52 protein-coding genes, 1 pseudogene and 1 riboswitch (2 of these 54 cut by a window edge) are annotated in these 57,479 nt (G+C 56.2%); of the genes and pseudogenes, 19 read left to right on the plus strand and 34 right to left on the minus strand.

Features of this window, described 5'->3' with window-relative positions:
* From AB3G88_RS19800 to AB3G88_RS19850, 11 genes are all read right to left on the minus strand, one after another.
* Positions 1-379, minus strand: partial view of a cobyric acid synthase gene (locus AB3G88_RS19800; protein WP_480451283.1) — the beginning only. The gene continues 1,073 nt to the left of window position 1, outside the view; only the first 379 of its 1,452 coding nucleotides appear in the window; its start codon is at positions 377-379; the stop codon falls past the left edge of the window.
* Complete coding sequence (cobD, locus tag AB3G88_RS19805) at positions 376-1,365, minus strand: threonine-phosphate decarboxylase CobD (protein WP_112196388.1); 990 nt, start codon at positions 1,363-1,365, stop codon at positions 376-378. The genes AB3G88_RS19800 and cobD overlap by 4 nt, the downstream gene beginning before the upstream one ends.
* Positions 1,358-2,266, minus strand: a complete 909-nt coding sequence (cbiB, locus tag AB3G88_RS19810) for an adenosylcobinamide-phosphate synthase CbiB (protein WP_099584078.1) — start codon at positions 2,264-2,266, stop codon at positions 1,358-1,360. Before cbiB ends, cobD begins: the two co-directional genes overlap by 8 nt.
* A complete protein-coding gene (bluB, locus tag AB3G88_RS19815; RefSeq protein WP_480451286.1) occupies positions 2,263-2,913 on the minus strand; it encodes a 5,6-dimethylbenzimidazole synthase in 651 nt (216 codons plus the stop codon). The genes cbiB and bluB overlap by 4 nt, the downstream gene beginning before the upstream one ends.
* On the minus strand, positions 2,910-4,274 hold the full coding sequence (locus AB3G88_RS19820; RefSeq protein WP_480451288.1) for a cobyrinic acid a,c-diamide synthase CobB: 1,365 nt from the start codon (positions 4,272-4,274) through the stop codon (positions 2,910-2,912). The genes bluB and AB3G88_RS19820 overlap by 4 nt, the downstream gene beginning before the upstream one ends.
* The gene (cobO, locus tag AB3G88_RS19825; protein ID WP_101272377.1) at positions 4,271-4,882 is read right to left on the minus strand and encodes a cob(I)yrinic acid a,c-diamide adenosyltransferase; all 612 of its coding nucleotides are present in this window, start codon (positions 4,880-4,882) and stop codon (positions 4,271-4,273) included. The genes AB3G88_RS19820 and cobO overlap by 4 nt, the downstream gene beginning before the upstream one ends.
* Positions 4,883-4,961: 79 nt before the next feature.
* A riboswitch (cobalamin riboswitch) is annotated at positions 4,962-5,215 on the minus strand.
* Between the two features lie 47 nt (positions 5,216-5,262).
* Positions 5,263-5,799: a C40 family peptidase gene (locus tag AB3G88_RS19830; RefSeq protein ID WP_112196391.1), complete on the minus strand. Its 537-nt coding sequence runs from the start codon at positions 5,797-5,799 to the stop codon at positions 5,263-5,265.
* A gap of 144 nt (positions 5,800-5,943) precedes the next feature.
* Positions 5,944-6,588, minus strand: a complete 645-nt coding sequence (locus AB3G88_RS19835; protein WP_099584073.1) for a C40 family peptidase — start codon at positions 6,586-6,588, stop codon at positions 5,944-5,946.
* Between the two features lie 213 nt (positions 6,589-6,801).
* Positions 6,802-7,506 carry a DnaA regulatory inactivator Hda gene (gene hda, locus AB3G88_RS19840; RefSeq protein WP_099584072.1) on the minus strand — a complete coding sequence of 235 codons (705 nt, stop codon included), beginning with the start codon at positions 7,504-7,506 and terminating at the stop codon, positions 6,802-6,804.
* Between the two features lie 203 nt (positions 7,507-7,709).
* Positions 7,710-8,783 (minus strand): AI-2E family transporter, encoded by a 1,074-nt coding sequence (locus tag AB3G88_RS19845; RefSeq protein ID WP_032887781.1) that lies wholly within the window; start codon positions 8,781-8,783, stop codon positions 7,710-7,712.
* Positions 8,784-8,818: 35 nt separating this feature from the next.
* Positions 8,819-9,859, minus strand: coding sequence for a DUF2066 domain-containing protein (locus tag AB3G88_RS19850; protein ID WP_099584071.1), 1,041 nt, complete (start codon positions 9,857-9,859; stop codon positions 8,819-8,821).
* A 343-nt stretch (positions 9,860-10,202) separates the two neighbouring features.
* On the opposite strand from AB3G88_RS19850, the gene purM reads away from it, so the two are divergent.
* From purM to AB3G88_RS19870, 4 genes are all read left to right on the plus strand, one after another.
* A complete protein-coding gene (gene purM / locus AB3G88_RS19855; protein WP_017527563.1) occupies positions 10,203-11,261 on the plus strand; it encodes a phosphoribosylformylglycinamidine cyclo-ligase in 1,059 nt (352 codons plus the stop codon).
* Positions 11,261-11,911, plus strand: a complete 651-nt coding sequence (gene purN, locus AB3G88_RS19860) for a phosphoribosylglycinamide formyltransferase (protein WP_099584070.1) — start codon at positions 11,261-11,263, stop codon at positions 11,909-11,911. The genes purM and purN overlap by 1 nt, the downstream gene beginning before the upstream one ends.
* Before the next feature lie 8 nt (positions 11,912-11,919).
* The gene (locus tag AB3G88_RS19865) at positions 11,920-12,633 is read left to right on the plus strand and encodes a DUF3108 domain-containing protein (protein ID WP_112196394.1); all 714 of its coding nucleotides are present in this window, start codon (positions 11,920-11,922) and stop codon (positions 12,631-12,633) included.
* Positions 12,634-12,911: 278 nt separating this feature from the next.
* A complete protein-coding gene (locus tag AB3G88_RS19870; RefSeq protein WP_003175379.1) occupies positions 12,912-13,100 on the plus strand; it encodes a hypothetical protein in 189 nt (62 codons plus the stop codon).
* Positions 13,101-13,199: 99 nt separating this feature from the next.
* Here the strand turns inward: AB3G88_RS19870 and AB3G88_RS19875 are convergent, their stop codons facing one another.
* From AB3G88_RS19875 to AB3G88_RS19915, 9 genes are all read right to left on the minus strand, one after another.
* On the minus strand, positions 13,200-13,745 hold the full coding sequence (locus AB3G88_RS19875) for a DUF2058 domain-containing protein (protein WP_099584068.1): 546 nt from the start codon (positions 13,743-13,745) through the stop codon (positions 13,200-13,202).
* A 25-nt stretch (positions 13,746-13,770) separates the two neighbouring features.
* The gene (mazG, locus tag AB3G88_RS19880; protein ID WP_099584067.1) at positions 13,771-14,604 is read right to left on the minus strand and encodes a nucleoside triphosphate pyrophosphohydrolase; all 834 of its coding nucleotides are present in this window, start codon (positions 14,602-14,604) and stop codon (positions 13,771-13,773) included.
* Entirely contained in the window at positions 14,604-16,847 is a 2,244-nt protein-coding gene (gene relA / locus AB3G88_RS19885; protein WP_099584066.1) for a GTP diphosphokinase, read from the minus strand. Before relA ends, mazG begins: the two co-directional genes overlap by 1 nt.
* Before the next feature lie 121 nt (positions 16,848-16,968).
* Entirely contained in the window at positions 16,969-18,321 is a 1,353-nt protein-coding gene (gene rlmD / locus AB3G88_RS19890) for a 23S rRNA (uracil(1939)-C(5))-methyltransferase RlmD (protein WP_191959154.1), read from the minus strand.
* The gene (gene cysM / locus AB3G88_RS19895; protein ID WP_099584064.1) at positions 18,321-19,223 is read right to left on the minus strand and encodes a cysteine synthase CysM; all 903 of its coding nucleotides are present in this window, start codon (positions 19,221-19,223) and stop codon (positions 18,321-18,323) included. Before cysM ends, rlmD begins: the two co-directional genes overlap by 1 nt.
* Before the next feature lie 208 nt (positions 19,224-19,431).
* Entirely contained in the window at positions 19,432-20,037 is a 606-nt protein-coding gene (locus tag AB3G88_RS19900; RefSeq protein WP_480451294.1) for a tRNA-uridine aminocarboxypropyltransferase, read from the minus strand.
* A 6-nt stretch (positions 20,038-20,043) separates the two neighbouring features.
* On the minus strand, positions 20,044-20,937 hold the full coding sequence (locus tag AB3G88_RS19905) for a LysR family transcriptional regulator (RefSeq protein ID WP_003175387.1): 894 nt from the start codon (positions 20,935-20,937) through the stop codon (positions 20,044-20,046).
* 142 nt (positions 20,938-21,079) lie between these two features.
* Entirely contained in the window at positions 21,080-21,916 is an 837-nt protein-coding gene (locus AB3G88_RS19910; RefSeq protein ID WP_400530991.1) for an IS3 family transposase, read from the minus strand.
* A complete protein-coding gene (locus AB3G88_RS19915; RefSeq protein ID WP_014717988.1) occupies positions 21,913-22,215 on the minus strand; it encodes a transposase in 303 nt (100 codons plus the stop codon). Before AB3G88_RS19915 ends, AB3G88_RS19910 begins: the two co-directional genes overlap by 4 nt.
* A 216-nt stretch (positions 22,216-22,431) precedes the next feature.
* Between AB3G88_RS19915 and speB the strand changes: the two genes are divergently transcribed.
* Genes speB through AB3G88_RS19935 form a run of 4 tightly spaced genes read left to right on the plus strand, consistent with a single transcriptional unit; the run spans position 22,432 to position 26,746 of the window.
* On the plus strand, positions 22,432-23,382 hold the full coding sequence (gene speB / locus AB3G88_RS19920) for an agmatinase (protein WP_083357426.1): 951 nt from the start codon (positions 22,432-22,434) through the stop codon (positions 23,380-23,382).
* Positions 23,382-23,804 (plus strand): YybH family protein, encoded by a 423-nt coding sequence (locus AB3G88_RS19925; RefSeq protein ID WP_158876918.1) that lies wholly within the window; start codon positions 23,382-23,384, stop codon positions 23,802-23,804. The genes speB and AB3G88_RS19925 overlap by 1 nt, the downstream gene beginning before the upstream one ends.
* A 21-nt stretch (positions 23,805-23,825) precedes the next feature.
* Complete coding sequence (locus AB3G88_RS19930) at positions 23,826-25,340, plus strand: purine-cytosine permease family protein (protein WP_112196399.1); 1,515 nt, start codon at positions 23,826-23,828, stop codon at positions 25,338-25,340.
* A 23-nt stretch (positions 25,341-25,363) separates the two neighbouring features.
* Positions 25,364-26,746, plus strand: a complete 1,383-nt coding sequence (locus AB3G88_RS19935; protein WP_112196400.1) for a sodium:solute symporter family protein — start codon at positions 25,364-25,366, stop codon at positions 26,744-26,746.
* 63 nt (positions 26,747-26,809) lie between these two features.
* On the opposite strand, the gene AB3G88_RS19940 is transcribed toward AB3G88_RS19935, so the two are convergent.
* The 3 genes from AB3G88_RS19940 to ptrR all read right to left on the minus strand — a co-directional run bounded on the left by AB3G88_RS19940 (position 26,810) and on the right by ptrR (position 30,459).
* A complete protein-coding gene (locus tag AB3G88_RS19940) occupies positions 26,810-28,903 on the minus strand; it encodes an FAD-dependent oxidoreductase (RefSeq protein ID WP_480451298.1) in 2,094 nt (697 codons plus the stop codon).
* Between the two features lie 396 nt (positions 28,904-29,299).
* Positions 29,300-29,422 carry a PA1414 family protein gene (locus AB3G88_RS19945; RefSeq protein WP_003193089.1) on the minus strand — a complete coding sequence of 41 codons (123 nt, stop codon included), beginning with the start codon at positions 29,420-29,422 and terminating at the stop codon, positions 29,300-29,302.
* A 143-nt stretch (positions 29,423-29,565) separates the two neighbouring features.
* A complete protein-coding gene (gene ptrR, locus AB3G88_RS19950) occupies positions 29,566-30,459 on the minus strand; it encodes a putrescine utilization regulator PtrR (protein WP_099584058.1) in 894 nt (297 codons plus the stop codon).
* Positions 30,460-30,563: 104 nt separating this feature from the next.
* Between ptrR and AB3G88_RS19955 the strand changes: the two genes are divergently transcribed.
* Entirely contained in the window at positions 30,564-31,769 is a 1,206-nt protein-coding gene (locus tag AB3G88_RS19955) for an MFS transporter (protein WP_480451301.1), read from the plus strand.
* On the opposite strand, the gene AB3G88_RS19960 is transcribed toward AB3G88_RS19955, so the two are convergent.
* The 3 genes from AB3G88_RS19960 to AB3G88_RS19970 form a co-directional block, all read right to left on the minus strand.
* Positions 31,681-33,123 (minus strand): NCS1 family nucleobase:cation symporter-1, encoded by a 1,443-nt coding sequence (locus tag AB3G88_RS19960; RefSeq protein ID WP_112196404.1) that lies wholly within the window; start codon positions 33,121-33,123, stop codon positions 31,681-31,683. The genes AB3G88_RS19955 and AB3G88_RS19960 overlap by 89 nt on opposite strands.
* Before the next feature lie 199 nt (positions 33,124-33,322).
* Positions 33,323-33,721: a DUF2177 family protein gene (locus AB3G88_RS19965; protein WP_191959147.1), complete on the minus strand. Its 399-nt coding sequence runs from the start codon at positions 33,719-33,721 to the stop codon at positions 33,323-33,325.
* A gap of 51 nt (positions 33,722-33,772) precedes the next feature.
* Positions 33,773-34,609 carry a CvfB family protein gene (locus AB3G88_RS19970; RefSeq protein WP_099584054.1) on the minus strand — a complete coding sequence of 279 codons (837 nt, stop codon included), beginning with the start codon at positions 34,607-34,609 and terminating at the stop codon, positions 33,773-33,775.
* Between the two features lie 322 nt (positions 34,610-34,931).
* Here AB3G88_RS19970 and AB3G88_RS19975 point away from each other — a divergent pair, with 322 nt between their 5' ends.
* From AB3G88_RS19975 to AB3G88_RS19985, 3 genes are all read left to right on the plus strand, one after another.
* Positions 34,932-35,111, plus strand: coding sequence for a PFL_1563 family small protein (locus tag AB3G88_RS19975; protein ID WP_003193095.1), 180 nt, complete (start codon positions 34,932-34,934; stop codon positions 35,109-35,111).
* A gap of 206 nt (positions 35,112-35,317) precedes the next feature.
* Positions 35,318-36,040 carry a TorF family putative porin gene (locus AB3G88_RS19980; RefSeq protein WP_099584053.1) on the plus strand — a complete coding sequence of 241 codons (723 nt, stop codon included), beginning with the start codon at positions 35,318-35,320 and terminating at the stop codon, positions 36,038-36,040.
* A 66-nt stretch (positions 36,041-36,106) separates the two neighbouring features.
* The gene (locus AB3G88_RS19985; protein WP_480451304.1) at positions 36,107-36,973 is read left to right on the plus strand and encodes a DUF6279 family lipoprotein; all 867 of its coding nucleotides are present in this window, start codon (positions 36,107-36,109) and stop codon (positions 36,971-36,973) included.
* A 21-nt stretch (positions 36,974-36,994) separates the two neighbouring features.
* On the opposite strand, the gene AB3G88_RS19990 is transcribed toward AB3G88_RS19985, so the two are convergent.
* Positions 36,995-37,384: a transcriptional regulator gene (locus AB3G88_RS19990; RefSeq protein WP_158876930.1), complete on the minus strand. Its 390-nt coding sequence runs from the start codon at positions 37,382-37,384 to the stop codon at positions 36,995-36,997.
* A 154-nt stretch (positions 37,385-37,538) separates the two neighbouring features.
* Here AB3G88_RS19990 and AB3G88_RS19995 point away from each other — a divergent pair, with 154 nt between their 5' ends.
* Positions 37,539-37,814, plus strand: coding sequence for a hypothetical protein (locus tag AB3G88_RS19995; protein ID WP_158876932.1), 276 nt, complete (start codon positions 37,539-37,541; stop codon positions 37,812-37,814).
* Positions 37,815-37,863: 49 nt separating this feature from the next.
* Here the strand turns inward: AB3G88_RS19995 and AB3G88_RS20000 are convergent, their stop codons facing one another.
* Positions 37,864-39,210: a DEAD/DEAH box helicase gene (locus AB3G88_RS20000; RefSeq protein WP_099584045.1), complete on the minus strand. Its 1,347-nt coding sequence runs from the start codon at positions 39,208-39,210 to the stop codon at positions 37,864-37,866.
* 193 nt (positions 39,211-39,403) lie between these two features.
* Between AB3G88_RS20000 and AB3G88_RS20005 the strand changes: the two are divergent.
* From AB3G88_RS20005 to AB3G88_RS20025, 5 genes and pseudogenes are all read left to right on the plus strand, one after another.
* A pseudogene (locus AB3G88_RS20005) lies at positions 39,404-40,108 on the plus strand (mechanosensitive ion channel domain-containing protein); the annotation flags it as partial.
* Positions 40,109-41,443: 1,335 nt separating this feature from the next.
* Positions 41,444-42,874, plus strand: a complete 1,431-nt coding sequence (locus AB3G88_RS20010) for a site-specific integrase (protein WP_480451307.1) — start codon at positions 41,444-41,446, stop codon at positions 42,872-42,874.
* Positions 42,846-44,738 (plus strand): hypothetical protein, encoded by a 1,893-nt coding sequence (locus AB3G88_RS20015; RefSeq protein ID WP_480451309.1) that lies wholly within the window; start codon positions 42,846-42,848, stop codon positions 44,736-44,738. The genes AB3G88_RS20010 and AB3G88_RS20015 overlap by 29 nt, the downstream gene beginning before the upstream one ends.
* Entirely contained in the window at positions 44,738-46,687 is a 1,950-nt protein-coding gene (locus AB3G88_RS20020) for a site-specific integrase (RefSeq protein ID WP_480451311.1), read from the plus strand. Before AB3G88_RS20015 ends, AB3G88_RS20020 begins: the two co-directional genes overlap by 1 nt.
* A gap of 99 nt (positions 46,688-46,786) precedes the next feature.
* Positions 46,787-47,206: a hypothetical protein gene (locus AB3G88_RS20025; protein ID WP_480451313.1), complete on the plus strand. Its 420-nt coding sequence runs from the start codon at positions 46,787-46,789 to the stop codon at positions 47,204-47,206.
* Positions 47,207-47,732: 526 nt separating this feature from the next.
* Here the strand turns inward: AB3G88_RS20025 and AB3G88_RS20030 are convergent.
* The 6 genes from AB3G88_RS20030 to AB3G88_RS20055 form a co-directional block, all read right to left on the minus strand.
* Positions 47,733-48,479, minus strand: a complete 747-nt coding sequence (locus AB3G88_RS20030) for a hypothetical protein (protein WP_480451315.1) — start codon at positions 48,477-48,479, stop codon at positions 47,733-47,735.
* 265 nt (positions 48,480-48,744) lie between these two features.
* Positions 48,745-51,102, minus strand: a complete 2,358-nt coding sequence (locus AB3G88_RS20035) for a restriction endonuclease (protein ID WP_480451317.1) — start codon at positions 51,100-51,102, stop codon at positions 48,745-48,747.
* Between the two features lie 114 nt (positions 51,103-51,216).
* Positions 51,217-52,185: a hypothetical protein gene (locus AB3G88_RS20040; protein ID WP_480451319.1), complete on the minus strand. Its 969-nt coding sequence runs from the start codon at positions 52,183-52,185 to the stop codon at positions 51,217-51,219.
* 287 nt (positions 52,186-52,472) lie between these two features.
* A complete protein-coding gene (locus AB3G88_RS20045; RefSeq protein ID WP_480451321.1) occupies positions 52,473-53,891 on the minus strand; it encodes a ComEC/Rec2 family competence protein in 1,419 nt (472 codons plus the stop codon).
* 59 nt (positions 53,892-53,950) lie between these two features.
* The gene (locus tag AB3G88_RS20050; protein ID WP_480451323.1) at positions 53,951-54,775 is read right to left on the minus strand and encodes a hypothetical protein; all 825 of its coding nucleotides are present in this window, start codon (positions 54,773-54,775) and stop codon (positions 53,951-53,953) included.
* A 727-nt stretch (positions 54,776-55,502) separates the two neighbouring features.
* Entirely contained in the window at positions 55,503-56,738 is a 1,236-nt protein-coding gene (locus tag AB3G88_RS20055) for a hypothetical protein (protein WP_480451325.1), read from the minus strand.
* A 301-nt stretch (positions 56,739-57,039) separates the two neighbouring features.
* Here AB3G88_RS20055 and AB3G88_RS20060 point away from each other — a divergent pair, with 301 nt between their 5' ends.
* Positions 57,040-57,479: the 5' end (the start) of a hypothetical protein gene (locus AB3G88_RS20060; RefSeq protein WP_480451326.1), read on the plus strand. Its footprint extends 619 nt past the window's final position; 440 of the gene's 1,059 nt are visible here — the first part of the coding sequence; its start codon is at positions 57,040-57,042; its stop codon lies beyond the right edge, outside the window.

Below are 57,479 nucleotides of genomic sequence, written 5' to 3' on the forward strand. Positions count from 1 at the left end.
CCGGGTAGGCTTGGCTCAAACGTGCGTGGGAGGCGAGCACCGCCTGCATGGCGATGGCTTTGTAGTCGTGATAGGCCACGGCGTTCATGGTGGTCACGGCGCGGCCATGGATGATCACTTGGGAGCCAGTGTCGCTGTTGGGCTTGAGCAGCACCGGGTTCATGTCGGTGTGGGGCGCCAGGTTGGCCGCTTGCGCCTGCACCGCCTGGGCGCGGCCGATCTCGCCGCCTTCGGCCGTCACGGCACTGTTGAGCGCCATGTTCTGGGGTTTGAAGGGCGCCACGGCGATGCCTTGGCGCACCAGCCAGCGGCACAGCGCAGTCACCAGGGTACTTTTACCGGCGTCGGACGTGGTGCCCTGCACCATCAGCGTACTCATGAAGCGTCCTTATAGGCGGCCAGGGCGGCGTCGAGGCGCAACCAATCGGCTTCGGTGTCGGGCAGGCCGAAGCGCAGGCTGCTGTCGTGGACGAACAGCCGCAGCAGGATGCCGCGCTGGGCCATGAATTCGTGCATGCGTTCAGCGTGGGGTGTGATCAGCCATTGGAATAACGCGCAGCCGCCTTGGGGCTGAAAGCTGTGGTGCTCAAGCAGCGTGAACAAACGCTGGCCTGCCTCGACGCAACGCGCCCGCTGGCGTGCATGCCCGGCGGTGTCGCGCAAACACACCTGCCCCAGCACCCGCGTCGGCCCGCTGACGGCCCACGGGCCGACCTGTTCAGCAAGTAACTTGAGCAACTTGCGTTCGGCCAGCACAAAGCCCAGACGCACACCGGCCAGGCCGAAGAACTTGCCGAACGAACGCAACACAATCAGGCCGACCTGATGGGCCTGGCCCGCCAGGCTCAACTCCGGCGTCACGTCCATAAACGCTTCGTCCACCACCAGCCAGCCGCCACGCTGGGCCAGCCGCGTGTGCCAGTCCAGCAGGCGCTGGGGCGTCAGGCTCTGGCCCGTGGGATTGTTGGGGTTGACCACCACCAGAACGTCGAGGCCATCGAGGAAGAAATCGACTTCCTGCTCCTGCACCTCGCGCACCACATACCCGGCGCGGCGCCAGGCTTCGGCATGCTCGGCGTAGCACGGCGACAGCACGCCGACCTTGCCGGACCGGCGCAGGCGCGGCAGCAACTGGATCGCCGCCTGGGAACCGGCCACCGGCAATAAATGCGCGGCACCATAGTATTCGCTGGCGGCCTGCTCCAAGCCGTCGTCCGTCTCTGGCAACCGCGCCCAGGCCCGCAGGGGAATCTCCGGGATCGGCCAGGGCCAGGGCGCGAGGCCGCTGGACAGGTCGAGCCAATCGGCCTCGGGGATCCCGTATTGAATGGACGCCTTGCGCAGTCGGCCACCGTGTTCAAGCATAGAATTGCGCCCCCGCACATAGGATCAGCAGCCATAACCATACGCCGCGCTGCACCAGTTGCCAGCCTCGGTCGATGGAATCGGCATCCGCCGCCGGGCCTTCGCCCAGTTGCGGGCGTTGGTGCACTTCGCCGTGATAGATGGCAGCGCCGCCCAATTCAACACCCAAGGCGCCTGCGCCGGCAGCCATCACTGGCCCGGCGTTGGGGCTGTCCCAGGTCGGACCTTGGGTGCGCCAGCATTTGAGGGCCAGGCGGGTGTTGCCAAGTACGGCGTAGGTCAACGCCACCAAGCGTGCAGGAATGTAGTTGAGCGCGTCGTCGATTTTCGCTGCGGCCCAGCCGAAGCGCTCGAAGCGTTCATTGCGATAGCCCCACATGGCGTCGAGGGTGTTGCTTAGGCGGTAGAGCACCACGCCCGGCACGCCCGCGACGACAAACCAGAAAATCGCGGCGAACACCGCGTCGCTGCCGTTTTCCAGCACCGACTCGGTGGCGGCGCGGGCGACTTCGGTGCGGTCCAACTCGCTGGTCTGGCGGCTCACCAGGTAGCTGACCCGTGTGCGCGCTTCATCCAGGTCATCGCTGCGCAACGCCTGGGCCACCGGGATTACATGTTCGCCGAGGCTGCGCATGCCGAGGGCGCAGTACAGCGCCAGGATCTCCAACACCCAACCGATATAGGGCGCCCACGACAACGCGGTGGCCAGCAGGGTCAACGGCACCACGGCGATAAACCACGCGGTCACGCCGTGGCTGCGCCAGCCACGACCACCACTGTTGAAACGCTGCTCGATGCGCCCGGCGAAATTGCCGAACGCCACCAGCGGATGCCAGCGCCTGGGCTCGCCCAACAACGCATCCAGCGCCACTGCGGCGACACACAGCAAGGCCACACTCATTGACTCACTCCCCACGTATTCTCATACAACATGTCACTCAGCGGACGCGGTTCGGTCCAGCCTTCGAGCTGCAACATCGGTGCCGGATAGAACTCGGCGACCGGCCCCAGGCACAACACGGCCAGGGGTTTGGCGCCGGGCGGCAGGCCCAGCAGATCGGCCAGGGCCTGGGGTTCGAACAACGACACCCAGCCCATGCCCAGGCCTTCCACACGGGCCGCCAGCCACAGGTTCTGGATCGCACAGGACAGCGAAGCCATGTCCATTTCCGGTAAGGTGCGCCGGCCGAAGATATGGCGCTCGCGATCATCCATCAACGCCGCCACCAGTACTTCGGCACAGTCATTGATGCCCTCGACCTTGAGTTTCATAAACTCGTCGGAGCGCTCGCCGAGGGCCTCGGCGGTGCGCACACGTTCTTCTTCGACCAGTTGCTGGATCTCCCCGCGCAGGTGACGGTTGCTGATGCGGATAAAACGCCACGGCTGCATCAGGCCCACACTCGGGGCCTGGTGCGCGGCCTGGAGCAGGCGGTGGAGCAATTCTGGGGCGACCGTGCCGCCGCTGAAATGGCGCATGTCGCGACGCTCGGCGATGGCGCGGTAGACGGCCTGGCGGTCGGACTCGGGGAAGGCGTTGTCGGTCATGGCTTCATCGGGGGCAAATCGAATCGTCGCACCGCCCCTCCCACATTTCGGATGCCTTCCCCTGCGAGAGGTGAAAACAATGCGGCCACCGCAAGCGGGTTCGACGGAAAGTAAAAGTGCACGTAGGAAGCCGTCATGCGCCCTTGCCGGTAAACCGCTTCGGCGCCGCGCCCTCCATTGGGGCTCAGGCCGCGAGCAATCGGTTCCCACGCGGTCGTGGTCAACGAATGGTGATAGGTATGCCCGCGCAATGTGCCTTCCGGCAAGTCGACACTTTGCAGGGCCAGTGCCGCCAATTTTTTCTGCATCACCGCATCACCCTGCAACAAGCCAAGCAGTTCGGCGCGGTGGCCATCGACGTCGGTGAGCGAGTCCAGCAGGTAGAGCATGCCGCCGCACTCAGCAAGCAACGGCTTGCCCGCCGCGTGGTGCGCGCGAATGGCGTCGAGCATCGGGGTATTTTCAGACAGCGCCTGGTGGTGCAACTCCGGGTAACCGCCGGGCAGATAGAGACTGTCGGCGTCAGGCAACGCGTGGTCATGGATCGGCGAGAAAAACGTCAGTTCAGCGCCCATCGCCCGCAACAGGTCGAGGCTGGCGCCGTAGGTAAAGGCGAAGGCTTCGTCGCGGGCCACGGCAATGCGGACACCGGCCAACAGCGGCTCGGCGGCGATCACTTCAGGCGCGGCGAAGGTTACGGGTGGCGGCAAGGCGACTTCGCAACTGCTGCCCAAGGCTTGGGCGGCGGCATCCAGGCGTGCATCGAGGTCATTCAGTTCGCTGGCTTGCACCAGACCCAGATGACGGCTCGGCAGTTCGATTCCGGTCTCGCGGGACAGTGCGCCATACCAGCGCAGGCCTTCGGTGAGACTGCCTTCAAGCAACTGCGCATGGCGCAACGTGCCGACGCGGTTGGCCAGCACGCCGGCGAATGGCAGATCCGGCTGGTAGCGCGCCAAGCCCAGTGCCAGGGCGCCAAAGGTCTGGGCCATGGCGGTGCCATCAATCACGCCCAGCACCGGCACGCCGAAGTGGCGCGCCAGATCGGCGCTGGAGGGCGTGCCGTCGAACAGGCCCATCACGCCTTCGATCAGGATCAGGTCGGCCTCCCCCGCTGCTTCCCACAGCAGGCGGCGACTTTCCTGTTCACCCACCATCCACATGTCCAATTGATACACCGGTGCACCGCTGGCGCGCTCGTGGATCATCGGATCGAGGAAGTCCGGGCCGCATTTGAACACACGCACCTTGCGCCCCAGGTTGCGGTGCAAACGCGCCAGCGCGGCGGTGACGGTGGTTTTGCCCTGGCCGGACGCCGGTGCGGCGATCAATACGGCTGGGCAATGACGGGGCTGATTCAAAGTTCGACGCCCTTCTGTGCCTTGATACCGGCCTGGAATGCGTGCTTGAGCATGCCCATTTCGGTGACGGTGTCGCCCATCTCGATCAGTTCCGGCTTGGCGCCACGGCCGGTGACCACCACGTGTTGCATCGGCGGGCGGGCTTGCAGGTCGCTGAGCACTTGGTCCAGGTCGAGGTAGCCGTGCTTGAGGGCGATGTTCAGTTCGTCCAGCACCACCAGGCCGATGGCTGGGTCTTGCAGCAGCTCGCGGGACACCGCCCAGGCAGCTTCGGCGGCGGCGATATCGCGCTGGCGGTCCTGGGTTTCCCAGGTAAAACCTTCGCCCATGACATGGAAGCGCACTTGCTCGGGGAAGCGGCGGAAGAACAACTCCTCACCTGTGCTGTTGCGCCCCTTGATGAACTGCACCACGCCGCACTGCATGCCATGGCCCATGGCGCGGGCGAGCATGCCAAACGCCGAGCTGCTCTTGCCTTTGCCGTTGCCGGTAAGTACCAGCAGCAAGCCGCATTCGTTGGGGGAATTGGCAATGCGCTCGTCGATCACGGCTTTTTTGCGCAGCATGCGCGCCAGGTGGCGTTCGTCGCGGTCGGGGGTATCGGTCATGGCAGCTCTCCGTTGGGGCTGGACAAAAACGGCGGGCAGGAAAAAGAAAAAACAGACAGCCAAGCATCGCCCACCGTGATGCTGTTGGATGATCCAGGCCGGTCTCCGGGCTCATGAGTGGCGCTGCTCTTTATAGAGAGCACACAGGCCAACGCTGCGCCTTCCCATATCGCGAGCGATACAGTGGCAAAAGCAGCGTCTTGACTCATTTACCGTTGCGGGGGCAGCGCCGGAATTGCGGCGGCGCTGTGTACAAGCGCGCTCACTCACCGGCTTCCCTGTTTCACTCCGTCGACCCATGGGTCACAGAGCACCTGGAACAAGCGGCGAAGGTTAGTGGGTTGAGGGGCTAGCTGCAAGCTTCAAGCTTGCAGCTGCTTTTAAGGATTGCGCGCCAGATTCCCCGGCAACACACGCTTGGCGCTCAGGTAGGCATTCTGCCAATACGCTTTGGACAAGGTATCCAGCTTCACCGTACCGCCGGTTTGCGGCGCATGGACAAAACGGCCTTCGCCCACGTAGATCCCGGCATGACTGACCTGCGAACCACCGCCGGTGGCGAAGAACAGCAGGTCGCCGGTTTGCAGGTTCTGCTCGCTCACGTCCTGGGCGCGCATCACGATCAGTTCGCGGGTGGTGCGCGGCAGGGAGATCCCGGCGGCGTCGCGAAACACAAAGCCGATCAGGCCGCTGCAATCAAAGCCCGAGTCCGGCGTGTTGCCGCCCCAGCGATAAGGCGTGCCGACCAGGCCCAGCGCACGGAAGAGCACGTCTTCGGCAGCAGGTGAGAAATTCTGGGTGGAGTAGTTGAACACCGGCTTGGGCTTGACCGCGACAGGAGCGGGCGGTGGACGGCTGGCGCAAGCGCTGAGCAGCGCGGCGCACACGAGGAGAACAAGGCGGGCTGACGTCGACATGTGCAAAACAATCCTGGTCTGGATGCGGCTTTCGCTGCCGAACGCTGAAAACCAGAACGCGCAAGCAAGGCTCGCGCGAACGGATTACAACAATGTCCAGGGATTCTAGCGCTTACACGTCAAACTTCAAGTATCACTTTAAGTTTACTTGCTAGCGGTAACTGTCGTCGGGGCCATGGCGAGTGCACGCTTGGCTTCGATGAAGGTTTTGCTCCAGTAGCTGTCGCCCAGGCTGTCGACTCGAACACCGCCACTGCGACGGCTGCTGGAGTGGATGAACTGGTTATCGCCCAGGTAGATACCGGCGTGGCTGACACGACCACGGCCTGCAGTACTGAAGAAAAGCAGATCACCGGGCTTGAGGTTGTTGCGCGCGACCAACGGTGCTTTCACGTTGATCATTTCGCGAGTGGAGCGTGGCAGGTTCATGCCAGCCTCTTCACGAAACAGATAGCCGATGAAACCGCTGCAATCGAAACCGGCTTCAGAGGTACCGCCGAAACGGTAACGGGTACCGATCAGGGACATGCCACGTTCGAGGATGCTGTCGGCCAGAACTGGAAGCTGATAAGGCTTGTTGCCGGAGAAGTCGGCCAGTTCTTTCTCGGTTGCCTGCTCTTCTTTATAAAGAGCTTCCTGATAGACAGTGGAAGACTGCGCTGCAACGAATTTTGCCTGGGCATGTTGTTGAGGCTTTTGCTGCTCAACCACCTGTTGAGGGTGGGAGGCGCAACCAAACAACAGGGTAACGAGTGCGAGAGGCACGAGGGGTGCGAAGCGATTTAGCATGGGCACGACCGTGGCTGATGTGTAAAGAAGCCGAGACTATGCCCTCTATCACATCGATTTGCAAATTCAATCGTGATCTATGTGACTTCTTGTTTGGACTATGACATCTAAGCCCTTAACACCCTATAGACGCCTTTCGCGTGGCCAAACCGGCCCAAACGCGGGTTTTCTGACGCCTGGAATTTGCCAAAACCCTTGAAAACAAAGGGCTGGCTACCAGCCTAGGGTTTCTTTGAGGAACGGGATGGTCAGCTTGCGCTGGGCCTGCAAGGAGGCCTGATCGAGCTGTTCGAGCAAATCGAACAGCGCACTCATGCTGCGAGTGCCGCGGGTGAGGATAAAGTGCCCGACTTCGTCGGTGAGGTGCAGGCCGCGACGGGAGGCACGCAATTGCAGGGCACGCAATTTATCTTCGTCGGACAGCGGGCGCATCTGGAAGATCAGCGCCAGGGTCAGGCGCGACTTGAGGTCAGCCAGCTTGACGGGCAACTCGCGCGGCGAGGTGGAGGCAGCGATCAACAAACGCCGACCGCTGTCACGCAAGCGGTTGAACAGATGAAACAGCGCCTCTTCCCAATCGGCCTTGCCGGCAATCGCCTGAAGGTCATCCAGGCACACCAGTTCGTATTGCTCAAGGTTATCGAAGATGCCGATGCCGCGATCCATCAACTCAGCCAAGGGCAGGTACACCGCCGGCTCGCCGATCTGCTCGAAGCGCAGGCAAGCGGCCTGCAACAGGTGGGTACGCCCCACGCCGTGCTTGCCCCACAGATAGATCAGGCTTTCAGTCCACCCGGCGTCGGCTTCGCAGAGCCGCTCGACATAGCCGAGTGCAGCGGCATTGGCGCCTGGGTAGTAATTGATAAAGGTGGCGTCATCACGCAGACGCACACCTAAGGGCAGCTGAATCGGTTTCATGCTGACTGAACGGCTCCCATCGAACCGCTAGTGGCCTCTGTGTAAAGTTTGCAAAGTTTATACCCGTGACGCCGGGTGCACAATGCAGCAGACCACAAGCAAAATCAAAGGTTTGCGTTAACTTGCCGGTTTTACGCGGATTGTTTGACGCCACCACCCCATAAACAACAAACCCGGCCGGAGCCGGGTTTGTGACGCAGCGGTTACAGGTCGGGGTCTTCGACGCCCGTGTACACATCCGAATCCTTGTACAGATCGTGCATATGGCGCACCAGCACCATGATCACCGCGGCCACCGGCAATGCCAGCAAGATACCAGTAAAGCCAAACAGCTCGCCGCCCGCCAGGATCGCAAAGATCACCGCAACCGGGTGCAGCCCGATCCGATCCCCCACCAGCAACGGCGTCAGCACCATGCCTTCAAGGGCCTGGCCGACCATGAACACCGCAACAATCCCGAGCATCGGGTACAGGTCGCCGCCAAATTGGAACAGACCAGCTACCAGCGCCGCACCGATACCAATCACAAAGCCCATATAAGGAACAATGGCGGCAAGACCTGCGATCAAGCCAATCAACAGGCCCAGCTCCAGGCCGATGGCCATCAGGCCGGCGGCGTAGATAACCCCCAGGGCCAACATCACCAACAACTGGCCACGCACGAATGCACCCAGCACTTCATGGCATTCACCGGCCAGGGACACGATGCGCTCCTCACGATCACGCGGCAGCAGGCTACGAATCTTGGCCATCATGATGTCCCAGTCGCGCAGCAGGTAGAACGCAACCACCGGAATCAGCACCAGGTTGGTCAACCAGCCGATCAATGCCAGGCTCGACGCCGTGGCCTGACTGAGGATCACACCGACGATATCGGTGGTTTGCCCCATATGCTCGCTGATCGCCGCCTTGACCTTGTCGAACTTCCAGAAACCGTCCGACAGCCCCAACTTGGCCTGGGCCCACGGCATTGCCGTGTGCTGCAACCAGTCGAGCATCTGCGGCGCCAGCTCATAGAGGCGAAACAGTTGTTTGGCCAGCATCGGCACCAGCACCAGCACCAGCGCGGTGATGATCAAGGTGAACAGCGCAAACACTGCCACTACGCCCAAGGTCCGCGACAGGCCGGCTTTTTCCAGGCGATCCACCACCGGATCGAACAGATAGGCCAGCAACAACGCAACCAGGAACGGCGTCAGGATCGAATGCAGCAAGAACACAAAAACGCACAGCAGGACGATCCCGCCAAGCCACACCCAACGACGCGTATCCGCCATAAACCACTCCATTGCTTCTATATAAGGAAGAACTGTTACCAACGAAAACGCAGTTGTGCCTGAGGCTCAGGGGCGCCAGCCGGTTGCGCGCCTTCAACGACCGGCTGCGCGGCCTGCGCCTCACCCGCAGGAATCTCCTGCAACTTGGCCAGGCTCAACTGGGTACGCAACTGATCGGCGCTGCCATTGACCCGGTACACAATGCGGTTGCCATCCACCCACTGCGGCTGGCCACCAAACGGCTCCAGCAGATGACCCAGTGCGGCATAACGCTCCAGGGTCATCCCCTGCACCTCCAGCAATTGTTCGGTGCTCACGCCCGGCTTGACCGCAAAACGCGGTGCCAGTTTTTGACTGACCGCCAGCATCACGGCATCGGCGACCGCGCCGGTGTCGGCGCCCTGCACAGTGCCCTGATCGCTCTTCTCACCCAGCCAGAGACGCCATTTGGCCTGCCATTGATTGCCTTCCTGACGTGCGTGCACGGCGAGCAAGGCATCAGCGCCATAGCGCTCGGACGCGGCGCGCAACGGCGTGGCGTCAGCGCTCTCCAGGTTCGGCGCCGTGGCGACGACCTGTTCATCCAGATCCCCCAACGGCAGACGCAACGGCAAGCCACGGTGTTGCGCGGCACGCCGCAGCGCCTGGGCAACGGTCTGGCCATCCCCCACCAGACTGCTGCCTTCGGTGGAGTCGTTCAGCCACCAGCCGAGGATCGACGGCCGATTGCTACCCCAAATCGACAGGCCCGCATCACGCAGCGCACGGTCAGTAGTAACGGGGTCGAAGTCCACTTGCAGGCTCTCGGGCGGGCCGGCGTCGTAGCCGTACTGGGTGATGATTTGCTGCGGATCCTTGCGAATCGCCGCCAGGCCTGCGCCATCGGCGGCCTTGGCGTCGCCGGTCAGGCGGATCACCAGGGTCTGCACAGCGCGCTGGGTCGCCTGATCGCGCTCTTGGGGCGATTGGCTGGTGACGGGTTCAAGTACTTGATACAGGCCATTGAGGGTTTCGGCATGGCTCGCCAGGCTGACCAACGACAAGCAGCCCACAAAGAAGAATTTACACAGACGCATGGAAGATTCCCGAACGACAAATTTAGCGGCTGGAACAGACCGCGTGAACTCGGTTTGCCATGGCTGTGACCACGGCGACCGGCAAAACATTCACAGGGTCCTGGTAAGTTTTCATGCTGTCATAACGATAGCGGCTTCAAGGCTATACCTTAATACGCGCCACGGCTGAGGCGATTAGCATTTTTTTAACCTATATGGCCCTGCCCGTCGGCCCGAGGATGGCCGCTGCCCCTCAAGCCTGATAAAATCGCGCGCCTTCGCAGACCGTCCCCGGCCGGGCCTTTTACCAAAAGCGCCTGCCCGCTCGGTCGTTACCCCTGAATCCCCCCTAAAGGCCTGGATCATGAGCAAGCAACCCTCCCTGAGCTACAAGGACGCCGGTGTAGACATCGACGCCGGTGAAGCATTGGTCGAACGCATCAAGAGCGTCGCCAAGCGCACTGCGCGCCCCGAAGTCATGGGCGGCCTGGGCGGTTTTGGCGCCCTCTGCGAAATCCCGGCCGGCTACAAGCAGCCTGTTCTAGTGTCCGGCACCGACGGCGTGGGCACCAAGCTGCGCCTGGCGCTGAACCTGAACAAGCACGACAGCATCGGCATCGACCTGGTTGCCATGTGCGTCAACGACCTGGTGGTATGCGGCGCTGAGCCGTTGTTCTTCCTGGACTACTACGCCACCGGCAAGCTCAACGTCGAGACCGCTACCCAAGTGGTTACCGGCATTGGCGCGGGTTGCGAACTGTCGGGTTGCTCCCTGGTCGGCGGCGAAACCGCTGAAATGCCAGGCATGTACGAAGGCGAAGACTACGACCTGGCCGGTTTCTGCGTTGGCGTTGTCGAGAAAGCCGACATCATCGACGGCTCCAAAGTGGCTGCCGGCGACGCCCTGCTCGCCCTGCCGTCCTCCGGCCCGCACTCCAACGGCTACTCGCTGATCCGCAAGATCATCGAAGTGTCCGGCGCCGACATCGAGAACATCCAACTCGACGGCAAGCCGCTGACCGACCTGCTGATGGCCCCGACCCGCATCTACGTCAAGCCACTGCTCAAGCTGATCAAGGACACCGGCGCGGTGAAGGCCATGGCCCACATCACCGGCGGCGGCCTGCTGGACAACATCCCGCGCGTGCTGCCAAAAGGCGCCCAGGCGATTGTCGACGTGGCCAGCTGGCAGCGTCCTGCGGTCTTCGACTGGCTGCAAGAGAAAGGCAACGTCAACGAAACCGAAATGCACCGCGTGCTCAACTGCGGCGTGGGCATGGTGATCTGCGTGGCGCAAGAGCACGTGGAAACCGCGCTGAACGTCCTGCGTGAAGCCGGCGAGCAGCCTTGGGTCATCGGTCAGATCGCCACCGCTGCCGAAGGCGCGGCCCAGGTTGAACTGAAGAACCTCAAGGCTCATTAATGTCCCAGACCTGTGATGTCGTGGTGCTGCTCTCCGGCACCGGCAGTAACTTGCAGGCCCTGATCGACAGCACGCGCACCGGCGACAGCCCGGTGCGCATCGCGGCGGTGATCTCCAACCGCAGCGACGCCTACGGCCTGCAACGCGCCAGGGACGCGGGTATCGATACCCGCTCGCTGGATCACAAGGCTTTCGAGGGCCGCGAGGCCTTCGACAGCGCCTTGATCGAACTCATCGACGCCTTCAACCCCAAACTCGTGGTACTGGCCGGTTTCATGCGCATCCTCAGCGCTGATTTCGTACGGCATTACGACGGGCGCCTGCTCAACATCCACCCTTCCCTGCTGCCCAAATACAAAGGCATGCACACCCATCAGCGCGCCCTCGACGCCGGTGACAGCGAGCATGGCTGCAGCGTGCACTTTGTGACCGAGGAACTCGATGGCGGGCCTCTGGTCGTACAGGCAGTGGTTCCGGTAGAGTCTGACGACTCGGCGCAGACACTTGCGCAACGGGTTCATACCCAGGAACACAGGATTTACCCGCTGGCTGTGCGCTGGTTTGCCGAAGGGCGGTTGATTCTCGGTGACCAGGGTGCATTATTGGACGGTCAGTTACTCGCGGCCAGCGGCCACTTGATTCGAACCTAGGAGATTTTATGCGTCGCGCCTTGCTCTTCGCTTTTGCGCTGTTCGCCTTGCCTGCCGTGCAAGCGGCAGACCTTCACCCCTTCTCCGTCAGCTACACCGCCGACTGGAAACAGTTGCCCATGAGTGGTTCGGCTGAACGCAGCCTGGCCAAGAATGGCGATGGTACCTGGACCTTGAACTTCAAGGCTTCCATGATGATCGCCAGCCTCACCGAAACCAGCGTGATCCTGTTTGACAAGGACGCCCTGCAACCGAAGAGCTACACTTTCGAGCGCGGCGGCCTGGGCAAGGCGAAGAAGATCAACCTGGACTTCGACCAGACCGCCAAGAAAGTCACCGGCTTTGAAAACAAAGACCCGGTCAACGTGCCCCTGCAAAGCGGCATGCTCGACAAGTCGACCTACCAGCTGGCATTGCAACGCGATGTGGCGGCCGGCAAGAAGAGCATGAGCTACAACGTGGTGGAAGGCACCGACGTCGACACCTACGACTTCCGCGTGATCGGCCCGGAAAAGGTCCAGACCAAAGTAGGCTCCATCGACGCAATTAAGGTCGAGCGCGTGCGTGACCCGACCCAAAGCAAGCGCATCACCCAGATGTGGTTTGCCAAGGACCAGGGCGGCATCCTGGTTGCCCTGCGCCAGGTTGAGACTGACGGCAAGGAGTACAACATCATGCTGCAGGACGGTACCGTTGACGGCAAGGCTGTCAAAGGCAACTGATTGCGCGGATGAGCTGAACGGGAGCCTCGCTGAATGCGGGGCTTTTTTTCGCCTGGTGGTTTTGCCTTGAAGCTTCTGGCGCTATCGGGGGCAAGCCCCCTCCCACCTTCGACCGCATTCTCAAGTGTGGGAGGGGCTAGTACATTTCTTCAAAGCCTGACATCAACATGAAACTTCTGTCATAAACCGCTAAAGCGGTTTACTTAGCAAGCTAACAAATCGTATAAAAAAGGCCTGCGACGACTTGCCGCAGACCCACCAGAGATTGGAGCAAGCAGATGACTGTAAAAGTAACTGAACGCGACGACGAACATATGTCCCACGAAGCCTTGGGCCATGGGATTCACATCTGGGATGTACACCAACAAGACCTGCTGGTCGGCATGTTTCACAACGAGAGCGATGCTCATAATTATAAAAACGAGCTTGAATCGCTTGAGATGAAACGCCAGGCACAAAGCTCCTGAAACACTGAAATCCCGCAGGCACCCGGCCCCACACAGCAGCTGGAGTGCCTGCAAACAAAAACCCCGCCTGTTAAGTGCGGGGTTTGTTGTTTTACAGCCTTACCACATCAGATCATCCGGGATCTGGTAGGCCGCGTATGGATCGTCCTCATCCGGCACCTGGCTTTCGGTAAGTATGTTGAGCTGCACGATACGCTCCGGTGCGCGCTCCTGGATCTTCAGCGCCGCTTCGCGCGGGATCACCTCGTAGCCGCCACCGTGGTGCACGATCGCCAGGGAGCCGTTGCTCAGCTTGTTGCGCATCAGCGTGTTGACCGACAGGCGCTTGACCTTCTTGTCATCCACGAAGTTGTAGTAGTCCTCGGTGGTCAGCTTGGGCAGGCGCGAGGTTTCGATCAATTGCTTGACCTGGGCCGTGCGGGCCTTGGCCTCGGCTTTTTCCTGCTGCTGGCGGTTCAGTTCCTGGTCGCGCTTGACCTTCTCGGCGTGCGCCGCAATGGCCAGGCGAGCCTGGGTGTCATCCGCCTCGATCTGGCCTTTGTGGACCAGGCGCTGCTGCTTCTGTTTCTCTTTGCCGACCTGTTTGGCCTGCTTTTGGTTGACCAGACCTGCTTTGAGCAACTGGTCGCGAAGGGAAAGGCTCATGGTGCTTACTCACTTAGGCAACTGCTCAACCGCAGCTGGACACATTCTTTTCCTGACGTTTGGCTTCGCCCCACAGGGCGTCCAACTCTTCGAGGGTGCAATCTTCTATGGGACGACGGGTGTCGCGCAATGCCTGTTCGATAAATCGGAAACGTCGTTCGAACTTGGCATTGGCGCCACGCAGCGCGGTTTCCGGGTCGACCTTGAGGTGACGGGCCAGGTTGACCGCCGCAAACAGCAGGTCACCGACTTCATCGGCAATGGCCACCGAGTCGTTATCGGCCATGGCTTCTAGCACTTCATCCAACTCTTCGCGCACGTTGTCCACCACCGGCAACGCCGATGGCCAGTCGAAACCAACCTGGCTGGCGCGCTTTTGCAACTTGGCGGCACGGGATAAGGACGGCAGCGCGGTGGGCACATCATCGAGCAGGGACAATTGCTCCGGCGCGTCGGATTTTTCCGCGCGCTCCTCGGCTTTGATCTGCTCCCAGCGTTCCTTGACCTGCTCTTCGCTCAACTGCGGGGTATCCAGCGGCGCGTACAGATCGCCGCTGGGAAACACGTGAGGATGGCGTCGGATCAGCTTGCGCGTGATGCTGTCGATCACTCCGGCAAATTCGAAACGCCCTTCTTCCCGCGCCAGCTGGCTGTAATACACCACCTGGAACAACAAGTCGCCCAGCTCACCTTGCAGGTGATCGAAGTCGCCGCGCTCGATGGCGTCAGCCACTTCATACGCTTCTTCCAGCGTGTGCGGGACGATGGTCGCGTAGGTTTGCTTGATGTCCCACGGGCACCCGTATTTCGGGTCCCGCAGGCGGCTCATCAAGTGCAGCAGGTCTTCCAGCGAATACATCATGGTGTGCGGTTACGCCGTGTCTCGATGATGTTCGGCAGCTGGGAAATCCGCCCCAGCAACCGGCCCAATGCGTCCAATCCCGGAATCTCGATGGTCAGGGACATCAATGCGGTGTTGTCCTCTTTGTTCGAGCGGGTGTTGACCGCCAGCACGTTGATCCGCTCGTTGAGCAGCACTTGCGACACGTCTCGCAGCAAGCCGGAACGGTCGTAGGCGCGGATAATGATGTCCACCGGGTAGGTGAGCACCGGCACCGGGCCCCAACTGACCTGGATAATCCGCTCCGGCTCGCGCCCGCCCAGTTGCAGCACCGAGGCGCAGTCCTGGCGGTGAATGCTGACGCCACGGCCTTGGGTGATGTAGCCGACGATGGCGTCGCCGGGCAACGGTTGGCAGCAACCGGCGATTTGCGTCAGCAGGTTGCCCACGCCCTGGATCTGGATATCGCCGCGCTTGCCGGGCTTATAGCCGGTGGCTTTGCGCGGGATCAGCTCAAGCTGTTCGTTGCCGCGTTCCGGCTCGACCAGTTGCTGGGCCAGGTTGACCAGTTGCGCCAGGCGCAGGTCGCCAGCCCCGAGGGCAGCAAACATGTCTTCGGCGATCTTCATGTTGGCTTTTTCGGCCAGCTTGTCGAAGTCCACCTGAGGCAGGCCCAGGCGGCCCAGTTCGCGTTCGAGCAGGGTTTTGCCGGCAGCGACGTTCTGGTCCCGCGCCTGCAACTTGAACCAATGGACGATCTTCGCCCGCGCCCGCGAGGTGGTGATGTAGCCCAGGTTCGGGTTCAGCCAGTCGCGGCTCGGCGTGCCGTGCTTGCTGGTGATGATCTCGACCTGTTCACCGGTCTGCAGGCTGTAGTTGAGCGGCACGATGCGCCCGTTGATCTTGGCGCCACGGCAGTTGTGGCCGATCTCGGTGTGCACGCGATAGGCGAAGTCCAGGGGCGTGGAGCCTTTGGGCAAGTCGATGGCGTGGCCGTCGGGGGTGAAGATGTAGACCCGGTCCGGCTCGATATCCACCCGCAGTTGTTCGGCCAGGCCGCCGATGTCGCCGAGTTCTTCGTGCCATTCCAGCACTTGGCGCAGCCAGGAGATTTTCTCTTCGTACTGGTTGGACCCGGCCTTGACGTCGGTGCCCTTGTAGCGCCAGTGCGCGCACACGCCCAGCTCTGCTTCTTCGTGCATGGCATGGGTGCGGATCTGCACTTCGAGCACCTTGCCCTCGGGGCCGATCACCGCCGTGTGCAGCGAGCGATAGCCGTTTTCCTTGGGGTTCGCGATGTAGTCGTCGAACTCCTTGGGAATGTGCCGCCACAGGGTGTGGACGATGCCCAGCGCGGTGTAGCAGTCGCGCATTTCCGGCACCAGCACGCGCACCGCACGCACGTCATAGATCTGGCTGAAGGCCAGGCCCTTGCGCTGCATTTTGCGCCAGATGGAATAGATGTGCTTGGCGCGGCCGCTGATGTCGGCGTCGACACCGGTGGCCTGCAACTCGGCGCGCAGCTGGCCCATCACGTCGCTGATAAAGCGCTCACGGTCGAGCCGCCGCTCATGCAGCAACGTGGCAATCTGTTTGTATTGATCAGGTTCCAGGTAGCGGAAGGACAAGTCCTCCAACTCCCATTTGATATGGCCGATGCCCAGGCGGTGGGCCAACGGCGCGTAGATGTCAAAGACTTCGCGGGCGACGCGGTTGCGTTTCTCGTCGTCGGCGGTTTTCACAGCACGGATTGCGCAGGTGCGTTCGGCCAGTTTGATCAGAGCGACGCGCACGTCGTCGACCATGGCGACCAGCATCTTGCGCAGGTTCTCGACCTGGCCCTGGGTGCCCAGCACCATGGACTGGCGCGGGCTGAGGCTGGCGCTGATGGCGGCCATACGCAGCACGCCGTCGATCAGTTTGGCTACCACGGCGCCGAAACGCTGGCTGACGGTCGGCAACTGGATGTGCCCTTCACGCACGCCGCGATAAAGCACGGCGGCGATCAGCGAATCTTGGTCCAGCTTGAGATCGGCAAGGATCTCGGCGATCTCCAACCCGGTGCGAAAGCTGGAAGTGCCTTCGGCCCACAGGTTCTTGGCCGCATTGTCTTGTTGCTCAGACTCGCGAGCGAACTCGCAGGCTGCTTTCAAGGCTTCACGGTCCAGTGCCGGGTCGACACTGATGGCATGATCCAGCCATGCCTCCAGGTTGATACTGCCGTCAGTGTTGATCGGCTGGTGTGCTCTCACCTGTACCATCTTGCTTACCTTCCCTACGACGCACCTTGGATGCGCCAAAAATCATGCCGACCTTTTGCTGCAAACTCCCTGGCAGATCACGGCCTTGGAGAATGCAGGCCAGTCGGATTAAACGGGCATCCTAGCCCGCTTCAAATAACGCCATGGCCTCGACATGCGCTGTCTGCGGAAACATGTCGAGGATCCCGGCACGTTTTAGCCGGTAGCCTTGCTTGACCAACTCAACCGTGTCCCGCGCCAGCGTCGCCGGGTTGCAGGACACATACACCAGGCGCTTGGCCCCCAGGGTGGCGAGCTTGCGCACAACCTCTTGGGCACCATCGCGGGGTGGATCCAAGAGTACCGCAGAAAAGCCCTGTTTGGCCCAATCTGCGTCAGTCAAAGGCTGGGACAAATCGGCCTGAAAAAACTGCGCATTATGCAAATTGTTGCTGGTAGCGTTCTGTGCGGCCCGGTCCACCATGGTCTGCACACCTTCCACCGCCACCACTTCTCGCACCTGTTTTGCCAGTGGTAGGGCAAAGTTGCCCAGCCCACAAAACAGGTCCAGCACCCGTTCATCGGGCTGCGGCGCCAGCCAGTCCAGGGCCTGGGCAACCATCGCCTCGTTGACCCCGGCGTTGACCTGGACAAAATCCCCTGGTCGATACGCCAGCGCCAGGTCCCAGGCGTCCAATCGAAACCCAAGTGACTGATCGGGCTCAACCGGTTCCGGCTGGCCTTCGCCATGCAGCCACAATTGGGCTTCATGGAAACTGCAGAATTCTTTCAGGATCAGCAGGTCCGCTTCCGACAACGGCGCCATGTGTCGCAGCAACACGGCGACGGACGAGCCACTGAACAACTCCACATGCCCCAGTGCCTGAGGCTTGCTCAGACGCCGCAGCATGTTCGGCAGACGTTGCATGATCGGTTGCAAGGCCTGTACCAGCACCGGGCAATCGTCGATGGCGACGATGTCCTGGCTGGCCACTGCGCGGAAACCCACCTCGAGTTTTTTCGCCTTGGCATCCCAGCGCACGGCCACGCGGGCACGGCGTCGGTAACCGAACTCGGGGCCGCTTAACGGCGCGGCCCACTCTTGCGGTTCGACACCGGCCACACGGGACAGTTGCTCGGCGAGCATGCGCTGTTTCAGGGCAAGTTGTTCGTTGTGGGGCAAGTGCTGCACGCTGCAACCGCCGCAGCGGCCAACGTGGGCGCACGGCGCCGGGCGGCGCAGTTCGCTGGCCTTGAACACCCGCTCGGTGCGGGCCTCGACCACTTTGCCGTGGGCGCCCAGCACCCGTGCTTCGACTTCTTCGCCAGCCAGCGCGCCATTGACGAACCAGGTGCGGCCTTCAAAGAACACGATGCCACGGCCGTCATTGGCCAAGCGCTCGATGGTCAGGCGCTGCTTCTTGCCCACGGGGATCTGTGGGGCCCGGCTGCCGCCCGTCGGTTGGAAGCGCAGGCCTCTCTCGTGCTTGGCCATCAGTTGGGTTCGTCGAAAATGCCGGTCGACAGGTAACGGTCGCCTCGGTCACAGATGATCGCGACGATCACCGCGTTTTCCACTTCCTTGGACAAACGCAACATACCGGCCACGGCGCCGCCGGAGGACACGCCGCAGAAGATGCCTTCTTCACGGGCCAGGCGGCGGGTGGTGTCTTCGGCTTCGCGCTGGGCCATGTCGATGATGCGATCCACGCGCGTGGCGTTGTAGATCTTCGGCAGATACTCTTCGGGCCAGCGGCGAATGCCAGGGATAGCCGAGCCTTCCATCGGTTGCAGGCCGACGATCTGGATCGCCGGGTTCTGCTCCTTGAGATAGCGCGAGTTGCCCATGATGGTGCCGGTGGTGCCCATGGAGCTGACGAAATGGGTAATGGTGCCTTGGGTCTGGCGCCAGATCTCCGGGCCGGTGCTGGTGTAGTGCGCCTCGGGGTTGTCCCCATTGGCGAACTGGTCCAGCACCTGGCCACGGCCTTCGGCGGCCATGCGCTCAGCAAGATCGCGAGCGCCTTCCATGCCTTCTTCCTGGGTCACCAGCACCAGCTCGGCGCCATAGGCGGTCATCGCCGCCTTGCGCTCGGCGCTGCCATTGTCGGGCATGATCAACACCATCTTGTAACCCTTGATCGCAGCGGCCATGGCCAGGGCGATCCCGGTGTTACCCGAGGTGGCTTCGATCAAGGTGTCGCCAGGCTTGATCTGCCCGCGCAATTCGGCACGGGTGATCATCGACAGCGCCGGGCGGTCCTTGACCGAGCCTGCGGGGTTGTTCCCTTCGAGCTTGAGCAACAGGGTATTGCTGGTTTCACCCGCCATGCGTTGCAAGCGGACCAGGGGCGTGTTGCCGACGCAATCGGCGATTGTAGGGTACTGCAAGGTCATGGCGTATTCGCAATCCAGACTGCGGGGCGCACATCATACCGGGAAAGGCCGGCGGGCCATATCACGCAAAGTGCGGTGCTTATGGCTTAAAGGAATAAGGTGACTGGGGGGGCCCTATCGGGGGCAAGCCCCCTCCCACCCTTGAATTGTGAATACAGTCAAATGTGGGAGGGGGCTTGCCCCCGATGGCCGCACCTCGATGAACCTGCTAGCCAAGCCGACCGTCGCCATGATTTTTATGGAAGACCTCATCCCCCATCGCCGCAATCTGACCTTCGATCAACGCTTCAAAGGGTTTGAGCAACGGCTCGAATGACAATGGCGCTTCCAATACCTGCAACGCCTGCACGATGGCTTCAATGGTCGACAAGGCCCCCGGCCCGGGTGCCTTGCGCAGCCGATAGCGCGATACACCGCCGTCGGCCAAGGTCACCCGTGGCAACGCCGCCAGTAACGGATTGAGGTGCAGCAACTTGCGCGCCTTGCGCCAGGTGCCATCGGGTACCACCAACAACAGAGGCTGCTCCCCGGGCACATAGGCTTGCAGCGGCTGCGCGTCGTCGGCGGGGAACAGCAGGCGCGCGTGATAACCCGACGGGTTCAATAATGTCGCCAAATCATCAAACACCTCACCCACCACCAACTGTGCATTGTTCAAGCCCAACGCCGCCAACCGCGCCGTGTTGAGCGCATGGTTGACCTCGCTCGGGTGCTGCAACAGCAACACGCGGGTGCGGCTGTCGAGGCTGGGGATCAGCGGGCACAGGCAATGGGTGACGGGCCTGAGGCAACGGGAACATTGGGGTCTGGACATGGTTTATCAGGCCTGGTTGAGCTGGGCTTTGAGCAAATCGCGGAAGGTCTGTATCAGCGGCTCGCGGCTGCGGCCACGGCGCATGATCATCGAGAACGGCGCCTGGTAACCAAAGGTGGCCGGTAGCAGCACGCGCAGATCGCCCTTGTCGGCCCAGGCCTGGGCGTAATGCTCCGGCAGGTAGCCGATATAGGCGCCGGAGAGCACGAGGATCAGTTGCGCCTCCATACTTTCCACCGTGGCGGCACTGTGCTTGAAACCGTGGCGCGCCAGTTCCGCCTGGCTCCAGTAGCCGCGTCCAACCATGCGTTGCTGGGTGATCACTTGTTCCGGGATGCGCCGTTCATTGAACAAAGGATGCCGCGTACTGCAATACAGCCAGTGCTGCTCGCGGTACAGCGGCATGTAGATCAGCCCGCTCATGCGATTGGAGAAGGCGCCGATGGCCAGGTCCAGGCGATTGTCCTGCACACCTAGCTGCAGCTCGTAAGGGCTCATCACCGATAAATGAAGGTGCACCGCCGGGTGTTCCAGGCTGTAGGCGCCAATCACTTCGGCGAACGGCAAGGCCTTGTCGCTGACGGTGGAGTCGAGCACGCCGAGCTTGAGGGTGCCGCGCAGCTCGCCTTTGAGTGCGGCGGCGTATTGCTCGAAGCCTTCCAGCTCGGCTAATAGACGCAGGGTTTCCTGATGGAACAACTCGCCCTTGCTGGTGAGACTGAAGCCACCACGCCCGCGATGGCACAGCACCAGGCCCAACGCCGACTCCAACTGACTCATATACGTGCTGATGGCCGACGTGGACAGGTTGAGTTCGTGCTGCGCATTGGCGAACCCCTGATGCCGCACGACACTGACGAAGATGCGCAGGAGTTTCAGGTCGGGCAAGGCGTTGGCCATGAGGTCTCCAGAGGCATACACAAAATCCTGTGGGAGGGGGCTTGCCCCCGATAGCGCCGGGTCAGCTGCGTATTTGCTTGCTGATCCACTGCTATCGGGGGCAAGCTGAACTGGTCAAGTAATCTTGGACACCGATTACGGTTCACGCCGCCAACCTTTCCTTCATGACCGGCGACCGGTAGTCGTTGTAGCTGTGAGGCCTGCTGATGTTGTAGCGAGAGACATAGCGCTGCACGTCTGCTCGGGCCTCATGTTCCAGTTTGTAGCCCGTTTCAGGCACCCACTCTGATTTCAAACTGCCAAAGAAACGCTCCATCGGGGCGTTATCCCAGCACTCGCCTTTACGGCTCATGCTTTGCCTAAAACCCTGTTTGAGCAGCTCGTTTCGAAACTTATGACTGGTGTACTGACAACCTTGGTCAGAATGAAACAACACATTCTGGGGATGGCTGCGTAGCTCAACCGCCATGCGTAGCGCTTCGCAGGTCAGGTTGGCATCAGAAATCATCGAGAACGACCAGCCCACGATCCTGCGAGCGTACAAATCCAGAACGGCGGCGAAGTACATCCACCGCTTGCCGACCTTGATGTAAGTCACGTCGCCACACCACACCTGATTAACCGCCGTCACATCAAATTTCCGCTTGAGCACGTGTGGCGCCACTAAGGCCTCCACGCCCGGCGATTTGTACTTATGGCGCCTGCGCTGACGACTAGCGATGCCAGCTTCGCGCATCAAACTGCGAGCCATATAACGTCCGATACGATGCCCTTTGGCTTGTAGCTCCTTGGACAATGTACGTGCGCCGGCCGACTCTCTGGACGCCTTGTGGTGCCTGACCAGCGCGGCCTTGAGCTTGTCCCGTTCAGGATTTGCTCTGCCTTGGCGCTGGCGCCAAGCGTAGAAACTACTGCGGTTGACCCCGAACGCCCGGCAACACCTTTTAACGCCGTACTGCTCGTCCAGCTCATCGATCAACGTGAATGATCTTTGGCGTCCAAAAGCAGGAGAGCACTGGCCTTTTTTAGGATTTCGATATCCAGGTCTTTCTCTCTGAGCAGAGCTTTGAGCCTCTGGATTTCTCGTTGATCAGCGGTAATCGCCTTGGCCCCTACGGGAGTCGAGCCCAAGCGTTCTTTTTGCACTTGATCGACCCAGCGACGCAGCGCTGTGGGGCCGATATCCAGGCTGGCACAGACTTCGGTAACTGGCTGACCTTCATCCAACACCATGCTGGCGGCCTTGAGCTTGAACTCACTCGAATAAGATTTACGCATATCCAAACACCTCAAATTTGGGCGCTATCATAGCGCCCGATTGAAGTGTCCAAAATCATTAGGCCAGTTCAAGCCCCCTCCCACATTTGAACGCAGTTTACCCCAGGCATTAGTTTAGAAAAATCTGAACTAAGTATTTGCCCCTGCCGATTCTTCCCGCCACGGGCTTTTCGCAGAATCGGCCCCTAATAAACAAAACAACGATGAGGCAATCCCGTGGACAAGATTTTCCACCAACCACTGGGCGGCAACGAAATGCCGCGCTTCGCCGGCATCGCCACCATGATGCGTCTTCCCCACCTGCAATCGGCCAAGGGCCTGGACGCCGCCTTTGTCGGCGTGCCCCTGGACATCGGCACCTCGCTGCGTGCCGGCACCCGCTTCGGGCCGCGTGAGATCCGCGCCGAGTCGGTGATGATCCGCCCGTACAACATGGCCACCGGCGCCGCACCGTTCGACTCGCTGTCGGTGGCCGATATCGGCGACGTGGCGATCAACACCTTCAACCTGCTCGACGCCGTGCGCATCATCGAAGAAGCCTACGACGAGATCCTCGAACACAACGTGGTCCCCATGACCCTGGGCGGTGACCACACTATCACCCTGCCGATCCTGCGGGCGATCCACAAGAAACACGGCAAAGTCGGGCTCGTGCACATCGATGCCCACGCTGACGTCAACGACCATATGTTCGGCGAGAAAATCGCCCACGGCACCACCTTCCGCCGCGCCGTGGAAGAAGGCCTGCTCGATTGCGACCGCGTGGTGCAGATTGGCCTGCGCGCTCAGGGCTACACCGCCGAAGACTTCAACTGGAGCCGCAAACAGGGTTTCCGTGTGGTCCAGGCTGAAGAATGCTGGCATCACTCCCTCGCGCCATTGATGGCCGAAGTGCGTGAGAAAGTCGGTGGCGGCCCGGTTTACCTGAGCTTCGACATCGACGGCATCGACCCGGCGTGGGCACCCGGCACCGGTACCCCGGAAATCGGCGGGCTGACCACCATCCAGGCGATCGAGATCATCCGGGGCTGCCAGGGCCTCGACCTGATTGGTTGTGATCTGGTAGAAGTTTCACCGCCCTATGACACCACCGGCAACACCTCACTGCTCGGCGCCAACCTGCTGTACGAGATGCTCTGCGTACTGCCCGGCGTGGCGCATCGCTGATGAGCACGCAAGCGGTGTTGCAAGCCGCCGCCGAGCTGGTGGCGGCCTTCGCCCGCAATGATCGCGCCGCCTATTTCGGCGCGTTCACGGCCGACGCCAGTTTTGTGTTCTACACCCTCCCCCAGCCGCTGCTCAGTCGCGATGCCTACCAGGCGTTGTGGGACAGCTGGCGCGCGGACGAGGGATTCGAGGTGCTGTCGTGTACGTCGAGTAATGCCTTTGTCAGCCTGCAGGGTGACGTGGCGATATTTGTGCATGACGTGGCCACCGAGCTGCGCATGAACGGGGAGCAATTCTCTAGCCAGGAACGCGAGACCATTGTCTTCAAAAGGCAAGGGCTACGCACAGAACAACAAGAAGGCCTGTGGCTGGCCTGTCACGAACATTTGTCCGCTGTGCCGGAAGGGCTGCCGCCCCCTTAGCCAATGTGATCGGAGCTGATCATGAATAATAAAAACAACCAAAACAGTATTCGCAAGATTGAAACCAACGGGGTCGAACAGATCCCCGACCACGAGCGTACCGCCAGCCCCAAGGATCTGTTCCGCCTGATCTTCGGCGGTGCCAACACCTTTGCCACTGCCGTACTGGGCTCGTTCCCGGTGCTGTTTGGCTTGTCGTTCCAGGCCGGTGTCTGGGCGATTGTGCTGGGCGTGCTGGTGGGTGCTGTGATCCTGGCGCCCATGGGCCTGTTCGGGCCGATCAATGGCACTAACAACGCCGTGTCTTCCGGGGCGCACTTTGGCGTGCACGGGCGGATTGTCGGTTCGTTTTTGTCATTGCTGACGGCGATTGCCTTCTTCTCACTGTCGGTGTGGAGTTCAGGCGATGCGTTGGTAGGTGGTGCGAAACGTCTGATAGGCCTGCCGGAAACTGACCTGACCCTGGGCTTGGCCTATGGCCTGTTCGCCCTGCTCGTCCTGACGGTGTGCATCTACGGTTTTCGTTTCATGCTGTGGGTCAATCGCATTGCGGTGTGGGCGGCCAGCCTGCTGTTTTTGCTGGGGATCTTCGCGTTCGCGCCAGCCTTCGACAGCCACTTCGCGGGCAGCGTCGCCATGGGCCAGACCGGCTTCTGGGCGGCGTTTATCGGCGCAGCGCTGGTAGCCATGAGCAACCCGATTTCCTTCGGCGCATTCCTCGGCGACTGGTCGCGCTACATTCCACGTGAGACGCCAAAAATGCGCATCATGCTGGCGGTGGTCGCGGCTCAGATCGCCACCCTGATCCCGTTCCTGTTCGGCCTGGCCACCGCGACCATCGTGGCGATCAAGGCACCGGACTATATCGCGGCCAACAACTACGTCGGCGGCTTGCTGGCGGTGGCGCCGACCTGGTTCTTCCTGCCGGTGTGCCTGATCGCGGTGATCGGCGGCATGTCCACCGGCACGACCTCGCTGTATGGCACGGGGCTGGACATGTCCAGCGTGTTCCCGCGCTTGCTCTCACGGGTCAAGGCGACGTTGCTGATTGGGGTGATGTCGATTGCCTTCATCTTTATCGGACGTTTCGCCGCCAACCTGGTGCAGAGCGTGTCGACCTTCGCCGTGCTGATCATCACCTGCACCACACCGTGGATGGTGATGATGATCATCGGCCTGATCGTGCGTCGCGGTTTCTACTGCCCGGATGACCTGCAAGTGTTCACCCGCGGTGAAACCGGCGGGCGCTACTGGTTCAGCCATGGCTGGAACTGGCGCGGGCTGGGGGCATGGATTCCGAGTGCGCTGGTGGGGCTGTGCTTCGTCAATTTGCCAGGGCAGTTTGTGGGGCCGCTGGGCAATTTGGCGCAGGGCATTGATATCAGCTTGCCGGTGACGTTGGGGTTGGCGTCGGTGGTGTACCTGACGTTGCTGCGGCTGTTTCCGGAACCGGCGGCCGTCTATGGCCCCTCGCCACAGCAAGCGCCCTCGCCGCTGCAAGCTCCTTCTGCACTGCAAGTGCCTTCAGCACAATAAAAAATAATCGGAGACTCGCCGTCATGGCTTTGGATTTATTCGTCGTACTCATCTACGCCGCCGGCATGCTCGTGCTCGGCTATTACGGCATGCGCCGCGCCAAGACCCACGAAGACTACCTGGTGGCCGGTCGCAACCTGGGCCCGACGCTGTACATGGGCACCATGGCCGCTACGGTATTGGGCGGTGCGTCCACCGTCGGCACCGTGCGGCTGGGCTACGTGCATGGCATCTCCGGCTTCTGGCTGTGTGCCGCGCTGGGCATGGGGATCATTGCGCTGAACCTGTTCCTGGCCAAGCCGCTGCTCAAGTTGAAGATCTTCACCGTCACCCAGGTCCTGGAAAAACGCTACAACCCCATGGCCCGCCAGGCCAGCGCGGTGATCATGTTGGCCTACGCGCTGATGATTGGCGTGACTTCGATCCTGGCCATCGGCACCGTGCTGCAAGTGCTGTTCGGCCTGCCTTTCTGGATTTCGGTGCTGCTGGGCGGTGGCGTGGTGGTGGTGTATTCGACCATCGGCGGCATGTGGTCGCTGACCCTTACCGATATCGTGCAATTCGTGATCAAGACCGTCGGCCTGATGTTTATCCTGCTGCCGATCTGCCTGTACCGCGTCGGCGGCTGGGATGAACTGGTGGCCAAGTTGCCGGCATCCAGTTTCAGCTTCACCGCGATTGGCTGGGACACCATCATCACCTACTTCATGATCTACTTCTTCGGCATCCTGATCGGCCAGGACATCTGGCAGCGGGTGTTCACCGCCCGCGACGAAAAGGTCGCCAAGTACGCGGGCACCTTCGCCGGTTTCTACTGCATCCTCTATGGCCTGGCCTGTGCGCTGATCGGCATGGCGGCCCATGTGTTGATTCCGGACCTGGACAACGTCAACAACGCATTTGCCGCCATCGTTAAAATGTCGCTGCCGGACGGGATTCGTGGCCTGGTGATTGCCGCAGCACTGGCGGCGATGATGTCCACCGCCAGCGCTGGCTTGCTGGCTGCCTCCACCGTACTGACCGAAGACCTGCTGCCGCGTTTGCGTGGCGGAAAACAGTCGAGCCTCAACATCAACCGCCTGTTCACGATGCTGACCGGTATCGCAGTGCTGGGTATCGCACTGGTGGTGAGCGATGTGATCAGCGCGCTGACCCTGGCCTACAACCTGTTGGTCGGCGGCATGTTGATCCCGTTGATCGGGGCGATCTTCTGGAAGCGCGCCACCACGGCGGGGGCAATTACCTCCATGACATTGGGTTTCGTGACGGCGTTGGTGTTCATGTTCAAGGATGGGCTGGATGCGAACACGCCGATTTACTACAGCCTGGCGGTTGGGTTGGTGAGTTTTGTGCTGGTGAGCTTGCTGTCGCGTCGGCCGGAGGCGGTGGCGACTCGGGTGGCTTGACGTCCAACAGCATTGAAACGGTTTCTTCAGCGGGCGCGACGTCGGATGTTGCGCCCGTTTTTTTTATCGCTCAACGGACAGGTTTTGGTTTGCCTGAATGATTTCCTGGACCAGGGAGGCCCAGACCAATCCTTGGGTTGTGCCCGCGGCATAGGTACCACCGGCGGCGATTTGATGGTGGGCGGCCCAATAAACAATCGATAGTCCATCTGAGGTCCCAGGCCTGGCACATTCGACTATGCGCAAATCGCCATTTTCGATTGCGCTGCGGTAAGACATTGGAAAGTGCAGAGAAACAGCGGCCAGACACGCTGCCAGGATTTGCTCCTTGTACTCCGGCGTAGAATCAGGCGGAACCTGACCACCGGAGACAAGAATACAGTCACCGTCCAAGCGGCAGTTCATGACGCCAATTGGCAGATCGTATTGCAGCTTGAGACCACGCATTTCGGCACCTTCATTACCCACAGCGCGCAGCTTGAAAAACCAGCCGATGATCGGAATAACTTCTGGCTCCTCTATGCCCATAGCAGTGATGACGAAGTGTTCTCTGCTCAGCTCAGCAATCTCGACTGAACTCAGATGCTGAATATGGAACTGAACCCCCGAGCGCTGCAGCAGCGCCTCTATTTCATCCATTAGATGGATAAATTCGACATCGTAGCCTGATACCTCAATTGCTCGACTTATTCTTGGGACGCCATAACGCGCCAGAAACTGTTGCTGACTGATTTCTGCGAATTCACCCTTAGTTTTGCCACTAGGCCACGGCCTGTTTTCGATGTCGCGTTGCTCACATATCGCAGCAGCTACGTCACTCGCGTCTTCCCTGTAACAGCGTACAACCCGCGCTCGCGCGAATTGCGCCAGCGACGGGTTGTCAGCCAGGAGTTTTTCAAACAACTCAATGCCGGCGCGGTTGCATTCAACTGCAAGACATTGATTTCCGGAAAGTAGATAGTCGTTATGTAGCGGCTTTGCAGTCGTCTCCGTCGCTGACAGATGGCGCATGTTCACACGCTTATGACTGGCACCATCACTCTCCCGACTTCCCCCATAGACGGTGACCTGATAATTCGCCAAACGACAAATCACAGCCTGGAGCAGACCGTTAATCCCTCTGCCGATAATCGATACATGCGGCGCATCGGTATCTGCATGCAGGGAAGGAATCGCCAATGAGTGTGCAAGTTTACGCCTGACAAGGCCGCGCAAGGCCATCAAACTCAGTTGAACAGAAACAGCATAATCAAGGTCGCAATGGCAGTCTTCGCCGGTTGCCGCCTGCACAGTCAGCGTCGCTGGTCTGCGCCAAGTGGTGACACTACAACCGAGCGCATGGGTACGCATCCGAAACGCATCCAATGTCGTAGGCCCGTAATCCAAGACCAATTGGATGTCTTCAGCCATTGACAGGGCCTGTAAAGCATCGTCGCTGAACACGTCCGGTTTGGCGACGCATATCAGACGGGCATCTCTACGCATACAACGAATGAGGGCTTGGTCGATACGATGGGTGGACTCATCATTCAGGGATAAACAGATGGCGACAGCACTGGCACCCTGCAGCGCCTCGAACCAGTCCGTCACAAATGACACTCGACCATCGGTAGACGCTATTCCGGTAGGATCCGGCGCGCGGCCGCGTGGACTCAACACTTTAATCCGAACATCCGGGTCTCGATCAAGTAACCGCTTGACCAACTCTTTGCCCACATTGCCGTATCCCAGCACACTGATGTCATGGGGGACGGAACCATTGGCCAGTGTCAGCCAGTACAGAATATAAGCTGCAACATGCGGTGCGTTGACCCCGGGCGTATTGACCACTCGGATACCGTTGGATTCGCATAGATCTATCCGTATCTTATCCAGGCTTGTACCTCTTCGGATCAAACAGAGGTCTCCAAATGGGTGGGATACACGCCATTGCTCGATAACATCTCCATCAATGGATTGGTCGCCGACTATGAGGGTTGACGGACGCAGTAATGCGATCTGTATGAGCAGAGCTTGCTTGGTTAATGATGGGGGAATAAAAACAACATTGCTGGGTGCGGTTGCCTTCCAGGCTCTCGATACAGGTGCGATATGCAAAACATGTTCAGCAATGGCGATAAGTGAGGCGGCAACTGGCGGGATGGGCGAGCGCATCATAACTTTGTCTCCAGCGATTTTTAATTAACTCATACATCTGCCCTCTTTAGGAAATTACAGAAACGTAAACGATACATATCTATTCCTAATAAAATTCAACCTACGCTTAGATTAAAAATAAAATAAGCCAGATAATTCTGACATCACGGTAGTCCGATTCCGATAGCTAATACAAAGACTGATACGCAAGAGGCGATGAGAAGAGAATACAAACGGATATGTCAGCGGGCACGACGCTGGATATCGCAGCCGCTTTTTCGTTTGATGCAAAGCAAATGTGGGAGCGGGCTTGCTCGCGAATGCGGTTTATCAGTCAACTTAACCATCAACTGACACACCGTATTCGCGAGCAAGCCCGCTCCCACATTTAAACCCGCTGCGGTCGGAGATCGGGCCTTACCTACGACGTGGACGCCGCTGCTCATCATCCGTACGAATCGGCACCGGCTGCAGCGGAGGCTCGATCAAGCCCAGTGCAACACCCAGATCATGGAGCCAGTTTTGAATTTTCTCTTTCATGGTTTGCCCCCTTTGAGGGTAATGCTGGTAGGCGCATGTTCTGTCGCCCTTTCCTACATTGATAGTAGCCCTAAGTCCTACGTATTGCTTGAACGAAACCACAATGAACTATTACCAAATCCATCCAAATGCTGACGAACCGGTCAAGCAATGGCGCGACTGTCTTTCATGACCTCGGGCTGACCGAGCTGCTGCAGATCAATCCACGCATTGAGGTTAGCGCCGAGCATACCCTTTCGCCACATCAGCCAGGTGGTCGCAGTGGCAAATTGCCCGGTCAGCGGATGAACGGACACGCTGTCCTTGCCCGGCAGGCTGTCGAGCATGGATTGGGACATCAACGCCACCCCGGAACCGGCGATCACGCATGCGAGCATGCCTTGATAGGATTCGATCTCAATCGCCCGTCCCATGGCCACGCGCCCGTGGGAAAACCAGTTTTCGAGGCGTGTGCGATAGGCACAACTGCGTCGGAACGTGAACACCGAGCGGCCGGCAACATCCTGCGGACCACGCACGGGTGGGTGCTCGGCTTCGCAGATCAGCACCAGTTTTTCCTCGCATAACTGCACGCCGTCCAGTGTGGCGATGCTCAGCGGGCCGTCTACAAACGCGGCGTCCAGGCGTCCCGTGATCAGACCTTCCAGCAGTTCACCGCTGGGTGCGGACTGCACCTGCAGATTCACCATCGGATAAGCCTTGTGATAACGCGCCAGCAGCTTGGGCAGATGGACCGCGCCGGTGCTGTACATGCTGCCGAGCACAAAATCACCGGCCGGCTGGCCGCCTTGCACCGCGCCGTGGGCTTCGTCGTGCAGTGCCAGCAGGCGAGTGCTGTAGTCCAGCAATATCTTGCCTGCCGGAGACAGCTGCAAGCGCTGGCGTTCACGCACGAACAGCTCTACGCCGAGTTGCTCTTCCATTTGCTTGAGACGGGTCGACAGGTTCGACGGCACGCGGTGCAGGCGCTCTGCCGCACGGGTGATGGAGCCCTCTTGCGCCACGGCCTGGAAAATCCGCAATTGACTGAACTCCATACCTTTCTCCAAAACTGAACAAGTTACTCACTATTATTCAATTTTACAGAAAGTCAATCCACCTTAGGCTGACGGTCATTCGTTTCTCAGCAGGACACCTGACCATGTCACCCCTCATTCGCTTACTCGCCAGCTCCATCGCCCTGATGATGGCCATGGGCATTGGCCGCTTCGCCCTCACCCCGCAAATGCCCCATATGCTCAGCGAAGGGCAGGTCGACCTGACCGACGCCGGTCTGATCGCCGCCGCCAATTACCTGGGCTATTTCGTGGGCGCCGTAGACTCGATTTTCGCCCGCGGCCATCGTCATGTGCGCGGTCGTCTGTACGGCGGGCTGTGGCTGTGTGTGTTGCTGACCTTTGCATCGTATTGGGCCCACGCATTCTGGCCGCACCTGCTGTTGCGCTTTGGCACGGGTGTGGCGAGTGCCTGGGCCTTGGTGATGATCACCAGTTTGAGCCAGCCACTGGCACTCGCCGCCGGACGGCCGCGTCTGGGCGCCCTGGTATTTGCCGGGCCGGGCCTGGGGATTCTGTTGACCGGGTTATTGGCGCTCGGCTCAAACCTGCTGGGACAAGACTCCGCCACCTTATGGTTGGTCTATGGCGCGGTGGCACTGGTGATGTTGCTCGCGATCCTGCCGTTTTTGCCGCAGCCCTGCGCCAGCGCCCCTGTCGCCAGCCATAACGACGCGGGCAGTAACGGCAGCATCACGCACCTGTGTTGGATTTATGTCCTGTTCGGACTGGGTTACATCATTCCAGCAACCTTCCTGTCGCAGATGGCCAGCGCCCAATTCAAAGGCGCCTGGCAAGCCGATCTGTTCTGGCCGTGCTTCGGCCTGCTCGCAGCGGTTGGAGTGGGGGTGGCGACCTTACGTCGCAAAGACCCGGACACGACCCGCCGCTGGCTGATGACCACCCTCTGGCTGCAAGCGGCCGGGGTGTTCGCCTGCTTGCTGGGTAATGGTTGGGGGTTGGCGCTGGGGGTTCTGTTGTGCGGCGGACCATTCCTGGCCTGCATGCAGCTCGTAATGGCGCGCATGCGGGAGGTGGCACCCGACGGCTATCAGCGCAGTACCGGGCTGCTGACCGCCAGCTTTGCCATCGGCCAATTGAGCGGGCCCTTGCTGGCGTCGGTGAGCAGCCACCTCAGCGGTGGGCTGCGACCGGCATTGGTCATTGCCGGCACAGGCCTGTTCCTGGCGGGAGGAATATTAGTCAGCCGGCAACCAGCGGCGCTTGCGTGCGCACCTGCTCGCGCCGTGCCAGCACCAGGAAAAACAGCCCTCCCAGGAAGCAGCCGGTAAACCAGGCGAAGTTGGCCATGCCCTGCAACGCCGGGGTGAAGGTGATCGCGACGCCCACCAGTGTCGCGGGCACCAGGGCCTTGACCGCTGTCCAGTTCACGCCACCGTCAAAGTAATAGCGGCCATTTGGGCTGTCATCGAACAGCGCATCCACGTCGATCTTCTGTTTTTTGATCAGGTAGAAATCCACCAGCAGGATCCCGAACAGCGGCCCGATAAACGCCGCGAGGATATCCAGGGTGTAGTGGATCATCAGCGGGTTGTTGAACAGGTTCCAAGGGGTGATAAAGATCGAGGCGACCGCCGCGATCATGCCACCGGCGCGCCAGCTGATTTTGCTCGGTGCGACGTTGGCGAAGTCAAACGCCGGGGACACGAAGTTGGCGACGATATTGATACCGATGGTCGCGGTCACAAAGGCAAACGCACCCAGCAGCACGGCCATGTTGTTGTCGATACGCGACACCGTGGCAATCGGATCGTGGAGCATCTCGCCAAACACCGGCAACGTGCCAGAGACGATCACTACGGTCACCAGGGAGAACGCCAGGAAATTTACTGGCAGGCCCCAGAAGTTTCCGCGTCGCACATCCTGCATGCTGCGGCAGTAGCGGCTGAAATCGCCGAAATTCAGGGTTGGTCCCGAAAAGTACGACACCACGAGCGCAGTGGCCACGATCACTTGGCCGAACGCTTGCCAGCCCGACAGGGATTTTTCCGCCAGGGTAAAGCTGATGTTCGACCAGCCCGCCTTCCAGACGATCCAACCGGCCAGGGCAAACATCACCGCATAGACCACCGGCCCCGCCCAATCGATAAAGCGGCGGATGGACTCCATGCCGGCCCAGAAAACTGCCGCTTGCAGCACCCATAAGCTGAGGAAACCAAACCAGCCCAGGTAGGACAGCCCGGCGAAATGCGGCTCTGCATACACCGCCATCTGTGGGAAGAATCGTAAAACCACAATGATCAGCGCGCTGGACGCCAGGTAGGTCTGAATCCCATACCAGGCCACGGCGATAAGACCGCGAATCACTGCAGGAATATTCGCGCCAAAGACACCAAAGGCGAGCCGGCAGATCACTGGGTAAGGAACGGCGGCCTGTTGGCTCGGCTTGGCCACCAGATTGGCGATCAGTTGCACGATGCAAATACCGGCGAGCAAGGCGATCAACACCTGCCAACTGGCCAGCCCCAGAGCAAACAGACTGGCGGCGAATACATACCCGCCAACGCTGTGCACGTCACTCATCCAGAAGGCGAAGATGTTGTACCAGTTCCACTTCTGCGGCAGCGGGCCCAGATCCTGGTTATACAGGCGTGGGCTATAGCCTTTGGGCAATTGTTCGGTCATCGCTGGGCTCCTCGTCATACCGGCCTGCGCTTCCGTCGCAGGGGTGCATACGGAAGGCGGCAAGTTTTGTATACGAGACAGTCAGCAGAATACGTGCCAATGGCACACAATCCCTCTACAACGGCGTTTCAAAGGAGATGAAGGTACCTTCGTAGCGGGGACCACGCTCAGCAACGGTGCACATAAATTCTGTACACAATCATCGGTGCACCCGATGTGCACACAGGTGCCCAACCGTGCAGCACACCGCCGTCAAAAAGCTACCCCAGGCCATGTCCATCAGCGCCAATCCAGCAGACCAGCCTTGCAGCGTGGCCCAGTTGCTCAGGTCGTAAGTGCCATAGGCCACAAGCCCCAGCAAGGCCCCCATACGCGCCGCGCGCTGCCAACTGATGCTGGGCAAGACCACGAACACCACACAACCGAGGACATACAGGAGATAGAACAGCACTGCGGGCAATAGGCGGGGCTGATCAAGCATCAGCGGACCCAGCAGGGATTTGTAGGTGGGACCCATAAGGACACCGAGCCACAGGCCGTCGAGCACCAGGAAAGCAAGCAAGGTGCCGAGGTAAGCGAACACAGACTTCTTGGACATTGACGCAACCTCTGTAGGAGCCCATTGCTCCTACAGAAGAGCAAAACCTACTCAGCTAAGTTCAATACGATCCGCATGGATCACAATCTGACCTTGCTTGTAGAGCGCACCAATAGCCTTCTTGAAGTTGCCCTTGCTCACGCCAAACAAATTGCTGATTACGGTCGGGTCGCTTTTATCGCTGACCGGCAATGTGCCGTTGTTTTCGCGCAACTTGGCGAGAATCTTCGAGTTGAGGCTGGAGGCCGCTTCCTGGCCAACCGGTTGCAGGCTCAGGCTGATGTTGCCATCGGCGCGGATCTCTTTGATGAAGCCTTTTTCTTCCTTGCCCGGGCGCAGGAACTTGAACACCTCGTTCTTGTGAATCAGGCCCCAGTGCTTGTTGTTGATGATCGCCTTGAAGCCCATGTCAGTGGCTTCGGCCACCAGCAGGTCGACTTCCTGGCCTACGACGTAGTTGGCCGGGGTCTTGTCCAGGTAGCGATCAAGACGTGCGGTGGCGGTGATGCGCTTGGTGTGCTTGTCGAGGTAGACGTGCACCACGCAATATTCACCGGCAGTCATCTGGCGTTTTTCTTCCGAGTACGGCAACAACAGGTCTTTTGGCAAACCCCAATCGAGGAATACACCAATGCTGTTGACTTCCACCACTTTCAAACTGGCGAATTCGCCGACTTGAACTTTGGGTTTCTCGGTAGTGGCGATAAGTTTGTCATCGCTGTCCAGGTAAATGAAAACGTTAAGCCAGTCTTCATCTTCACTGGGAATATCTTTGGGGATATACCGATTAGGCAAGAGGATTTCGCCATCTTGCGCACCATCCAGGTACAAACCGAAGTTAGTGTGTTTTACCACTTGTAAGCTGTTGTAGCGCCCGACTAGAGCCATTTCCAATACCCTCATTGCGTGGGCGGCATTCTACCCGAGTTGCGTGCGCCACGCGCGCGCGCCTGAAAAATCACAGGCGGTTGAGGCTTCCAAAGGGCATCGCTCCGCTCGTCCGATCATTTGGCTGGATTTTACTCCTGCGCCAGCGCTGCTTCGCCCCAGGGTTTGCAGCCAAAACAGCAAGTTACGGGCTAATTTCAACGATGAACTTCGTTTATTTCCAGCTGCAGCACTTATTCCCAGGGGATATTTGCCAAGCAATTGTCAAGTATTTCCTGTACGATGCCTGGCCAAGTTAATTTTCTACAGGTTAGTGGCCGCCATGCGCGTAAAAGCATCCAACAGCAAAGCAAAGCCAGCTCCCGCCGTTGAAACCAGCGAATCGATCAACAGCCAAATCGCTGCGTTCCTCAAATCCGGTGGTGAAATCCAGCAAATTGCCAAGGGCGTGAGCGGCCAGACTTTCGGCCCGTCCAAGCAGATCAGCCTGGGTAAAAAGTAATACCGCGCAGCACACCTGGTCCCTAAGCGTCTTGCCTTCAAGGCGCTAGGACTAGAGCCCGAAGCACCCTCCCCTAACATTCAATAGTGCGCTAATCGACGAACGGGCCTCATCGCCTGACATTCGCCGGTATCCTTGCACACGTCTAGCGCGGGCATCTGCCCGATGTTCTCCATTACTGCTCCTCGCTTTTCATGGAGTGAAGCATGCTCAAGTCCTGCATTTTTCTGGTCAGCACATTAGTGGCTTGCCCTCTTGCCGAAGCGCAGATCTTCCAGCGCGAATTGGGCGACTTCGACCTGAAATTGGGCACTACCCCCAGCCGCAGCATGGCCCAGGGCCTGGTCAAGCCGACCTCACCGGGCAGCGATTCTTTCCACGGCGGCCTGGACCTCAGCCACGACAGTGGCCTGTACTTCGGCCAATTCTCGCCCAACATGGGCCTGTCCTCGGCAAGCACCCTCGAAGTCGATTCCTACATGGGCTTTAAACACCCCTTCGACCAGACGCTCGGCTATGAAGTCGGCTTGATCCACTACAGCTACCCCAAGCTCAGCCCCCTCGACAGCCAGGAGTTCTATGGCGGCCTGAACCTGTTGGGCAATCGCTTCGGCGCCTCTTTCAGCAACGACCCGGACCGCCAGGACAGCACAATTTTTGCCGATCTCGGCGGCACCCAGCCCTTCGGCATCGGCGTGAGCATGAAGTACACCACTCATCAGTTGGGCACGCCGGCTTCGGTAGACGGCGGCACCATCAGCAGTTTCAGCGACTGGTCGGTGCAATTCTCCCGTGCCTGGAAGGGCATCGACCTGGACCTGATCTACAGCGACTCCAGCCTCAGCGGCGGCGATTGCTCGGCGTACTCCGGACACAATTCGCAATGCGACGGGCTGTTGACCTTGAAGGCCGTGCGGTCGTTTTATTGATGGGCTGAACTGTCGCGCCCGACGCGGGTTCACATGCATTGACTCTCTCTGCCCAAGGACACGCCCATGCTGCATCGGCTCAAACTGCTGGTGGTACTCCTCACCCTGAGCCTGGCACTCGCCGGCTGCAATCGCGTGGGGCTGGCCTATCGCAACCTGGACGTGATCATCCCCTGGACCCTCAATGACTACCTGGACATGAACGCCGGGCAGAAAAGCTGGTTCAACGACAAACTCAAGGAGCACCTGGCCTGGCACTGCACCACACAGTTGCCCGGTTACCTGGATTGGCTCGATCGCCTGCAACAGATGGTCGACGACAACCAGGTCACCGACGCGGCGCTTAAGATGCGTACCGCCGAAGCCGAACAAGCCATTGCTGAAATCGCACGTGAGATCACTCCCTCGGCCATTGAACTACTCCAGGGATTGGATGAACAACAGGTCAAGGAAATGAACGACGCCCTGGCCAAGGACCTGCGCAAACGCCAGGACGATTACCTGAAGCCGCCGCTGGCTCAGCAAATCAAGGACCGCGCCGAGCGCATGAATAAGCGCCTGGACACCTGGATGGGCCCGCTGAGCACCAGTCAGCAGCATCGTGTCACAGCCTGGTCAATCGCCCTGGGCGAGCAGAATCAGGAATGGATCGACAACCGCGCCCATTGGCAGGCGCAATTTATCGACGCCGTGCAGCAACGCCACAACACCGACTTCCCGAAGAAAATGCAGCAATTGCTGGTGGACCGCGAAAGCCTGTGGACCCCGCAATATCGTGCGGCTTACGCCCAGACCGAAGCCGCGGCGCGCAGCCTGATTGTCGACGTGATGGCGGAAAGTACGCCGCAGCAACGCTTGAAACTCACGCAGAAAATCGACGGCGTACGCAGCGACTTCAAGGCACTCAAATGCCTCAAGGCCGCTGCGAACTAATGTAGGAGGGGGCTTGCCTGTTCAGGCGATCTGCGCCTTGGAGGCCACTTCAGCGAAGGTCGCAGGATCAAGCGCATCGTCCTGCTCATCCAGTACCTGGCGTGGATGATCGTTGCCGGGAATGGAGCTGTCGATCAGCGCCAGCAGTTGGGCACCCAGCGGCGTGAGAATGAAATTCTCGCCATTGCCGCCCTCTTCCTCGGGGCGCGATTCAATAAAGCCGCGTTTGAACAGCAGCGCTTCATAATCTGCCGCAGTCTTTTTCAACGCATCCAGATTGCCAGTGTCCTGGCCCGCCGTGGCCTTCTCGGCCGCTTCCTGTTCGGCGTATTTACGCGGGGCAAAGCTGCCTTCGCCATTCTGCACTTCGTGCAGCAAACGCTCGATCAAATCCCAGTTGTAAGTCGTCATCCTGATTCCTCCTGCGGGCATGCAAAAGTGTCCCGTCAAAAGGTGTGACTCGTACCGTCATCCGCCGTTCACCCCATCGGACGGGCGTCATTTCTCTGAACTTTCCAGACGTTCGCCCCCTCAACCGTACATCATTGCCAAGGAGGTCCGAACCATGAATACCCTGAGAAATCTGGCCATCGCCGCCACCCTGCTGACCGCCCTGCCCGCCTGGGCCTGCACGCCCGACGAGGCCACGGCCAAACGGGAGCAGTTAGCCACGCAAGTGGCCAAGCTCACCGAGCAGAACCCCAGCAAAGCCAAAGAGATGAACGAAGAGCTGCAGAAGATGGACCTGGACACCGAGAGCGCCGAATTCCCTGACAAGTGCCAGTTGATCGACGCCCGTCTTGAAGAGCTGAGAGAAGCTGCCGCAAAAGCGAAAAATTGAAGGCATAAAAAAACCGGACGACGTCCGGTTTTTTCACATCAGCCCCGGCTTATTCGGCGGCCGGTGCTTCTGGTTTGCGGCGCTTGAGCGGGGCCATGCCGTCTTTGCTGACGAGCGACAGGTTGTCGGTCTTCGGACGGTTGGCGATCTTGCGCTTGGTCGGCGACTTGGCGCCGGTTTTCTTCTTGTCGCCCTTGGCGTCGGTCTTTTTCTTCTTCACGCCAACGGCCTTGCCGGACGCTTTGACCTTCTTCGGCCCGGTGTAGGTGCCTTTGACTTCCTTGATGGTGCGGCGCTCAAACGACTGCTTGAGGTAACGTTCGATGCTCGACATCAGGTTCCAGTCGCCATGGCAGATCAGCGAGATGGCCAGCCCATCGTTGCCGGCACGCCCGGTACGGCCGATACGGTGTACGTACTCGTCGCCGCTGCGTGGCATGTCGAAGTTGATCACCATGTCCAGGCCATCGACGTCCAGGCCGCGGGCAGCTACATCGGTAGCAACCAGGATTTTCACGCCGCCGGCCTTGAGGCGGTCGATGGCCAGCTTGCGGTCCTTCTGGTCTTTCTCACCGTGCAGGACAAATGCTTTGTAGTCCTGGGCCACCAAGCGACCGTAGATGCGGTCAGCCGCAGCACGGGTGTTGGTGAACACGATGGCCTTCTGATAGGTCTCGTTGGCCAGCAGCCAGTTCAGGATCTGCTCTTTGTGCACATTGTGGTCAGCCATGACGATCTGCTGGCGCGTAGTCGCGTTCAGGTCGCTGACGTTGTTGACCTGCAGGTGCTCCGGGTTGTTCAGCACCTTGGCGACCATCTCACGAAGGGTCGAACCCCCGGTGGTGGCGGAGAACAGCATGGTCTGCTGACGGTTGACGCATTCGGCGACCAGACGCTGCACATCGTCGGCAAAGCCCATGTCGAGCATGCGGTCGGCTTCGTCGAGCACCAGCACTTCGACTTCCTTGAGGTCGAGGTTGCCGGCGTTGAGTTGCTCGATCATGCGGCCCGGGGTGCCGATCAGGATGTCCGGCACCTTGCGCAGCATGGCGGCCTGGACCTTGAAGTCTTCACCACCCGTGATGATGCCGGACTTGATGAAGGTGAACTGCGAGAAACGCTCCACTTCCTTCAAGGTCTGCTGCGCCAGCTCACGGGTTGGCAGCAGGATCAGGGTCTTGATACTCACACGGACTTTGGCCGGGCCGATCAGACGATTCAGAACCGGCAGGACGAAAGCGGCGGTCTTGCCGCTACCGGTTTGAGCCGTCACCCGCAGGTCACGCCCTTCGAGCGCGAGCGGGATGGCCGCTGCTTGCACAGGCGTAGGCTCGACAAATTTAAGCTCGGCCACGGCTTTGAGCAGGCGTTCGTGCAGGGCGAATTGGGAAAACACGGGTGCTACCTCGAAGAATTACAAAATATCAGCTGCATAGGGTAACGGTTTCGGGCGCCCAAACCGAGTTTCTTTACGCGAACGGCGCTAATCAGCTGCTTTTTTGTTAGGGCTTTTGTCCGTGACGCCAACTTTGTCGCACTTAGATGCTCTAATCGCCCCGTCTTGTCTTACAGAGGAATCGGTTTCACCCATGGATATCAAACAGCTCTGGCTCAACGTCCAAGACCTCTGGGGCGCCCTCGACGAACACCCGTTGCTGCATGCCAGCCTCGGTTTCCTGGTGTTGCTCGTGGTCGCCCTGCTGCTGGGACGGATAGCGCGATACCTCATCCTGCACGCCGTCAAATTGCTCGGCCGCCAACCGGCGCTGCACTGGCTCAATGACCTGCGGCACAACAAAGTCTTCCATCGCCTGGCGCAGATGACACCATCCCTGGTGATCCAGTTCGGCCTGTACCTGGTGCCGGCCCTGAGCAAAACCGCGATCCTGTTTATCGGCAACGTGGCACTGGCCATCTCCATCCTGTTCCTGGTCCTGGCCATGAGCGCCCTGCTCAACGCCCTGCTGGACATCTACGCCCGCACCGAACATGCGCGCACCCGCTCGATCAAGGGTTACGTGCAGTTGGCAAAGATGGTGCTGTTCGTGTTCGGCGCGATCATCATCGTCGCTACCTTGATCGACCGTTCGCCGCTGTTGCTGCTGTCGGGCCTGGGTGCGATGTCGGCGGTCATCCTGTTGGTGTACAAGGACACGTTGCTGTCGTTCGTCGCCAGTGTGCAACTCACCAGCAACGACATGTTGCGGGTTGGTGACTGGATCGAAATGCCCCAGGTCGGCGCCGACGGCGACGTGGTGGATATCACCCTGCACACGGTCAAGGTGCAAAACTACTCGTGAGTGAAAGACTAAATCAACGATTTGTGAGTTCTCGTTTCTAGACAGACATCCAAGGCATACTCCCAGAAAACCAATGCCGTGACATGCCCCCATCGTTCCCCCAGCACCACAAAGACCAGAACAAACGCATACTAGTACGCGACTCAAGGACTCTCACCCGCCTGCACACACAGCGCCCGACCTCGTAAACACAAATCAAGTCCTGATCGCAGCTAGGTGGAAAGGGAGTGGATTGGTATCGGCAAACAGGACTGTACGTGGGTGTGCGAATTCCTAGCCAGGAAAGACAATTGCGAGTCAAACCACCCCCAAGTGTCACTCCCTCCCCGTTTACAAATGCACTAGCTAGCAGGTAAGAAGCTCCAGTGATCACAGAATGTCGTATTGCTCCGCCCATGCGCGGAATACAGATGCAGGGAGACGAGGAATGAAGCGTTGCGTTCCCCTGACATCCGCTTCCGATACGACGGGAATCAAATGTGGCTGCCTAAGCCCGCAGGGAGTCGTCTGACGCGGGGATAAGTCCCATCCTGGTTCGGCTCCCGTCTTTTGATGGGATTCCCTGCGAGCCAGTCGCCACGCGCCCGCAACTCTGGCCAAGTCACAGCACTTTCAGCCCTCACCTTTCCCAAATTCGAGTTGGGAGAGAGGTCTCATTTTTTAAGTTTGGCACTCACTGCACCGGATCAAGCTGAATCAGATCCGACACCATCGGCTGTGGATGATCCTTATGGAAGAGATAATTCACCATGCCCGGACAACCCGAGACACCGGCCTATAAGTCGCCGCACCTATCCAGATCAACGTAGGAGCCAGTATGAACTGGTCCAGTAAGTAGAGAGTCGTGCATGTCGGAATTCTATGAGTCCCGGAATGTCGTTCTAGCGTGTCATTGCCAGGCGCCCCGCCTTCAAATAATCATGAAACGCACGATTTGTGCGGGACACCAACGCCATGTCGGGCGACATCGATGCGATCATACGGTCAGTCGGCTATCAGCTCACACTCGTTTATAGCCCCCCTCCCCTTCCCTCCCCATCAAGCCAGTCAGAGGCTATGGGGGAGAGCCATGGTCGAACACATTTAACGGTTTTAAAAATCAGAGAGTTAGGAGCGGAGGCAAAAATTCCCCCACGTATTTTAGCCTCATAAATAGCCGATATATAAATTAATAAAAACATAAATAACGTCAACTAAGCTGACAACTAAATCAAACTAAGAAAATCCTTGCCAACTCCGTTCTCCTGAGAATAGGATTGCCCTACTAGTGAGTTAAATCAAATTCCGCAGACACCAAACTTCTTTTATTCAAACGATCTTCGAGGCGTTATGTCTTCCACAATAGAACCCCCAGCAAATGGCGACTACAGAAAAGTACTTCTCAAAAACCTGGTTCTCTGGCGCAAATGCACGGCTGCGGAAAGTGAAAATGCTGCTGAATGGAGTAGCGACTATGGGGCGCAGTTCGCTTACAGCATTCCTTACCCTGTAATGCCGCTTCCTGCTCAATCTGATCTGATTCGATTTCACCTAATTCTTGCTCCAGACGGTAGCATCTGGAAAGAAGGAAGCCTCTACTTACTCGAATGCGCTCTTAATGGTGCTCAGCATCCAACAATCTCCGGGATAGCAGGCGACTTATGTAGCTTCGCGAATGCGCTGTCACATGCAGGCAAGAACATGTGGGACTTCGGCGGACCCAAAGCTACTAGGCCGACGTACTTCGTTAAGAGCGTATTTAAAAAAAGAATCATGGAAAACCCTAATTGCACGGGTACTGAGAATAGAAAAATAAATAGAATGGTAGATTTTTACAAGCATCATGTGGAACGAGGATTCAAGCCCGAGCAAGAGATGTGGAAAACGAGAAAAATACGAATCAAATTTGAAGACAAATATGGTTTTTCGCAACAGAAAGAAGTGGAAAGTACGGATTTAACTTTCAAGACAGTAAAAGAAAACTACAACTTGCCAAGTGGCAAGTACGTCGTGGATGGAGGGAAGCTTTACCCAATTGGCAATGCAAATCAGGAAGCGCTGATAGACGCGCTTGCGTCGTCTGGTCACCAAGAAATGCTGCTCGCACATATCGTCGCATTGACAGGGGGGCCTCGTATGCAGACTATTTTTACCATGAGGCATAGCTGCATTAAAAAAGACGCTGAAGATCGATTGATCCTTGCGGGGTTCGATGCAGGTGGTGACACGATGGTCGACACCAAGCATAACAAAAAGGAAAGGATAAACCTTCCGGAATGGGTACATTTTTTGATTGCGGATTACCTTGAATCAGATCGATATAAAATTCGAGCTGCTAAGTCCATCATTGGCACCACCGAAGATCAGTATATTTTCCTTACTGAAACAGGAAGGCCGTATTACGTTGGAAAGAAAGACCAAGCTATCTTCGGCAGCACTGAATCTGGATCAGCCATTAGAAAATTCCAAAAGGAAACGCTTGAAAAAATACTAAAAAAATCTGGTAATTTTTTTAAGTACCGATTTCACGATCTCAGAGCGACATTCGGCATGAACCTATTAGAAGGATTGAAGAAGAATAGCGTAAGCGAGCTTGCTGCCTTAGACACGCTCAGAAACCGGCTTAACCATGCTTCGGTTGAAACCACCAAACGGTACGCAAGTTTTAAGCCTACAAAAGAACAACGGGCGGCAGCTCAGTCGGAGTATGAGGATCATATTAGGTTAACCATAGATATCGAAAGGCTACGGCATGGTACTCCTAGAGCGCACGACACGTGAAATAGACATACGTGATTACGACCTAAGCTCCATCGCTCAGGCGATACGATCTATTCCTATTGAAGATCTAGCGATACGATTCACCGATGAGCGACGCTACGATGTGGGCTCTCTTTGCTACACAGCGCGATTTTATGCCATCAGAAAACAGTCACGTCCGGTAGAACCGAGTTCTATCGTAGATTATCGTCGTCCTAAAATTCAAGAGTGGATCATCGCTATTGCCTCTGAGTGCTACATAAATTTAAGTGAAATGTCATGTTACGTAAATACCGCGAATTTTGCGAAATTTGCGAATTGGTCAGATCAGAATGGACACAAGCACTTCCTCGCCACAGCGGAAAACTATCATGAAGCTTATGGCGAATACACAGCAATCTTGATGGACAAAATTGCAGCAGGCCAGATCATAGAGTACACGGCCAATAGAGACCAGGCTGGAGCTTATGACGCCGCCTTACTGTTCTTCTCAGAGGATAATTATGACTTTCGCCGCGACGTCCCCTTAATTTCCAACCCAAAACCTACAGGAAATCCGACACAACCACCATCAGCTGAGGCAGTGGGGGCCTATACCAGCGTTTGTGATTACCTATTCAATGGTATCACCGACTTTCTCCTTAGCTTCAAGAATTTCCCTGCTCGGCTAGAATTAGGTATTGACAAACCTTGGCTATTGCTTGGGGAACTACCATTTGCTACCAAATCTATATTGACCGAATCGGTGAAGCCGAAAGATTACCTTTATTGGGACTATGAAAAGGGCAGGTTGAGACCTGTTGAGGAAGCCTACACTTATTCAATTAACGCGATAAGTGGAGTCAAGCATGGTCATCAAGTGCAGGCCGAGTTGCTTCAGGCAGCGAATAAGGACCCTCGGCATGCAAGAAGAATGCGCTTGGCCAAGATCGGTCATGATGCGTTTCTTGGATTGTTTTTTGCCAACACCGGACTTAATGATGCTCCGGTCAGAAATATCCCTTGGGATTCTAACTACGAAATCACCTCAAGCAAAAGAGCAGGCTTCAAAACCATTAAATTTCGTGCTGACAATCGAGTCGTTGAGGTGGAAATCGAATCCATCTTCGTAAAAGACTTTCATAAGTTTGTCAAACTGCGCGAGTATATACTCGGCAACAGCGAGTCAAGGTTTTTATTTTTGGGGATGACCGTTTCCGACCCTGAAGAAATCATTAAGCTTCGGGCAAACGAACTTTTTAACTTTAATCAGCGGATGAAGCATTACTACGACAAAAACTTTACTGGCTTGGGCGTACAAGAACTTAGAGCTTACAAAGCGGCTTATTGGCAGAATACCGGGAAGTCGACTGAGCAAACCGCTCAAACGATCAGCAACACTCCAGGCGCAACAAGGAAGTACTATACCACTCCCGATGAATCAATGGCTGTGAGTGAAATAGCTGCGATGCTCAATCGTCTGATGCAATTACTTGATGATTACGCTGATGAAGACATACCTGCGGGTGCATGTGATAAACCGGGCGACCCCAAGGAAGAAATCAAAGTACCCCAAGGATATGAGCCAGATTGTAAAAAACTCGAAGGTTGCATTTATTGCTTGCATTTCAGGTTGCACTCGAATGAAGAAGACATCAGAAAACTACTAAGTATGCGCTTCGTTATTAAGCAACGAATTAAAAACTGCAAGAACGTGGAGCAGTTCTTGGCTATCCATCAACCAGCAATCGACCACATTGACTTGTTATTGGAGACTCTTAAGTCAACGCGTCCGGATTCCGCAGCGTTAATTGCCAAGGTGTTATTCGATATCACTGAAAATTTTGAGCTGACTGATTATTGGGAACGCCAATATTCGCGCTTGATTAATCTTGGGATAGCTTAATGAAAGCCACAACACCTAAAAAACGTTTTCAATTAAAATCCGCGCCTCAGCATCGCGTTCAGAAAAACCAGTACAACACTGATGCCTACCGAGGAATGTCGTTTGATCGGATAGGGCCAGATTTGGTCGTATCTCGCGACTCAGAGGGGCATATAGCTAGCTATTTTGTGCAAAAGAAATGGAGTTTTCCGGCTCATGTATATTCTTCGACTGATAATCCTGACTTTTACTTCGACGTATCTCTTTCAGAGCCTCATGCCGATCGGAATAACTTTTTTGTAAAAGCGGTGTTCGTCACGAAAATGTTTTCACCGCACACCAAGACAGGGGCGCCCGTGCGCCTTCCTGGCATGCACGCCACGCACAACTCACTTAATCTCATTGTGCGCCATGCCGAACACTGCAACATACCTGTCACAGATTTATTCAATTCATTAGACCTCATGAAATCGTATATTTCCAAATGCACCACTTCCGAAATAAAACACCTAAAAAGCATCGCCCGCACCATTTCTAATAACAATTTGGCCATGCACGGTATCACTATCCATTCTCACGTCCTTTCTCAACTTACTGAGATTGCACGCACAAATCGCAGTTCAAACGAATCCGATCAGACGCCAGTTATTCCGAGCCGCATATTAGCCAGGAAGTACACGCAGTACAAAACGTGCCTGAAAGAATACAAGCATCACAAGCTCAGACTCCACAAACTAATCGTAGCCTGCTCTAACAACAAGCAATATGGTCGATCCGGTCCTAAATATGGGCCAAGCCGAACACACCATCCTGATTTCGAACAAGCAGTAGCAGAACATGGGCTGAGCGAGCTGGCAAAAAAATACAAATGGCGTGATGTTCGTAGCTTGCCAAAACACCTCAGAAGAGTGCAGTGTAGTGCAAAAAATCTTATTCATTTGTTTACGCTTATGCGTGACCATGAAGCTCTTAACCTGAGACCTGACTCCATAGAAAAAGTGCCAGGATGGAACGGTGATGCGCTTTACGTGAAAACAGTAACAACTAAGATAACAGGTGAACCTGAACGGTTAAAATGGATAACGGTGAGCGCGATTGAAGAGCCATTTGAGGCACTAGAATCCATTCGCAGTTTTATCTGCCCTTATATTAGCAACAAAGATATGCAACAGTGGCTCATGGTGTCGCCCACATTCTTGCCCTGTTGCGGGATTGCTCCATCTGAAGATCGCGTTCAGCGATCCTTTGATAGGGACCTAATGCTTCCCGTCTACATTACTGAGCAAGACATAATGGAGTTAGAAAGCATCGACTCCACCCGAAATTGGCGCGCTGATAAGAAATTTCGCGTGGGTGAGCCATGGATTATCAATTCGCACCAATTCCGTCGTTCTATTGCAGTATACGCGGGGCAGTCGGGGTTGATCACCATTCAATCTTTGAAGCGACTTCTTCAGCACCTCACTGAAACAATGTCCGTTCATTATCAAAAAGGCTGTGCTGCGGAAAACTACATTATCGGGTTCGAACTTCCTAAATTGGCTAAGGAAATGATGGAAGCCAAAGCAGAAGCAGACAACGCACTCTATCTCCGCAACGTTCTTCTTACTAAGGAAGTGCTCGGTGGTTTTCACGGAAAGAAAGCCCAACAGCAAAATGTTGAGGCCGTATGGATCCATAAGCAAGATCAGTTTAATCGTCGAGTAAAACAGGGGCTCCAGTCATTTGAGCCAAATTGTTTTGGCGGGTGTGCTTGCTCCCATCCGTGCGACAAACGAGCGCATTCCGACATCACCTCATGCTCTGGCTGCGAATACTGCATCGTGATTCCTTCTACGATCAATGCCACGATTAGTGAACTGAAATACGATCTGGAGCAGTTGAAACCGGGAACCGTTGAATACAGGGCAGAAGAGCAAAACCTTAAAGACTTTGAGGTGATGCGTGACCGGCTCATCGCCGTGCGCTAGCGGTCAACGGGGAGGCCAGTAGTTCTTTAGCCACTGCCTCAAGTCAATTTTTACTGGTGCGCACTTGCAAATTCCATATTCATACAAAGAGCGATCGATATGTATCACTACGAAGATACGCCCACGTTGCGCGATTACTACGCTGCCTTAGAGCGCATGATAAAATGCGAGACTCTCATTGTTCAACCAGGCACTCGTATATCGCGTAAAACAGTTGCTCTTGAAGCAAGCAGAAGCGAAAGCGCAATCAAACGAAACCGTGCGGTATTCGACAATCTGAACGCCGCAATCGATAGTGCAGCAAAACAACAAGCTGAGAAGCAGGCACCTGGCGCGAGAAAAGTATCTGAAGCTAATCAGCGCCTTCGTGCAGCCAAAGCCAAGTCTGTTTGCTACAAGGAGCTTTATGAGCATGCACTTGCACGAGAGTTAATGTTGCTTCTGCACATTGATGAATTGGAACGATTACTCGGGAACCGAGCCAATGTCGTCCCGTTCGATTTTGGTCGCAAGCGGTGAATTCCGCCTGCGCTTCAGTTTACTGATTAAAACCTTTGCTCAGGGAAATGCACGCAGCCTCGTAGGGCGGTGAAGCTGTAACCCGGCACCATAAATCACCTTATGCGTGACTGCCTGTAGCTCGCCCGCTCATCCTGTTAGAAAAGTGATTGATCGTGATCAGCCTATAATAGAAAAACCTGTATGAAATTACACCAACCCCTGATTTTCCAAATACGCTTTCACTTCCTCCATTCCTCTGCTGGCCACTCCGGAAAGCTGGTCCCTTGCAATACGCTGAAGAGGCAGTGGTCCGGCTTTTGATATCCATCCTCAAACCAGCGGAGTCTGGATGCCGGCTGTCCTGTTCGGCGCGCGAAATCAGCCGGTCTGCGGAGAACCGGACCCTCGTGAATCAACTTGGTATATCCACCAGCCTTTTATCTTGGCGTGAGCAGATGCGCCGGTATGCCCGTATCAGCTGAAACGGCGTCGCTCATTTCAGCGAGTTCGAGTGTCGGATCGTCACCATTCCTTCACACGACTATTACAGTGATGAAAGCTGATGGGATGGGCTTTGACGATGGAGGCTTTGGATTGTTTGCTCCAAACCTGTAGCGTAACGATTGAATTCAGCCACCGCATATCTAAGAAATCGCTCATCGACGATGATGTTGTTGAAAGGGTTTACCTCTACTCCCTCTGTTCTCTCAATTGCTTTGACTAACCTTTTCTCAAATTCGGACTTCTTCTCTTTTTTGCAGAAAACCTTATGATAATCAGTGGCTATCCCATCATTGTGAGTCATAATATTTCTAATCATTGTCAGATGATCAATATCATTTATGTCCTTGGCACCAAATCCTTTCTTTAGTATCGCGTGAGCTTTTTCAATCGGACCCTTGCATTTCAACTCGCCGCTGAAATTGGCAAGCCCTATCATCAAATCAAGGCAGCCACTTATTCGATGCTCAAACAAACCGAACATCGTGAGATAAGCCGACCGGCGAGTTAGGTCAGCTATCAATGATTTGTATTCTAGCTTAACTTCGTCATCGTCATACCCAACACACGATCCGCAAGAATAGTACGTTCGAGTTCGTGAATAGCTTTCGCCATTCTCATCATACGCCTCTTCTTCAAAGTGGCCTTCTTTCACTGTGTCAGATTCATCTGCTGCATCAAGCGCGAGCTGCACATTCTTTTCGGCCTGTTCGGCAAGCATTGTCATAATTGAAATAGATGAGGTCAATTCGAAGAGCTTGACGCTAAACATAAAATCCAAGATTGCCATAGTGATTCCTTTTTTTAAAAATTTGTAAAGCGCAAACGCTTTCGGACATTCGAAATCTGTTCTGGATCGGTTTAGAGCCAACTCTGAGAACGTTATGAACACGTTCAGAATAAAATCTGAAAGCGTTGACAGCGTGGCATGAGGCTTATTCCTACAATGTGCTTGCCTCAGCACAGTGTTGCCTCGTGGATGCTTGATCTGCGCGCATTCTTGATAAACATGGCAGTTCCATCGTGGCGCATAAATGGGGCATCGCCCTTGAAGTTTACGACCGATCTCGCCCCAAACCTTCAACAACTAAAAAATTAGCCGCAGCAGCCTCTAAGGCTGCGCCTGGCGTCAATCTGCTAGTGGTCATGATCATTCCCCGGCTTAGGCTGGTCCCATCACGATCTGCCCTCCAAATAGCCCCTACTAGCTCTCTAATCACGTCTGGTCCAACAGGACGATGGAGAGACCAACATTTACACTGGACCACCCACGACTGGCCATCCTGATCCACTGCGAATAGGTCGACACCACCATCACCATCACGGTTTGCGGACTGGTGAATGACCGTTTTTCCTTGCTCTTGTAGATACCTGGCACAGGCCTTCTCAAAATCGAACCAGGCCGGTCTGCTTCCGACCGGGGTAGCGCTCATCTCCTCGAAGATCATCCGCGACGCAGATCGACTTCTGTAAACTTTCAGCCGCTCGGTCAGGCCACCAATACCACGCTCATGTGGCCGAACAAACGTGAATCCTTGAGGTAGCGATAGGCCGTAACGCTGAGCTAAAAATCGTTGCGTCGCCGAAGCATTATCGGCACGCCGGATGTGAGAGCTGACCTTATGCTTTGATCTAGCTTGTAGCGGCATGCTGTCAACCGGGGGCCTGTCATTTCTCAAATGGCCGTATCGAACTCTCGGGAGATAGATGACGGTCTGCGCCTTCCTCTGCTGTCCGCGTGAGCGCGAGCGATGTGCTTCGGCACTAAATACGCTTTCGCGGTCCTCAACCACCAAGAAATCACGAACAATAGCCGCAGCAATGAGCTGCAAACTGACTTCTGCGTCGTCATTCCACTCAGTCTCATCACCGGAATGACGTATCAGTTGTAAGCCGCTTATACGTGGGGTGCCGTTACCCAAACCAATCGCAACGTGGAAATAACGATCATTGCCGTCGAGAAAATGGCAGGAGAACTCACCGTCTTGTTCGAAAACTCTTAGGGCAACAAAGGGGCCGAATTTAATCTCAACCCTAGCTCCCCAAGGAATCGACCATTGGCGAGCCTCCTGAGCTTCATGAAGGAGCTGTAGTGCTCGCTCGTAGGCTTCCTCAACAGATCCCTCAACTCGAACCGACTCCAGCGCTTGGTTGACAATACTCAACGGTGCAGGCAAATCTGTAGGACCAAACCATTCTCCAGCATCCAACAGATCTACAAACTCCAATCCACTCTGCCAGAGAGTGTCTAGGTCCTCTCTCAGACATGACGCATCCAGTGGGATAGTCCGCAAACCTAATTCGGAATTACCGAGGTTTTTTAGCCACGGCCTTTTTGCTCCTAATTCGGTGATCCTAGGATCTAGTAACGCGGCTTCTAGGCTGTGCTGTAACGCTCCTGCGATAAGAAAGTCGCCAGTTTCACGCAGACGCTTCATGAAACTTGCCGAAAACGCGAAAATGTCAGCCGGGGTATTGAGCAGGGAGACAGCAGCCTCGTGCGCCAGTTTTGCATCGGTGTCAGTGCCTAAAACTCTTTCGAGCCAACACTTCAATGTAAAGTGTTGCTGGAGGAGTTCACCTATGGCCTCGTCGATGATCCCGCCGTAGCGCCACTCGCCATGGGCATCAAAAATACAGGGCTCTTCGCCCGCCTCAGTGCGCTGCCGGATGGCAAGAATAAACCCTGCGGCACGCGCACGTTTATGATGGAAGTGTTTTGCCCAACCAGCAGTTTTCTTGTCACTTTCCTCTAGATCACTGGTCCAAGGGCCGTTACCTTGGAGCGTCGCCCATACATCACTAACTGTGTCAGCCCATAACGGAACCTCATTGTCCCAGTCACGATTTGTCCTCTCCATAGCATCGAATCGGACGCCTTGTCTCGAATAGGGTATTCCCGGAATAGGAAACGTCCATTGACGCTGTAGTGCCCGAGTAGAGGGAACGCGAGGCCCTTTTGGGTCACCCACGGAGAAAACTGCGTCAAACCAACCGCTATAAGTACCGGTTGGATGCGCCATGCACACTCTGAATCGCCCGCTCGATCGAAAGGCACACACCACAGGGTCTTCGGACGGAGCCATCCAGCGAACATGAGGAGTGGGCTCCTTCAAGCCCATAGCCGTAAGACTGAAAATGCATGAGGGAGATGTGTTCCATCTCCAGCCAAGCAGACCGATTCTACCAGCCTGTCGATAAAGGGTAGGACGCTTGATGTCACGTGTGACCAACACGATCCAAGGTATGCCATCCTCGGAAATGCCTGATGGCCCCAAATAAAGCTGTCCGATGGTTGCGTGAAGAAAAGGAGCAACTAATTCGACAAGCGATTTTCTTGGGATGGGCTGATAAGGTGTAGGGTTACCGAAAGCGACTGGCAATTCCTTCCTGATATCTTCGTCATCGTCCATGCGTGTATTAGTCATCCAGAATACCGTTTCAACTGGCGCGGCTGACCTTCAGGTCAACACATGCACTCCTAAATCGCTACCGAGCTAGCGGTGCTGGGCTATGCAAGCGCTCCATTACCAATCAGTGAAATCAAGAATATTCGCCTGCCTTATGAGATCAAAATGCTCTGTACGCAGGATCTGTTGCCAGAAGCGCTCGCGCGCCGCTTGGCTGCCAGCGCCTTCCCATTCAACAACCCTTATTGCAGCTGTTCTGGCATATGCCGCCAGCACCTCATTCAGGTGGGTATCTCCCCCTGAATATCCGAACACTATTATTTCCTCGACTTCGTGGCAGCAGTCGTGGAGATATTCCCAGTAGGTAGAAAGCACATCAGAAGCGTCAATAACTGATCGTTTGTGAGTCACGTGCGTCAGGACGATGTGGTTAGAAATTTCAGCTGAATTCATAGTGAGCATAGCCCGTGTCATCTTACGAGCTGCGCCCAATCGATCATCGTAGAAGAGTGGAGAGCCATGAAGATGCAAATAGTAACCGAAGTTGTTGCCATAACGGCGTACGAGGGTATCGGTGCCAAAGCCCCCATCAGTCATACCATCAACTAGACAGCCTCTATAGCCGTTCATGAAGCCAGCATCAATAAACGCACCGTAGAGCAGCCGATCATAATTCAATGTGGCGATATTTGACCTAGTGTCACGAACAAAATCAAAGAGTGGATCCAAGAAAGCATTAGGTAAAGGATCGTCATAGATGTGTAGATCTGACGCGACCCTATGAATGTATTTGGCTACAGCAGCGGGAAATTCTTGTCCTTCGTCTGACAGCCAGTGAACTTCGTCGTCACCAGTTTTATTGAGCATATTGCATGCCGCGACAACAACATGAAGGGTGTCGAGCTGATCTTCCCCCTCAGGAGCATTGCGATCATCGCCAATACAGCGAGCTACCAGTGCTTTTTGATGGGCTGGAAGATGGTGAGGGTGATCCCATACATCGCCAAGCGCTCGACTTAACGAAAAGTGCTGGGCGTCCAATGCCATTCCCAGGCCGTTCCCAAAAATCAGCGTTTTCCTTGGCATGCTCCCTCCTTGACTTTTTCGTTCATTGCTCGCCAGGAGCCTAGATCAAAAAGCTATCATTTGATAGACCAGTATAAGCAGTGACGGGAAGGCGCGCTGATGGGTCCCGATGGAGCACGGTGGGCTGGAACAAGCCAATGAGCATATTCCGCATAGAGGCTCTGTATGACCCCAGACCGATATGAGATGCGACTAGCAATGAAGTCGGAATCTCTCGATCAGCTTCATGACCGGGTGCTGTACGTCAAAAGTGGACATTTTCGCTCTGCGGTATAGGTAATACTTGGTCAATGCTTGGATATAGGGGCACCTAGACTACATACCATAGGTAGGACGGGTATCGATTCCCATCCGACCAGAATCCCGCCCCTTTCAAAAGGTAGTGGACTATGTTTTGAAGTAGCACGGACGTTACCGGTTTGTGAAGAGTTACCTGGAGCGGTAGTCCAATTCCCCATATCCCATCCAGCAAGATCGTGTACATAGACCGAGCTGGGAGTGGGATGCTGAGTTGTTCTGAATTTATTATCAGGCCCGTAAGAATAGATAAGCCGATTGTAGCCATTATGTATGGCTGGTGAAGGTGCGACGTTATGTAGCTTAGTGACTCCGCCATGGTGGGGGGCAATTACAGCGACTGGCGGAAAATATTGGAAAGACTTGGGAAAATGGCTATAAGCGCAGTCGCCCGTTAGGAGCCAGCTTGCAGAGAACTTTGAGTCGTTATTTTCAACTGCCAAAATTATGCCTGAGTTGTTTCGCGAAGTGCCAATTCCGAGTGCAAATTTCATCAGTTGTCCGCTAGGCAGTATCGACGACCCTACGGCATTTTCGGGCATGTCCAAGACCAATATTCTTCCCCCATGAGAAATTATTTCATGAGCAAAGCTTTTATGTACCGCATCCAACTGTTGTCGTGGAACTACCCAAGTTAAGGGTAAAGCTAGGGGTTTAATGCGCAATGCCCCAGCCCAATGATCCTGATCCCAGTGAGATAAAATTACCAAGGGATTGTTGCAAGTGCAAAATGCCAGAGCTGGCGGAGCGGTTGACACATGAGCGCCTATCCCGCACCCCATATCGAAATATACGGCTGGGCATTTTTCGTTTACACTTGAAATTAACGCATTAGCATTACCTTGTCCCACATCGTAAATCGCCAAGTAGTCAGCGCTATAGACGCGGCGCGCTAGCTCTTGCTCAAGCTGCAATGGGGAAATTATGTCAGAAGTTGCTAATGAAAACTCGTTATTAAGTTTATCTTGATGAGCACGATTGATTTTTGTGGTCACTAACGTTGCGTCGATAGGCGACTTAAATAGACTTGTATAAATCTTCGCATTACCTGCACCAGCTCCCTGATCAAGTATATGGATGTTAAACCAATTGTTTTCGTAAAAAAGTTCAAGCGCCTCTAAATTATTGAAGCCTTCATTTTGAACGGTGGTTTCAATTTCGACTCTAAAGATGACAGAATCTTCATAAGGGTTTTTTTTGAAACTGCTGAGCGGTTCCATCAGTCGATAGTTCTGATTTCTCTGAATACCACAACTATGTAAATGTTTCTTTAAGATCGCATTATATGAAATGATCAATCGCCCATCTTGCTCATTCAAAAGTTCAATATCATCAACTCTCCCATAAGCCTCACCATCTTCAAAGTCTATAGTCCTAAAATCGGCGTCCTTGTCAAAAAAATAATTCACAACCGGCATCCTTGTTCGTCAACTCACAAATATGGGACAGAAATTAAATTTCTAAATATTCAAGACTGCAAGTCTGTAATTATTGAAATTGGTCCTTCATTAAACCCAACTAAGTCTCCGCCATCTATAAATTTCTCTAGAAAATCAAATACTATATCGATAGGACTGGACCACATTCTCTTTAATTCTTGAACAAAGAAAGCAAATTCATCATCAGGGCATCTATACTTCATTTCTGGACCATACAAAAATAAAAATTTCAGACAGTTCAGCGTTTCCAGAAAGTCACTAATGAAGAAATGGGATTTTTCAAAAATAAGATGAACTCTAGGAATGCCATTATGATTAGACTCCTCGAAGTATATGAGTTTTTGATCCCCCTCGACTACACCAATACCAAAAACGCAAAATTCTTGTTTTTTCCCCCAAAAAGTTTCCGTTCTTAACTTATTGCCATAATTCCCTTCAACCTCACCAAAAATTGCAACAGAACCTCCGTTCAAAATATTGTCTAGCACCAAGCAAAGATCCGAATATCCAATTAGATTGGATAAAGCCCCTTTCATTTCTTTAAAAGGAAAAATTTCCGTAAAGCGATTCGATAATTTATAGCTAAGCTGCGAGTCATTTCCGGAAACGTAGAGGGAGAACTGATCTAGATCTTTATTAAAGCAGACTCCGTATAAGTCCTCCAGCCTCTCCACGAGTTCAGAAATAATATGACCGCCAATTTTCTGATTAAACAAGCTAGCGAAAAAATACTGTACACCCCAATTGCGAATGTAGTTTTCGACTTGATCAAAAAAGTTCGGAGGCAGATTCCCTCTCATCAAACTCAAAGACCAGAAAGGGTACTCTTTAAACCCTCTAGGTGAATGCATCATGTTTTTGTGGTTATCCATGCATTTTAAGATGCTGTAGAAATGCGTGGCCCAGTAAGATCGCTGATCCGCTATTATAATTGGGCTTATCGGTGTCAGTATACTTTTTTTACCGCTTCTCATATAGCACCAGAATATTCCTTATTCTTTCCGACCATGTAGATCACCCAATGTAACGATATTATCGCCTCTAGATTACGTCTCAGACGTCTTAGTTCAATCTGGATCAGGTGATTTCCCCCTATGTGCCTTGTAATGGCCATATTTAACTTTTCTCTATTAATTACATAAGGCGTCCTGAATGCGGATTCTGGATGTTTGATCGGTTGTAGACTTAGATTGGCAGCTTAGCGGCGGCCTGGCAAGTGGCCATCATTAAGCTGCTAAAATTAAGTAGTGCGGTCAGCCTCAAGCGTTTACTTACACGCCGTGTGAGAGACTGTCTGGCCTGCATCAACCCCCTATGAACGGCCGTTACGGGACGATTTCCGCCTGTCGGGAAGGTCTAAAACCGGCCAAAAGCAGTCGCTCAGATGTATCCTCAATAGGTATGCGATACCAGAACCGGTGGCAACAACCTCTATGACAGCAACGGCAAGGGCACCAGTGGATAACGCTGTACAGGCCACTTATCACATCACCTACATACAGACCTTTACTTTACATAAAATGGTCATGTGTTCGATACAGAGTAGCCCGTGAGGATGACCCTGGACCTCGCCTGAACCAGTCACTCCATGAAATATGATCCAAGCCCAAGATTTGGATAGCTCCCGCTCGGGTTGTTGAAAACGTAGGTGCAGCTCTGGCCGACCTGAGGAGCTTCGTCTGTTTCGACCCAATCGGAATCACTGATGAATGCAATGCACGCCAGATGCTTATGACGATCGTTAGTCATCAACTCTTCGGAGAACACTGAGAGCAGGTTTGGCTGTACCTTGCATACCGCTATCATCCTATCGCTGTCCATCCCTTCAAGACGTATGACCAAACAGCCAGGTCGCTTCCCACTCATCTGTTTTCGAATGGCGTGTTTTGCAGAATCCTCCCACGCTTTCAAAGTGCGGTGGTCTTCCTCACTCGCGACTGTCAGCAGAACACAAGCAAGTTTCGGCGTGGTGGCGATAAGTCTCATCGACTCCATCACCCCCGCATGGTTCTGGACGTGATTGCTGAACAGTTCAGCGAGATGAGCTTGATCCTTGATTTCGCCCGGCGCGAATGGCTCAATCGAAAGCTTTTCCAAGGAAAACAATCCATCGCCGCCAACAGCATTATTGTGGATGGCAGCGCAAACTTTATTGCGCAAATCCTTCAACTCGGTAGTTGCTGTGGGTAGTCGCTTTGGCACGGTGATCGAGACGCCAACCATTGCGCCATGAGAAAGTGTAGGGGATAGCGATGTCAGGAGTTCTGCCAGGAAGCCCATGGCCTCTTTCTGTGGAATTCTCAGACCCTTGTCAGAAGAGAACGACTTACATTCGACCTCAAAGGCATCCTGGCCCCCTCCACTAGCAAGAATATCGAAGGTGTCGACGTTCTTAGGAGTCGCCTCAGGCCATTCTACTGTGAGTCCTCTGCGGTGGAGGCCAATCGCCACATGCAGTTCAAGGACCATCGCCCGAAGATCGGTCGGGTTATTGAATGCACCAGCAACTCGACCTGCGAGGCTGCTGCGACCAGACTGGGCCTCAGCATCACAAAGGGAATTAACCTGAATCGCAAATGCCATGGCGGCCTTCACAGCTTCCCATGACTCGATCTCCATTGCCCCAACACCAGCATCGAACCAGGTCAGGCCATAGGCGATATAATTTTCGGCGACCAGGAGTTGGGTCGAAATGGGCTTGGCTTTGATCTCGTGTTCCAAGCTCTGTGTACGCTTGAGCCAAGGTTTTTTTGGAAGTCGTGTGACCAGCCGGGCATAGATCAAAGGAAAGTCATCAGCGTACATTTCGGTGATCATAGGCATACCGGAGCTTGGGGGGTCGAAAACGTACACTAGGAGAAGCAGCCGCGCACGCACAGTGCAATCTTCAAAGGCGGAATCATCATAGCCGATCGGCATTGCGCCATTAGTGTTTAGACTGAGCCCCCAATGGCTCGTATCGGCCAGAAACGGGAATCGTCTCTACAATGGTGCCCTGACTCTGAACGAGACGAAGGTAGCGTACAACCTTGGCTACAGGTAGAGCGAGCAGAACTGATGGCTTGGTAGTTACGCTTCTGCGTAAGATCAAGCGTCCAGCTAAACAGGGAGATCTGTAATGAAATCATTGAGGCGACACCGCGACCGCCTACCCATTTTGGGTTGCTGGCCACAGCAGTGGGTCAAAGATGACACCGTCTGGCATATGTTTGAGTTACAACTGAAGCCGGACGGAAATGTTGATTGGTATCTTCGTCGGGATGATGTTGCCCATGGCGGCTACGGCCCGATTACCTATCAAAATTACGACGCGGCCGTGAACGAAGCCAAATCTACAAATCTCCTGCTTAAATATACTGTAAACGATCTTGCGTTAAATTCTGAACAAGCCGCTTCGATACGTTTGAAAGTGCAGAAGGCGCTGACGGCTGAAGAGCGGTTGATGAGCGAGGAAAGGCTCATGTTGATGGAGGCTATCAAGCGTCATGCGGCGGACCCTAGGCCTAGACTGGAAGACCTGACGGTCTTGAATGGTAGCGACGTTCTACGAACAGAGCT

The organism is Pseudomonas arvensis (genome assembly GCF_056688935.1).

Bases quoted from the DNA above. Each gene is read 5' to 3' on its own strand.
- cysM (WP_099584064.1), bottom strand. From the start codon at position 19,223: ATGACCTTGCAGTACCCTACAATCGCCGATTGCGTCGGCAACACGCCC.
- mazG (WP_099584067.1), bottom strand. From the start codon at position 14,604: ATGTATTCGCTGGAAGACCTGCTGCACTTGATGAGCCGCCTGCGGGAC.
- AB3G88_RS19850 (WP_099584071.1), bottom strand. From the start codon at position 9,859: ATGCGTCTGTGTAAATTCTTCTTTGTGGGCTGCTTGTCGTTGGTCAGC.
- purM (WP_017527563.1), top strand. From the start codon at position 10,203: ATGAGCAAGCAACCCTCCCTGAGCTACAAGGACGCCGGTGTAGACATC.
- AB3G88_RS19960 (WP_112196404.1), bottom strand. From the start codon at position 33,123: ATGACCGAACAATTGCCCAAAGGCTATAGCCCACGCCTGTATAACCAG.
- AB3G88_RS20010 (WP_480451307.1), top strand. From the start codon at position 41,444: ATGTCTTCCACAATAGAACCCCCAGCAAATGGCGACTACAGAAAAGTA.
- AB3G88_RS19935 (WP_112196400.1), top strand. From the start codon at position 25,364: ATGGCTTTGGATTTATTCGTCGTACTCATCTACGCCGCCGGCATGCTC.
- AB3G88_RS20030 (WP_480451315.1), bottom strand. From the start codon at position 48,479: ATGGCAATCTTGGATTTTATGTTTAGCGTCAAGCTCTTCGAATTGACC.
- AB3G88_RS20055 (WP_480451325.1), bottom strand. From the start codon at position 56,738: ATGATCACCGAAATGTACGCTGATGACTTTCCTTTGATCTATGCCCGG.
- AB3G88_RS19830 (WP_112196391.1), bottom strand. From the start codon at position 5,799: ATGTCGACGTCAGCCCGCCTTGTTCTCCTCGTGTGCGCCGCGCTGCTC.
- ptrR (WP_099584058.1), bottom strand. From the start codon at position 30,459: ATGGAGTTCAGTCAATTGCGGATTTTCCAGGCCGTGGCGCAAGAGGGC.
- AB3G88_RS19835 (WP_099584073.1), bottom strand. From the start codon at position 6,588: ATGCTAAATCGCTTCGCACCCCTCGTGCCTCTCGCACTCGTTACCCTG.
- AB3G88_RS19985 (WP_480451304.1), top strand. From the start codon at position 36,107: ATGCTGCATCGGCTCAAACTGCTGGTGGTACTCCTCACCCTGAGCCTG.
- AB3G88_RS19945 (WP_003193089.1), bottom strand. From the start codon at position 29,422: ATGAAAGAGAAAATTCAAAACTGGCTCCATGATCTGGGTGTTGCACTG.
- AB3G88_RS19975 (WP_003193095.1), top strand. From the start codon at position 34,932: ATGCGCGTAAAAGCATCCAACAGCAAAGCAAAGCCAGCTCCCGCCGTT.
- AB3G88_RS19875 (WP_099584068.1), bottom strand. From the start codon at position 13,745: ATGAGCCTTTCCCTTCGCGACCAGTTGCTCAAAGCAGGTCTGGTCAAC.
- AB3G88_RS20025 (WP_480451313.1), top strand. From the start codon at position 46,787: ATGTATCACTACGAAGATACGCCCACGTTGCGCGATTACTACGCTGCC.
- cobO (WP_101272377.1), bottom strand. From the start codon at position 4,882: ATGACCGATACCCCCGACCGCGACGAACGCCACCTGGCGCGCATGCTG.
- AB3G88_RS19965 (WP_191959147.1), bottom strand. From the start codon at position 33,721: ATGTCCAAGAAGTCTGTGTTCGCTTACCTCGGCACCTTGCTTGCTTTC.
- relA (WP_099584066.1), bottom strand. From the start codon at position 16,847: ATGGTACAGGTGAGAGCACACCAGCCGATCAACACTGACGGCAGTATC.
- AB3G88_RS19980 (WP_099584053.1), top strand. From the start codon at position 35,318: ATGCTCAAGTCCTGCATTTTTCTGGTCAGCACATTAGTGGCTTGCCCT.
- bluB (WP_480451286.1), bottom strand. From the start codon at position 2,913: ATGACCGACAACGCCTTCCCCGAGTCCGACCGCCAGGCCGTCTACCGC.
- AB3G88_RS19900 (WP_480451294.1), bottom strand. From the start codon at position 20,037: ATGTCCAGACCCCAATGTTCCCGTTGCCTCAGGCCCGTCACCCATTGC.
- AB3G88_RS19995 (WP_158876932.1), top strand. From the start codon at position 37,539: ATGAATACCCTGAGAAATCTGGCCATCGCCGCCACCCTGCTGACCGCC.
- cobD (WP_112196388.1), bottom strand. From the start codon at position 1,365: ATGCTTGAACACGGTGGCCGACTGCGCAAGGCGTCCATTCAATACGGG.
- AB3G88_RS19905 (WP_003175387.1), bottom strand. From the start codon at position 20,937: ATGGCCAACGCCTTGCCCGACCTGAAACTCCTGCGCATCTTCGTCAGT.
- AB3G88_RS20050 (WP_480451323.1), bottom strand. From the start codon at position 54,775: ATGATGCATTCACCTAGAGGGTTTAAAGAGTACCCTTTCTGGTCTTTG.
- purN (WP_099584070.1), top strand. From the start codon at position 11,261: ATGTCCCAGACCTGTGATGTCGTGGTGCTGCTCTCCGGCACCGGCAGT.
- AB3G88_RS20040 (WP_480451319.1), bottom strand. From the start codon at position 52,185: ATGCCAAGGAAAACGCTGATTTTTGGGAACGGCCTGGGAATGGCATTG.
- AB3G88_RS19940 (WP_480451298.1), bottom strand. From the start codon at position 28,903: ATGATGCGCTCGCCCATCCCGCCAGTTGCCGCCTCACTTATCGCCATT.
- AB3G88_RS20020 (WP_480451311.1), top strand. From the start codon at position 44,738: ATGAAAGCCACAACACCTAAAAAACGTTTTCAATTAAAATCCGCGCCT.
- AB3G88_RS19865 (WP_112196394.1), top strand. From the start codon at position 11,920: ATGCGTCGCGCCTTGCTCTTCGCTTTTGCGCTGTTCGCCTTGCCTGCC.
- AB3G88_RS19915 (WP_014717988.1), bottom strand. From the start codon at position 22,215: ATGCGTAAATCTTATTCGAGTGAGTTCAAGCTCAAGGCCGCCAGCATG.
- AB3G88_RS19845 (WP_032887781.1), bottom strand. From the start codon at position 8,783: ATGGCGGATACGCGTCGTTGGGTGTGGCTTGGCGGGATCGTCCTGCTG.
- hda (WP_099584072.1), bottom strand. From the start codon at position 7,506: ATGAAACCGATTCAGCTGCCCTTAGGTGTGCGTCTGCGTGATGACGCC.
- AB3G88_RS19870 (WP_003175379.1), top strand. From the start codon at position 12,912: ATGACTGTAAAAGTAACTGAACGCGACGACGAACATATGTCCCACGAA.
- AB3G88_RS19930 (WP_112196399.1), top strand. From the start codon at position 23,826: ATGAATAATAAAAACAACCAAAACAGTATTCGCAAGATTGAAACCAAC.
- AB3G88_RS20015 (WP_480451309.1), top strand. From the start codon at position 42,846: ATGGTACTCCTAGAGCGCACGACACGTGAAATAGACATACGTGATTAC.
- AB3G88_RS19955 (WP_480451301.1), top strand. From the start codon at position 30,564: ATGTCACCCCTCATTCGCTTACTCGCCAGCTCCATCGCCCTGATGATG.
- AB3G88_RS19925 (WP_158876918.1), top strand. From the start codon at position 23,382: ATGAGCACGCAAGCGGTGTTGCAAGCCGCCGCCGAGCTGGTGGCGGCC.
- AB3G88_RS19990 (WP_158876930.1), bottom strand. From the start codon at position 37,384: ATGACGACTTACAACTGGGATTTGATCGAGCGTTTGCTGCACGAAGTG.
- AB3G88_RS19970 (WP_099584054.1), bottom strand. From the start codon at position 34,609: ATGGCTCTAGTCGGGCGCTACAACAGCTTACAAGTGGTAAAACACACT.
- cbiB (WP_099584078.1), bottom strand. From the start codon at position 2,266: ATGAGTGTGGCCTTGCTGTGTGTCGCCGCAGTGGCGCTGGATGCGTTG.
- rlmD (WP_191959154.1), bottom strand. From the start codon at position 18,321: ATGGCCAAGCACGAGAGAGGCCTGCGCTTCCAACCGACGGGCGGCAGC.
- AB3G88_RS20035 (WP_480451317.1), bottom strand. From the start codon at position 51,102: ATGGACGATGACGAAGATATCAGGAAGGAATTGCCAGTCGCTTTCGGT.